63 protein-coding genes (2 of these 63 running past the window's edge) are annotated in these 55,731 nt (G+C 40.3%); 47 read left to right on the top strand and 16 right to left on the bottom strand.

The features are described 5' to 3' along the window. The 25 genes from rplV to CH377_RS13930 all read left to right on the top strand — a co-directional run. Nucleotides 1–11 carry the final stretch of a 50S ribosomal protein L22 gene (rplV, locus tag CH377_RS13810; RefSeq protein ID WP_086448203.1) on the top strand. 322 nt of this gene lie to the left of the window's left edge, so only the last 11 of its 333 coding nucleotides appear in the window; its start codon lies beyond the left edge, outside the window; its stop codon occupies nt 9–11. A gap of 11 nt (nt 12–22) precedes the next feature. Next, nucleotides 23–700, top strand: coding sequence for a 30S ribosomal protein S3 (gene rpsC, locus CH377_RS13815; protein ID WP_100724358.1), 678 nt, complete (start codon nt 23–25; stop codon nt 698–700). A gap of 30 nt (nt 701–730) precedes the next feature. Further along, entirely contained in the window at nt 731–1,144 is a 414-nt protein-coding gene (gene rplP, locus CH377_RS13820) for a 50S ribosomal protein L16 (RefSeq protein WP_008593851.1), read from the top strand. Then, nucleotides 1,141–1,443, top strand: coding sequence for a 50S ribosomal protein L29 (rpmC, locus tag CH377_RS13825; RefSeq protein WP_100724359.1), 303 nt, complete (start codon nt 1,141–1,143; stop codon nt 1,441–1,443). The genes rplP and rpmC overlap by 4 nt, the downstream gene beginning before the upstream one ends. A 2-nt stretch (nt 1,444–1,445) precedes the next feature. Next, the gene (gene rpsQ / locus CH377_RS13830; RefSeq protein ID WP_100710925.1) at nt 1,446–1,715 is read left to right on the top strand and encodes a 30S ribosomal protein S17; all 270 of its coding nucleotides are present in this window, start codon (nt 1,446–1,448) and stop codon (nt 1,713–1,715) included. Between the two features lies 1 nt (nt 1,716). Further along, on the top strand, nt 1,717–2,109 hold the full coding sequence (gene rplN / locus CH377_RS13835; RefSeq protein ID WP_008596038.1) for a 50S ribosomal protein L14: 393 nt from the start codon (nt 1,717–1,719) through the stop codon (nt 2,107–2,109). Continuing rightward, nucleotides 2,109–2,462 (top strand): 50S ribosomal protein L24, encoded by a 354-nt coding sequence (gene rplX, locus CH377_RS13840; protein ID WP_008595860.1) that lies wholly within the window; start codon nt 2,109–2,111, stop codon nt 2,460–2,462. Before rplN ends, rplX begins: the two co-directional genes overlap by 1 nt. 3 nt (nt 2,463–2,465) lie before the next feature. Beyond that, nucleotides 2,466–3,017, top strand: a complete 552-nt coding sequence (rplE, locus tag CH377_RS13845; RefSeq protein ID WP_086448207.1) for a 50S ribosomal protein L5 — start codon at nt 2,466–2,468, stop codon at nt 3,015–3,017. 13 nt (nt 3,018–3,030) lie between these two features. Beyond that, nucleotides 3,031–3,216 carry a type Z 30S ribosomal protein S14 gene (locus CH377_RS13850; protein WP_010513640.1) on the top strand — a complete coding sequence of 62 codons (186 nt, stop codon included), beginning with the start codon at nt 3,031–3,033 and terminating at the stop codon, nt 3,214–3,216. A gap of 13 nt (nt 3,217–3,229) precedes the next feature. Further along, nucleotides 3,230–3,628: a 30S ribosomal protein S8 gene (gene rpsH, locus CH377_RS13855; RefSeq protein WP_008594088.1), complete on the top strand. Its 399-nt coding sequence runs from the start codon at nt 3,230–3,232 to the stop codon at nt 3,626–3,628. A gap of 25 nt (nt 3,629–3,653) precedes the next feature. Beyond that, on the top strand, nt 3,654–4,193 hold the full coding sequence (rplF, locus tag CH377_RS13860) for a 50S ribosomal protein L6 (protein ID WP_020770319.1): 540 nt from the start codon (nt 3,654–3,656) through the stop codon (nt 4,191–4,193). Between the two features lie 4 nt (nt 4,194–4,197). Continuing rightward, on the top strand, nt 4,198–4,560 hold the full coding sequence (gene rplR, locus CH377_RS13865) for a 50S ribosomal protein L18 (RefSeq protein WP_100724360.1): 363 nt from the start codon (nt 4,198–4,200) through the stop codon (nt 4,558–4,560). Nucleotides 4,561–4,562: 2 nt separating this feature from the next. Continuing rightward, complete coding sequence (gene rpsE / locus CH377_RS13870; RefSeq protein WP_020770439.1) at nt 4,563–5,078, top strand: 30S ribosomal protein S5; 516 nt, start codon at nt 4,563–4,565, stop codon at nt 5,076–5,078. Nucleotides 5,079–5,082: 4 nt separating this feature from the next. Next, the gene (gene rpmD / locus CH377_RS13875; RefSeq protein ID WP_100724361.1) at nt 5,083–5,262 is read left to right on the top strand and encodes a 50S ribosomal protein L30; all 180 of its coding nucleotides are present in this window, start codon (nt 5,083–5,085) and stop codon (nt 5,260–5,262) included. A gap of 13 nt (nt 5,263–5,275) precedes the next feature. Next, nucleotides 5,276–5,800, top strand: a complete 525-nt coding sequence (rplO, locus tag CH377_RS13880; RefSeq protein WP_100724362.1) for a 50S ribosomal protein L15 — start codon at nt 5,276–5,278, stop codon at nt 5,798–5,800. 129 nt (nt 5,801–5,929) lie between these two features. Continuing rightward, a complete protein-coding gene (secY, locus tag CH377_RS13885) occupies nt 5,930–7,312 on the top strand; it encodes a preprotein translocase subunit SecY (protein WP_086448211.1) in 1,383 nt (460 codons plus the stop codon). Nucleotides 7,313–7,316: 4 nt separating this feature from the next. Then, entirely contained in the window at nt 7,317–7,880 is a 564-nt protein-coding gene (locus CH377_RS13890; RefSeq protein ID WP_100724363.1) for an adenylate kinase, read from the top strand. Between the two features lies 1 nt (nt 7,881). Next, nucleotides 7,882–8,100: a translation initiation factor IF-1 gene (gene infA / locus CH377_RS13895; RefSeq protein ID WP_008595303.1), complete on the top strand. Its 219-nt coding sequence runs from the start codon at nt 7,882–7,884 to the stop codon at nt 8,098–8,100. A 9-nt stretch (nt 8,101–8,109) separates the two neighbouring features. Further along, nucleotides 8,110–8,223, top strand: a complete 114-nt coding sequence (rpmJ, locus tag CH377_RS13900) for a 50S ribosomal protein L36 (protein WP_008594142.1) — start codon at nt 8,110–8,112, stop codon at nt 8,221–8,223. 2 nt (nt 8,224–8,225) lie between these two features. Beyond that, entirely contained in the window at nt 8,226–8,603 is a 378-nt protein-coding gene (rpsM, locus tag CH377_RS13905) for a 30S ribosomal protein S13 (protein ID WP_100710931.1), read from the top strand. 2 nt (nt 8,604–8,605) lie between these two features. Next, nucleotides 8,606–9,013 (top strand): 30S ribosomal protein S11, encoded by a 408-nt coding sequence (gene rpsK / locus CH377_RS13910; protein WP_100724364.1) that lies wholly within the window; start codon nt 8,606–8,608, stop codon nt 9,011–9,013. A gap of 12 nt (nt 9,014–9,025) precedes the next feature. Next, a complete protein-coding gene (gene rpsD, locus CH377_RS13915) occupies nt 9,026–9,649 on the top strand; it encodes a 30S ribosomal protein S4 (protein ID WP_100724365.1) in 624 nt (207 codons plus the stop codon). Nucleotides 9,650–9,671: 22 nt separating this feature from the next. Further along, a complete protein-coding gene (locus CH377_RS13920; protein ID WP_100724366.1) occupies nt 9,672–10,649 on the top strand; it encodes a DNA-directed RNA polymerase subunit alpha in 978 nt (325 codons plus the stop codon). 1 nt (nt 10,650) lies between these two features. Further along, entirely contained in the window at nt 10,651–11,235 is a 585-nt protein-coding gene (rplQ, locus tag CH377_RS13925; RefSeq protein ID WP_100724367.1) for a 50S ribosomal protein L17, read from the top strand. A gap of 136 nt (nt 11,236–11,371) precedes the next feature. Then, a complete protein-coding gene (locus CH377_RS13930; RefSeq protein WP_100724368.1) occupies nt 11,372–13,003 on the top strand; it encodes a hypothetical protein in 1,632 nt (543 codons plus the stop codon). On the opposite strand, the gene CH377_RS13935 is transcribed toward CH377_RS13930, so the two are convergent. Further along, nucleotides 13,000–14,985, bottom strand: coding sequence for a PP2C family protein-serine/threonine phosphatase (locus CH377_RS13935; RefSeq protein WP_100724369.1), 1,986 nt, complete (start codon nt 14,983–14,985; stop codon nt 13,000–13,002). The genes CH377_RS13930 and CH377_RS13935 overlap by 4 nt on opposite strands. A gap of 199 nt (nt 14,986–15,184) precedes the next feature. Next, nucleotides 15,185–17,257: a glycoside hydrolase family 5 protein gene (locus CH377_RS13940; RefSeq protein ID WP_100724370.1), complete on the bottom strand. Its 2,073-nt coding sequence runs from the start codon at nt 17,255–17,257 to the stop codon at nt 15,185–15,187. Nucleotides 17,258–17,446: 189 nt separating this feature from the next. Here CH377_RS13940 and CH377_RS13945 point away from each other — a divergent pair, with 189 nt between their 5' ends. After that, nucleotides 17,447–17,947 (top strand): LIC10604 family protein, encoded by a 501-nt coding sequence (locus CH377_RS13945; RefSeq protein WP_100724371.1) that lies wholly within the window; start codon nt 17,447–17,449, stop codon nt 17,945–17,947. Between the two features lie 382 nt (nt 17,948–18,329). Here CH377_RS13945 and CH377_RS13950 read toward each other — a convergent pair whose 3' ends face one another. From CH377_RS13950 to CH377_RS13960, 3 genes are read right to left on the bottom strand one after another with little or no spacing between them, the layout of a single operon-like run. Further along, nucleotides 18,330–18,986, bottom strand: a complete 657-nt coding sequence (locus CH377_RS13950; RefSeq protein WP_100724372.1) for a class II aldolase/adducin family protein — start codon at nt 18,984–18,986, stop codon at nt 18,330–18,332. After that, entirely contained in the window at nt 18,983–19,639 is a 657-nt protein-coding gene (locus CH377_RS13955; RefSeq protein WP_100724373.1) for a class II aldolase/adducin family protein, read from the bottom strand. Before CH377_RS13955 ends, CH377_RS13950 begins: the two co-directional genes overlap by 4 nt. Before the next feature lie 29 nt (nt 19,640–19,668). Then, nucleotides 19,669–21,135, bottom strand: coding sequence for an aspartate aminotransferase family protein (locus CH377_RS13960; RefSeq protein ID WP_100724374.1), 1,467 nt, complete (start codon nt 21,133–21,135; stop codon nt 19,669–19,671). Between the two features lie 148 nt (nt 21,136–21,283). Here CH377_RS13960 and CH377_RS13965 point away from each other — a divergent pair, with 148 nt between their 5' ends. Then, on the top strand, nt 21,284–21,946 hold the full coding sequence (locus CH377_RS13965; protein ID WP_100724375.1) for a TetR/AcrR family transcriptional regulator: 663 nt from the start codon (nt 21,284–21,286) through the stop codon (nt 21,944–21,946). 38 nt (nt 21,947–21,984) lie between these two features. On the opposite strand, the gene CH377_RS13970 is transcribed toward CH377_RS13965, so the two are convergent. Both CH377_RS13970 and CH377_RS13975 read right to left on the bottom strand, forming a co-directional pair. Beyond that, nucleotides 21,985–23,262 carry an LA_0442/LA_0875 N-terminal domain-containing protein gene (locus tag CH377_RS13970; RefSeq protein WP_100724376.1) on the bottom strand — a complete coding sequence of 426 codons (1,278 nt, stop codon included), beginning with the start codon at nt 23,260–23,262 and terminating at the stop codon, nt 21,985–21,987. Between the two features lie 78 nt (nt 23,263–23,340). Then, on the bottom strand, nt 23,341–24,645 hold the full coding sequence (locus CH377_RS13975) for an LA_0442/LA_0875 N-terminal domain-containing protein (protein ID WP_423789932.1): 1,305 nt from the start codon (nt 24,643–24,645) through the stop codon (nt 23,341–23,343). 351 nt (nt 24,646–24,996) lie between these two features. Here CH377_RS13975 and CH377_RS13980 point away from each other — a divergent pair, with 351 nt between their 5' ends. Together CH377_RS13980 and dinB are read left to right on the top strand one after the other, a co-directional pair. After that, complete coding sequence (locus tag CH377_RS13980; protein WP_244283712.1) at nt 24,997–25,497, top strand: ComF family protein; 501 nt, start codon at nt 24,997–24,999, stop codon at nt 25,495–25,497. Nucleotides 25,498–25,537: 40 nt separating this feature from the next. Further along, nucleotides 25,538–26,641 carry a DNA polymerase IV gene (gene dinB / locus CH377_RS13985; RefSeq protein WP_100724379.1) on the top strand — a complete coding sequence of 368 codons (1,104 nt, stop codon included), beginning with the start codon at nt 25,538–25,540 and terminating at the stop codon, nt 26,639–26,641. Nucleotides 26,642–26,678: 37 nt separating this feature from the next. Here the strand turns inward: dinB and CH377_RS13990 are convergent, their stop codons facing one another. From CH377_RS13990 to CH377_RS14005, 4 genes are all read right to left on the bottom strand, one after another. Further along, entirely contained in the window at nt 26,679–27,431 is a 753-nt protein-coding gene (locus CH377_RS13990; protein WP_100724380.1) for a hypothetical protein, read from the bottom strand. A 105-nt stretch (nt 27,432–27,536) separates the two neighbouring features. After that, nucleotides 27,537–29,402: a RecQ family ATP-dependent DNA helicase gene (locus tag CH377_RS13995; RefSeq protein WP_100724381.1), complete on the bottom strand. Its 1,866-nt coding sequence runs from the start codon at nt 29,400–29,402 to the stop codon at nt 27,537–27,539. Between the two features lie 15 nt (nt 29,403–29,417). Further along, entirely contained in the window at nt 29,418–31,355 is a 1,938-nt protein-coding gene (mnmC1, locus tag CH377_RS14000; protein WP_100724382.1) for an FAD-dependent 5-carboxymethylaminomethyl-2-thiouridine(34) oxidoreductase MnmC1, read from the bottom strand. Next, nucleotides 31,352–32,257 carry an LIC10647 family lipoprotein gene (locus CH377_RS14005; RefSeq protein ID WP_100724383.1) on the bottom strand — a complete coding sequence of 302 codons (906 nt, stop codon included), beginning with the start codon at nt 32,255–32,257 and terminating at the stop codon, nt 31,352–31,354. The genes mnmC1 and CH377_RS14005 overlap by 4 nt, the downstream gene beginning before the upstream one ends. 184 nt (nt 32,258–32,441) lie before the next feature. On the opposite strand from CH377_RS14005, the gene dusA reads away from it, so the two are divergent. From dusA to CH377_RS14030, 4 genes are all read left to right on the top strand, one after another. Further along, entirely contained in the window at nt 32,442–33,491 is a 1,050-nt protein-coding gene (gene dusA, locus CH377_RS14015; RefSeq protein ID WP_100724385.1) for a tRNA dihydrouridine(20/20a) synthase DusA, read from the top strand. Nucleotides 33,492–33,538: 47 nt separating this feature from the next. Then, nucleotides 33,539–34,480: an MBL fold metallo-hydrolase gene (locus tag CH377_RS14020; RefSeq protein WP_100724439.1), complete on the top strand. Its 942-nt coding sequence runs from the start codon at nt 33,539–33,541 to the stop codon at nt 34,478–34,480. Between the two features lie 261 nt (nt 34,481–34,741). Continuing rightward, nucleotides 34,742–36,451: a 7TM-DISM domain-containing protein gene (locus CH377_RS14025; protein ID WP_100724440.1), complete on the top strand. Its 1,710-nt coding sequence runs from the start codon at nt 34,742–34,744 to the stop codon at nt 36,449–36,451. A 109-nt stretch (nt 36,452–36,560) separates the two neighbouring features. Continuing rightward, nucleotides 36,561–37,544, top strand: coding sequence for a cytochrome-c peroxidase (locus tag CH377_RS14030; protein ID WP_100724386.1), 984 nt, complete (start codon nt 36,561–36,563; stop codon nt 37,542–37,544). Nucleotides 37,545–37,687: 143 nt separating this feature from the next. On the opposite strand, the gene CH377_RS14035 is transcribed toward CH377_RS14030, so the two are convergent. Further along, nucleotides 37,688–38,971, bottom strand: a complete 1,284-nt coding sequence (locus CH377_RS14035; protein ID WP_100724387.1) for a citrate/2-methylcitrate synthase — start codon at nt 38,969–38,971, stop codon at nt 37,688–37,690. 128 nt (nt 38,972–39,099) lie between these two features. On the opposite strand from CH377_RS14035, the gene CH377_RS14040 reads away from it, so the two are divergent. The 10 genes from CH377_RS14040 to CH377_RS14085 all read left to right on the top strand — a co-directional run bounded on the left by CH377_RS14040 (nt 39,100) and on the right by CH377_RS14085 (nt 46,947). Next, nucleotides 39,100–40,194 carry an AraC family transcriptional regulator gene (locus tag CH377_RS14040; RefSeq protein WP_100724388.1) on the top strand — a complete coding sequence of 365 codons (1,095 nt, stop codon included), beginning with the start codon at nt 39,100–39,102 and terminating at the stop codon, nt 40,192–40,194. A gap of 77 nt (nt 40,195–40,271) precedes the next feature. After that, nucleotides 40,272–41,234 carry a M24 family metallopeptidase gene (locus CH377_RS14045; RefSeq protein WP_100724389.1) on the top strand — a complete coding sequence of 321 codons (963 nt, stop codon included), beginning with the start codon at nt 40,272–40,274 and terminating at the stop codon, nt 41,232–41,234. Between the two features lie 39 nt (nt 41,235–41,273). Next, complete coding sequence (locus CH377_RS14050; protein ID WP_100724390.1) at nt 41,274–42,122, top strand: metal-dependent hydrolase; 849 nt, start codon at nt 41,274–41,276, stop codon at nt 42,120–42,122. Continuing rightward, on the top strand, nt 42,119–42,919 hold the full coding sequence (locus CH377_RS14055; RefSeq protein ID WP_100724391.1) for an SDR family NAD(P)-dependent oxidoreductase: 801 nt from the start codon (nt 42,119–42,121) through the stop codon (nt 42,917–42,919). Before CH377_RS14050 ends, CH377_RS14055 begins: the two co-directional genes overlap by 4 nt. A gap of 20 nt (nt 42,920–42,939) precedes the next feature. Continuing rightward, on the top strand, nt 42,940–43,884 hold the full coding sequence (locus tag CH377_RS14060; RefSeq protein ID WP_100724392.1) for an alpha/beta fold hydrolase: 945 nt from the start codon (nt 42,940–42,942) through the stop codon (nt 43,882–43,884). Between the two features lie 73 nt (nt 43,885–43,957). Beyond that, entirely contained in the window at nt 43,958–44,512 is a 555-nt protein-coding gene (locus tag CH377_RS14065) for a C40 family peptidase (protein ID WP_100724393.1), read from the top strand. A gap of 73 nt (nt 44,513–44,585) precedes the next feature. Further along, nucleotides 44,586–45,248, top strand: coding sequence for a D-alanyl-D-alanine dipeptidase (ddpX, locus tag CH377_RS14070; RefSeq protein ID WP_100724394.1), 663 nt, complete (start codon nt 44,586–44,588; stop codon nt 45,246–45,248). Nucleotides 45,249–45,363: 115 nt separating this feature from the next. Next, a complete protein-coding gene (locus tag CH377_RS14075) occupies nt 45,364–45,714 on the top strand; it encodes a type II toxin-antitoxin system RelE/ParE family toxin (RefSeq protein ID WP_100724395.1) in 351 nt (116 codons plus the stop codon). Beyond that, nucleotides 45,711–45,986 carry a helix-turn-helix domain-containing protein gene (locus CH377_RS14080; RefSeq protein WP_100724396.1) on the top strand — a complete coding sequence of 92 codons (276 nt, stop codon included), beginning with the start codon at nt 45,711–45,713 and terminating at the stop codon, nt 45,984–45,986. Before CH377_RS14075 ends, CH377_RS14080 begins: the two co-directional genes overlap by 4 nt. A gap of 10 nt (nt 45,987–45,996) precedes the next feature. Then, a complete protein-coding gene (locus tag CH377_RS14085; protein WP_100724397.1) occupies nt 45,997–46,947 on the top strand; it encodes a class I SAM-dependent methyltransferase in 951 nt (316 codons plus the stop codon). Nucleotides 46,948–47,277: 330 nt separating this feature from the next. Here CH377_RS14085 and CH377_RS14090 read toward each other — a convergent pair whose 3' ends face one another. The 3 genes from CH377_RS14090 to CH377_RS14100 are packed head-to-tail and all read right to left on the bottom strand — an operon-like array spanning nt 47,278 to nt 50,049. Further along, nucleotides 47,278–48,081, bottom strand: coding sequence for an SDR family oxidoreductase (locus CH377_RS14090; protein WP_100724398.1), 804 nt, complete (start codon nt 48,079–48,081; stop codon nt 47,278–47,280). Nucleotides 48,082–48,122: 41 nt separating this feature from the next. Next, nucleotides 48,123–48,980: an LA_0991 family prenyltransferase-like protein gene (locus CH377_RS14095; RefSeq protein ID WP_100724399.1), complete on the bottom strand. Its 858-nt coding sequence runs from the start codon at nt 48,978–48,980 to the stop codon at nt 48,123–48,125. Nucleotides 48,981–49,029: 49 nt separating this feature from the next. Then, nucleotides 49,030–50,049 (bottom strand): mechanosensitive ion channel family protein, encoded by a 1,020-nt coding sequence (locus tag CH377_RS14100; protein ID WP_100724441.1) that lies wholly within the window; start codon nt 50,047–50,049, stop codon nt 49,030–49,032. Nucleotides 50,050–50,201: 152 nt separating this feature from the next. On the opposite strand from CH377_RS14100, the gene CH377_RS14105 reads away from it, so the two are divergent. From CH377_RS14105 to CH377_RS14120, 4 genes are read left to right on the top strand one after another with little or no spacing between them, the layout of a single operon-like run. Beyond that, nucleotides 50,202–52,535: an adenylate/guanylate cyclase domain-containing protein gene (locus CH377_RS14105; RefSeq protein ID WP_100724400.1), complete on the top strand. Its 2,334-nt coding sequence runs from the start codon at nt 50,202–50,204 to the stop codon at nt 52,533–52,535. 3 nt (nt 52,536–52,538) lie between these two features. Continuing rightward, nucleotides 52,539–54,050 (top strand): FecR family protein, encoded by a 1,512-nt coding sequence (locus CH377_RS14110; protein WP_100724401.1) that lies wholly within the window; start codon nt 52,539–52,541, stop codon nt 54,048–54,050. Between the two features lie 9 nt (nt 54,051–54,059). Continuing rightward, on the top strand, nt 54,060–54,887 hold the full coding sequence (locus CH377_RS14115; RefSeq protein WP_100724402.1) for a hypothetical protein: 828 nt from the start codon (nt 54,060–54,062) through the stop codon (nt 54,885–54,887). A 3-nt stretch (nt 54,888–54,890) separates the two neighbouring features. Next, nucleotides 54,891–55,502: a DUF1554 domain-containing protein gene (locus CH377_RS14120; protein WP_100724403.1), complete on the top strand. Its 612-nt coding sequence runs from the start codon at nt 54,891–54,893 to the stop codon at nt 55,500–55,502. Here CH377_RS14120 and CH377_RS14125 read toward each other — a convergent pair. Then, nucleotides 55,499–55,731, bottom strand: the end of a protein-coding gene (locus tag CH377_RS14125) for a response regulator (protein ID WP_100724404.1). 442 nt of this gene lie beyond the right edge of the window; the window shows 233 of its 675 coding nt (coding positions 443–675); the start codon falls outside the window, past its right edge; its stop codon occupies nt 55,499–55,501. The two genes, CH377_RS14120 and CH377_RS14125, sit on opposite strands and share 4 nt — an antisense overlap.

Genomic DNA, 55,731 nt, shown 5'->3' on the forward strand with positions numbered 1-55,731 from the left:
TCTCGGATTAATAGGGGAAATCATGGGACAGAAAGTTAACCCAATCGGACTTCGTATCGGAATTACCCGTGGATGGGATTCCATTTGGTTCTCGCAAGCTGACTACAGAAAGAACCTGCACGAAGATATTAGAATTCGTAGATTTATCCAAGGCCGTTTCAAAGAAGCAGGCGTTGTAAAAGTTGTTGTGGAGCGTTTTCCTGAAAAAATCAACGTTAACCTTCACACTGCTAAGCCAGGTGTGGTAATCGGTAAAAACGGAGCGAATATCGAAGCCGTTAAAAAAGTTCTTAAAACTATGACCGAGAAACCTCTTAATCTTAACATTATCGAAGTTAAGAAACCTGAGACTATCGCACAATGTATTGCTGAGTCTATCGCGATCCAAATCCAAGAACGTCAACCGTTCCGCCGCGTGATGAAACAAGAACTTCGTCGTGCGATGAGAGGTGGAGTAGAAGGAATTAAGATCCTTATCTCCGGACGTTTGAACGGAGCGGACATGGCTCGTCGTGAAGGTTATCGTGAAGGAAGAATTCCTCTTCATACCCTAAGAGCGAAAATCGATCTAGGATTCCGTGAAGCCAGCACCACTTTCGGACAAATCGGAGTGAAGGTTTGGACTTACACTGGAGACTTCATCAACAGTAAAGAAGAGTCCGAAGAAGATAAATACGCCGTTAAAAGAAGGACCAACTGATCGTCTCTGATGATCCAAAGGTAAAAAACGATGTTATCACCTAAAAGAGTTAAGTTCAGAAAAAGACAAAGGGGCCGCTTGAAAGGAAACGACGAGCGTGGTTCCAAAGTGTCCTTCGGTGAGTTCGGTCTTAAAGCCGTTACTTCCGGACGTTTGACTGCAAGACAGATCGAAGCGGCAAGGATCACTATCAACCGTCAGGTAAAAAGAGGCGGGAAACTTTGGATTAGGATCTTCCCTCATCTACCTATTACTAAAAAACCAGCGGAAACTCGTATGGGTAAAGGTAAAGGTAACCCTGAGTTCTGGATCGCAGAGATCAGACCTGGTAGAGTTTTATTCGAAATGAGCGGAATCGATGAAGCAACCGCTAAAAAAGCTTTGGATCTGGCTGCTTATAAACTACCGGTTCAAACTGAATTCGTGAAGAGGTCTACGCTGTGAAAAAGATCAAACTCGCAGAGTTGAAAGACGCAGAAATTTTAGCACAATTGGAAGATGCTTACAAAATCATTCGTACAGCACGTTTCCAATACGGAGTTGCTCGTTCTTTGGAGAACCCGAAGGTGATTACTAACGCGAAGAAAAAAATCGCACGCCTTCTAACTATCCAAAAGAACAGAGAGTTGGCTGCGAAGTCTGGCGCCACTAAAGCTAGACGTTATTCAAGAGCTACTCGTAAGGTACAGGCTTTGGCAAAAGCAAACGCTTCTGCTAAGAAGGTAGCTAAAGGAACGAACTGATTATGGAAACTGCAAAGAAGCATATAAAAAAATCACTTCTTAGCGAAGGTAAAGTCGTGAGCACCGCTATGGATAAAACCTTAGTGATGTTAGTAGAAGCTCGCAAGACTCACCCTAAGTTTAAGAAGATCGTTCGTAGAACCGTTAAAATGAAGGTTCATGACGAAAGAAATGAGTGCCAAGTAGGAGATAGAATTCTGGCGATTGAAACCAGACCTCTATCCCGTGAAAAGCGTCACCGTCTATTTAAGATCGTAGAAAAGGCAAAGTAAGATGATCCAACAGGAAACCATCCTCCAAGTCGCCGATAACTCCGGAATCAAAAGAGTTATGTGTATTAAAGTCTTAGGAGGCTCTAAAAAACGTTACGCCTCCGTAGGAGACGAGATCATCGTCGCCGTTAAAGACGCACAACCTGCATACGGGTTAAAAGATTCCACGGGGAAAAAGGTCCATAACAAGGCCGTTCAACGCGCAGTTGTTGTTAGAACTAAAAAAGAAATCCGTCGTCCAGATGGTTCTTATATTCGTTTCGATGATAACGCAGTCGCAATTATCGACGACAAAGGAAACCCGAAAGGGACCCGTATTTTCGGGCCAGTAGCTCGCGAACTTCGCGATAAAAAATACGCTAAGATCATCTCCCTAGCGCCGGAGGTTTTATAATGTCTAAGCTAACGTATCGGGGATCCGAATATACAAAATTCAAATCCGTTCGCCTTCACAAAGATGACGAAGTAGTCGTTATCGCAGGAAAGGAGAAAGGAAAAAAAGGCAAGATCCTAGTTATCGATAAGAAAAGGGATCGTGTAGTAGTAGAAGGACTGAATAAACGTAAACGTTTCTTAAGACCTACCCAAGAAAACCCTCAAGGTGGTATCGTAGAAGTGGAAGCTCCAATGCACATTTCTAACGTAATGTTCTACGATTCCAAAAAGAAGAAGGGAGTTCGTCTGGGCTACCAAGAGAACAAAGGTAAAAAAGTCCGCGTTTCTAAGCCGGAAGGGAAAGAGATCTAAGTCATGGCAGCAGCTAGATTAAGAGATAAATACGGGAAAGAAATCGTTCCCGCTCTTCAGAAACAATTTAACTTCAAGTCCATTATGCAAGTTCCTCGTTTGGAAAAAATCGTTCTGAACGTGGGAATGGGTGAGGCTCATACCAACCCTAAAGCATTGGAAGCGGCAGTAGAAGAACTCGCATTGATCACCGGACAACGCCCGGTTAAAACCAAGGCAAAAAAATCCATCGCAGGATTCAAACTCCGCGAAGGTATGAGCCTCGGTACCACAGTTACCTTACGTGGAAACTATATGTATGAGTTTCTAGATCGTTTGGTGAACGTGGCTCTTCCAAGGGTGCGTGACTTTAAAGGAGTTTCCGAGAAAGGTTTTGACGGCCGCGGAAACTACAACTTCAGCATCAAAGAACAAATCATTTTCCCAGAGATCAAAGTGGATAAGATCAACACTCTCTACGGGATGAACCTGACCTTCGTAACGAACACCAAGGTAGACGCAGAAGCTTATAGCCTTCTCGCTGCTTTCGGTATGCCGTTCCGGAACCTGAGATAAGGAGCCCGCAATCATGGCTAAGACCTCTTTAATCGAAAGACATAAGAAAAAAAAGAAATTCAAAGTAAGGGTTCACAACCGTTGCCCACTTTGCGGACGCCCTCGCGGTTACCTAAGAAGATTCGACATGTGCAGAATCTGCTTCCGGAAGCTTGCTAGCCAAGCTCAAATTCCGGGCGTAGTTAAGGCATCTTGGTAAGGAGGACATTATAATGAGTTTATCTGATCCAATCGGTGATATGCTGACCCGCATTCGTAATGCTGGTCGTGCGAAACATGAAAGTTGTGTGATTCCAGGAAGTAAGATCAAACGTTCTATTCTGGAGTTATTAAAAGAAGAAGGATTTATCAACGGCTATGAGCCGGTGACTAACGGAAGTTTCGAAGATTTCAAAGTTGCTTTGAAATACGATGTAACCAAAAGACCAGTGATCCGCGAGTTAGTTCGTGTATCTAAACCAGGTCGTAGAGTTTACATGAAAAGCGAAGAGATCCGCCCGTATAAAAATAATATGGGAACTATGATTCTCTCCACTTCCAAGGGAGTTATGACCGGCAAAAAAGCTCGGAAATTACGCGTAGGAGGAGAGGTTATCTGTAAACTCTCTTAAGAGTGACGGAAACTTATAAAGACCTATGTCCAGGATTGGAAAAGCAGAAATCAAACTTCCGGATAAAGTGGAAGTAAAACAGGACAGCACCGTAATTAAAGTGAAAGGTCCTCTAGGCGAGTTACAAACTCCTATTTTTGCAGGAATCTCTCTGAAAAACGAGGGTGGAACTGTGAAATTAGAAAGATCCAGCGAAGAGCAAAACGTAGTAGCTCTTCACGGATTAACCCGCGCTCTTCTTATGAATAGCGTAAAGGGTGTGACCGCCGGTTGGGAAAAAAACCTGGAGATCACAGGGGTTGGTTATCGTGCTGCTAAGCGCGGTGAAGATCTGGTGATGAACCTTGGATATTCCCACGAGGTTGTTTATAAAGCTCCTAAAGGAATTAAGATCGAAGTCATTGAACAAGTGAAGATCAAAATTTCTGGGATAGATAAACAACTAGTCGGACAAGTTGCGGCAGATATCCGTTCTAAGAGACCTCCTGAGCCTTATAAAGGTAAAGGGATCAAGTACAACGACGAATTTATCAAGAGAAAGGCCGGAAAAACCGGTAAGAAGTAAGGCCATGATTAATAAACTGAAAAAAATCGCAGCCAAACGCAGAAGAGCAGAGCGTTCCAGATTCAAACTGAGACAATCTAGCTCTCGCCCTAGATTGGTATTCAATAAATCCAATCGTTATCTTTCCTGCCAGATCGTGGATGATACCCAAGGAACTACCTTGGTAGCTGCTTCTACTTTAGAAGCTACCTTTGCTGGTAAAAGCCGCAAAGATGTAGAAGCTGCTAAGGCTTTGGGAAAAGCGATCGGAGAAAAAGCCGCTTCTAAAGGTGTAAAGGTAGTTATGCTGGATCGTTCCGGAATGATTTACCACGGAAGAATCGCGGCTTTCGCGGATGCGGCTAGAGAAGCCGGGTTGGAGTTCTAATAATGGCGTACGAACAAGATCAAGAACAGAAAGAGTTTAACGAGAAGGTCGTAAAGATCGATCGCGTTGCTAAAGTTGTAAAAGGTGGACGTCGTTTCTCCTTTAACGCTCTAACAGTAGTTGGAGATGCAAAAGGAAAAGTGGGAATCGGATTCGGTAAAGCGAATGAGGTTCCGGATGCGATCCGTAAATCCATCGAGTCCGCTAAGAAAAATTTGGTAAAAATCCAATTCAGAGGACATACCATTCCTCACGAAGTGATCGGAAAATTCAAATCGGCAAGAGTGATCCTGAAACCGTCTACTGCGGGAACTGGAATCATCGCTGGTGGATCCGTTCGTTCCGTAGTGGAGAAAGTTGGTATCCAAGATATTCTTAGCAAATCTTGGGGTTCTTCGAATCCAGTAAACATCGTAAAGGCGACTCTGGACGCTCTTCAACAATTGGAGACTCCTGTGTTGGCAGCTCGTAAAAGAGGAATCACTCTGGCTCGTCTTTTCGGAAACGACGTAGGATAAAAACATGGAAACCGTAATCGTTACTCAAATTAAAAGTAGTATCGGGATTAAAAAAGGCCAGAAGCTAACTCTGGCTGCTTTGGGACTCCGTAAAACCGGACAACAAAGAAAACATACTCTAACTCCGCAGGTGAAAGGGATGATCTATGATGTTCAACACCTGGTCCGAGTCGAAAAGGCGTAATTAGGTAAGGGAAATGAGTAAAGAAAGAATTAAGGCTGCCCTAGCGTTCGGAAAAGAGCGCACTGAAAAGGGAGACAAGCCGGCTGGGAATACAATTCCAGTTCCAGCAGGTTCTACTAAGAACAAAAAACGTTTAGGTCGTGGTATCGGTTCCAAAACCGGTAAAACGGGAGGACGTGGTTCTAAAGGACAGTATGCTCGTAATACCGTTCGTAGAGGATTCGAAGGTGGGCAGATGCCTATCCACAGAAGACTTCCAAAACGCGGATTTACTTCTATATTTCATAAGGATTTCTTCCCAATCAACTTGAGAGACATAGAGAAAAGCGGGTTGACCGGCAACATAGATGCCAAAATTATGGTTGAATCGAAGATTCTTGATAATGAGGGCACTCTTTTCAAGATTTTGGGAACCGGTGAGATCACAAAAGCGGTTCATATAGTAGCGGACGGTTTTTCCGCTTCTGCCAAGGCAAAGATAGAGAAAGCAGGCGGTTCCGTAAAACTTCGCTCAGAATTGGCTTCTAAAGAAGCTTAATCCGAGTCGTTTTCAACTGTTTGTCTGAAACGAATCTTTAATGTTTAAGAAGGGACTCGGGGTAAACCTTTGAGTCCCTTTTGCCCGAAAGGGGAATGACCAGGAAATAAGGAAAGAGAACAAAGCAATATGCTGACTTCGATCGCAAATATCTTCAAAATTCCAGAGTTGAGAAACAAAGTTTTCTTCACTCTTGGTATGCTCTTACTCTTCCGTCTCGGAACTCATATTACTATTCCTGGTATCGATCCTAAAGTAGTTTCTGCAATCGCTTTGGATGCAAACGCAGCCGAAGGTCTTGTAGGAATGTTTGATATGTTCGCGGGAGGAGCTCTTCTGAACTTCTCTATTTTCGCGTTAGGTATCATGCCTTATATTTCTTCTTCCATCATTATGCAGTTAGTGATGGTTCTTGTTCCTTCTTTACAAAAACTCCAAAAAGAAGGAGAAGAAGGCCGTAAGAAGATCAGCCAATACACTAAATACGGAACTATTCTGCTTTGCGGAGTTCAGTCTTTAGCGGTGATTCGTTTGGCACAACGTTGGTCTTATGGAGCGGACAATGCACCGGCTCTTCACCCAGGTTTGATCCACTCTTCTGTTGAATCTTGGTTCTTCTTTATTGCTCTATTATCTATCACTACTGGAACTGTTCTTTTGATCTGGTTAGGTGAACAAATTACTGAAAGAGGGATCGGTAACGGTATTTCTCTTTTGATCTTTGCTGGTATCGTGGGACGTCTTCCAGTTTCCGTAGCTCAGTTGTTCCGTGAGAACTTCGTAGACGGACTGAATATTATCATCCTTCTTCTTTTATTCATTCTACTCATCGCATTAACTGTTCTTCTTACTCAAGGTGTCCGTAAGGTTCCTTTACAGTATGGAAAACAAATGGTGGGAAGAAAAATGGTCCAAGCTAAGTCTCAAAGCATTCCTTTTAAAGTGAATGGCGCGAGCGTAATGCCGATCATCTTCGCTTCTTCATTATTACTTTTTCCTCAGACGATCATCCAACAGATCTCAGAACTTCCTAACTGGGCGGGCTGGGTTCTTTTATTGGATTATCTGAATCCTTTCTCTCAGACTTGGTACCACGCAGCGTTTTACTTCTTCGTATATATCGCACTGATCGTGTTCTTCGCATATTTCTATACTGCGATCCAATTCAATCCTGGAGAACTTGCGGAGAATCTTCGTAAGTATAATGGATTCATTCCTGGAATTCGTCCAGGCTCTCATACTAAGGAATATATTGAGAAGGTCTTAAATAGGATCACTCTTCCTGGTGCTGTTTTCTTAGCAGGGCTTGCATTAGCTCCGTATATCATTATTCGTTTCTTAAATTTAGGAACGAACTCCGGTGGTGGATCCTTGGTATACACCTTCGGTGGAACATCCCTATTGATCATGGTAGGGGTAGCATTGGAAACTCTGAAACAATTAGAGTCTCAATTGCTCATGAGAAACTATGATGGTTTCTTGAAAAAAACTAAGATCAAGGGAAGGTCTTAAGAAAATGAATTCCATCATTTTCATGGGCCCTCCGGGTGCCGGTAAAGGCACCCAAGCAAAGATACTTTGCGACACTTTGCGAATTCCTCAGATCTCTACTGGAGATATCCTGAGAGCTGCCGTTAAAAACGGTACTCAAATGGGATTAGAAGCGAAGAAGTATATGGATGCCGGAGATTTAGTTCCGGATTCAGTTGTTATTGGCATTATCAAAGATCGTCTTGTGGAGCCTGATTGTAAAAACGGATTCTTATTGGATGGATTTCCAAGAACCGTAGAGCAAGCAGATGCATTGGATAAAATCCTAAGCACTGAAGGTTTAAAGATCAAGAGAGCGATCAATCTGGAAGTTCCTGATCAAGAACTTCTGGAACGTTTATTAAAACGTGCAGAAATCGAAGGTCGTTCCGACGACAACGAAACAACGATCAAGAGTCGATTGGAAACTTATAACAAGAAGACTCTTCCATTATTGGACTACTATGCTGCAAAAGGAAATCTCTCCCGTGTAAACGGAGTGGGGAACTTGGATACAGTCACAAAACTGATCGAGAAGGAGTTAGCTTAACTTGGCTAAAGAAGATGCAATCACCGTGGACGGTACCGTTTTGGAACCTCTCCCAAACGCTATGTTCCGCGTAGAGCTGGAAAATGGTCACAAGGTTTTGGCCCATATTTCCGGTAAAATGAGAATGCATTATATCAGGATCCTTCCAGGCGACAAAGTCACCGTGGAGCTTTCTCCTTACGATTTAACCAAGGGTAGGATTACCTACCGCAAAAAATAGGAACACGTTATGAAAGTAAGAACTTCCGTAAAAAAAATCTGCACTAGCTGCAAAGTTATCAGAAGAAAAGGTGTGATCAGAGTGATCTGCACCAACCCTAAACACAAGCAAAGGCAAGCATAATCATGGCTCGTATCGCAGGTATCGATCTTCCAAGAGAAAAAAGAATCGTTGTTGGTCTAACGTATATTTACGGAATCGGCCGATCCACTTCTCGCAAACTTCTCGCTAAGGCGGGAGTAGATGAAAAAATCAGAGTAAAGGATCTTTCCGACACTCAAGAAGCTGCTCTCAGAAAAGCGATCGAAGAAAGTATCAAGGTAGAAGGAGATCTTCGCTCCGAAAACCAACTCAATATCAAAAGATTGATGGATATCGGTTGTTACAGAGGCCTGCGTCATAGAAGGGGTCTTCCGGTTCGTGGACAAAGAACCAGAACTAACGCTCGTACTCGTAAGGGTGTTAAGAAGACCGTTGCCAATAAGAAGAAGGTGACTAAGTAATCATGGCTGAAGATAAAAAAGGCAAAAAAGAGAAAAAGGTTAAGAAGAAGGAGAAAAAGGTCGTTCCTCGCGGAAAGGTCTATATTACCGCTTCTTTTAACAATACCATCATCACCATCACTGACTTGGCAGGAAACACTCTGTCTTGGTCAACCGCTGGTGCTATGGGTTTCCGTGGCTCCAAAAAATCTACTCCGTATGCGGCTCAGATCGCAGCGGGAAATGCGGCAGAAAAAGCGATCGATGCAACTGGTCTTGCAGAAGTCGATGTTCTTGTTTCTGGCCCAGGAATCGGACGCGAATCCGCAATCCGTTCCTTAGTTGCTAGAGGACTTTCTATTAAAATGATCAAGGACGTTACACCTTTACCTCATAACGGTTGTCGTCCACGTAAGAGAAGAAGGGTTTAAGGTAGGAATAATATGGCAAGATATAGAGGACCTGTCGTTAAACTAATGAGGAGAGAAGGTGTTAACCTTTACCTCAAATCCAGTTTTACTTTCAATAGAGATAAGTTCCATAAAAAGGGACCTCCTGGAATGCAACCTAAGCGGAAACCGAAAATTTCCGAGTATGGTTCTCAGCTTCGTGAAAAACAGAAGTTGAAAAGAGCTTACGGACTTTTAGAAAAACAATTCCGTAGCCTTTATGAAGAAGCATCTCATGCTCACGGTGTAACCGGTGAAATTCTTCTCCAACTTTTAGAAAGAAGATTAGATAACGTTGTATATCGTTTAGGTTTCGCAGTGACTAGACGTCAGGCGAGAAACTTCATCGCCCATAACCATATTTTGGTAAATGGAGAGAAAGTGGATATTCCATCTTTCCGTTTAAAAGTAGGCGATAAGATCGAGATCAAACCTAAATTCAGAACTTCTGGTTTTATTACCCAGAATATCCAACTGGCTCAATCTCTGAATAATATTCCTTCTTGGGTGTCTTCTGATTTCATTCAGTTCTCAGGAGAAATTCTGTCTTTGCCGGAACGTCATCATGTCGACATTCCAGTAAAAGAGCAGGTGATCGTGGAGTTGTACTCCAAGTAATTTTATTGGGAAGGGTTTCTAAGTGTCTCTAAAAAGTTTACTCAAAGGATTTAAACGTCCCAAAAAGATCGAATTTACTACGGAAGCGACTACTCCTAACTACGGAAAATTCGTAGCGGAGCCTTTCGAGCGCGGTTTTGCGACCACAATCGGAAACTCTCTTCGTAGAACTCTCATGTCTTCCATCGAAGGAGCGGCTATTTCCGCTCTTCGTATCGAAGGTGTGAACCATGAGTTCTCTTATATCGAAGGAGTCGCTGAAGACGTTACTCGTATCATCCTAAACCTCAAACAAGTTCGTATTAAATACGAGCCTGAGGACAAGGACCAAAGCAAAGTTATCCATTTGGAATTGAAAGGTGCAGGATATTTCAGAGCGGGAGACCTTGCTGTGGATTCTTCCATCGAGATCATGAACCCGGATCTTCATATCGCAACTTTGAATGAAGATGCGAACCTTGTATTGGATCTCGAAATCCAAAGAGGAAGAGGATACGTTCCTGCAGAAGATAAAAAGAAGGATATCGAAGTTCTCGGAACTATTCCGATCGATTCTATCTTCTCTCCAGTTCAAAAAGTAATTTTCGAAATTTCCGAGACCCGTGTGGCTCAGAGATCCGATTATGAAAAATTGACTCTGGAAGTTTGGACAGACGGATCCATTTCTCCTGAGGATGCAGTTGCTCAAGCGGCTAAAATCCTAAAAGAGCACCTTACAGTATTCATCAACTTCGAAGAAGAGTTAGAGGAAGAAGAAGACGAGTTGGACGAGGCGGACGAGAAGTTGAAAGCTTCCCTTTCCAAACACGTGGAAGAACTCGAACTTTCTGTACGTTCCCTAAACGTTCTTCGCAGTTTGGAAATCGACTTCGTTGGAGACCTCGTTAAGAGATCTGAAGAAGAGATGTCCAAATCTAAACATTATAGCGAGCAAGGTCTCGCAGAACTTAAGTCCAAACTTGCTGGTTTGGGACTTTCGTTCGGAATGAGAGATTTCTAATATGAACAAAAGAAATAAAGTAAAACATCTCAACCGCGAAAAAGGTCATAGAGACGCTCTGATCAATAACATGATCACTAGTCTTTTCAAATACGAGAGAATCGAATCTACTCAAGCAAAATTGAAAGTGGTTCGTTCTCACGCTGAAAAGATTATCACCAGAGCAAAAAGAAATCTCGCGACTGATATTGCTCCTGCGGTTGCACTTCACAATAAACGTGAAGTTCTAAAAAGAGTAAAAGATCGTAATATCGTTACGAAACTTTTTGAAGATATCGCAGTTCGTTATGCAGCTGTTAATGGCGGATACACTAGGATCCTGAAAAAGATCAACAGAGCTTCTGACAATTCCGAAGTAGGAATTTTAGAGCTTACTAACAGAAAGGATCGTCCTACACTTATCAAAGAAATCAAAGATAAGAGAGAGGCTATTTCCGATTCTAAAAAAGAAAAAGCGGCAGCTCCTGCTCCAGCTAAAAAGGAAAAAGCTCCTAAAAAAGAAGCTGCTCCTAAAGCTAAACCAGTTAAGAAGTCTGCAGCTCCGAAAAAAGCAGTTAAGAAAGCTGCTCCTAAGAAGAAAAAATAATATATATAATCCCCGAAGAGATGGGAGATATGTGGGCCCCGATGTTGGAAACGGCATCGGGGTTTTTTCTTTTTATGAGAGGTGAGTTAGGTGAATGTGTTTGGTTTGTCAGTAGTGTATTTTGGGAGTATCTAAAATGATTTCAGGAAAATACATTTTCAGTCAAATAAACGAAGTTTTCCAAAGATTATTAAATCGTTTGAACATGGTTCCTTACTGGGACCTTATCCTTTCCATCATCACATTTATTTATATTTCTTATCATCACGCCTGGCTTTCTGACGATGCATTTATAAGTTTTAGGGTGGTTGATAATTTCGCGAACGGTTTTGGTCTTCGCTGGAATGTAGTGGAAAGGGTCCAAGTTTATACAAATCCTCTTCTTGTTTTAATTCTTCTTCTGCCGTATATTCTTTGGAAGAATATCGTAGCGATTTCATTTATTTCTTCTTTTTTGTTCGGGGTTCTTTCCTTAGTCTTTCTGAAAAAGATCTCTTCCTCCAGATTTTCCTTTTTTATAGCGGTAATCTATTTATTCTCTTCTAGAGCGTTTATTGATTATACTTATTCCGGATTGGAGAATTGTCTGAATCATTTGATCCAAGCGATTTTCTTTTTTATACTTTGGAAAGCCCCGGCTGAACCAGAAAAGAGTAGATTGCCTGCACTTACCTTTTGGGTTTCCATTGGTCTGGTTTCCAGATTGGATTTGATACTCGTTTTATTCATTCCCTATCTGGTATTATTCTTTTTAGAATTTTCAAAAGGCCTGATTAATTGGAAGACGATTTTGCGTTCCGCTCTTTACGGCTCGCCTATCATTATTTGGTTTCTATTTGCAGGGATATACTACGGTTCCTTTTTGCCCAATACATATTATGCAAAAACGAATATCACTGAGACATTTTTGGAAACTGCCCTTCAGGGTTGGCATTACTATGAGCGCCAGCAACTTTGGGACCCGATTGCATTTTTGTTTTTTCCGATAGCGATACTCGTCGGTCTTTTTTTTAAAAGATTCAATAAGCTTGCACTTTTGACTCTTATTTCTTTATTACCTTTTTTTCTATATCTAATCTCGGTTGGCGGCGATTTTATGGTGGGAAGGTTTTTTACTCCTGCTATATTCATGTTTGGGCTTTCGCTTGCAAAAGAATTCCCTTTTAAGAAAAAGGAAGCCATATTTTTGATAATCTTATTATTTATTTATAATATTCAATTTCGCTTAACTCCTTTTCATCCGATGCCTAAGAAAATTTCCTACTATAAAGAAGTTCGTTCATTTGAAGCTGGAATGCCATACGACATAGCGGATGAAAAAGGATTTTATTACTTGGATACTGGGTTAGCATTTCGTAAATATCCAACCTCTTGGTTGGCAAATTTAGCTGACAAGAATAATGTTTTCGATGTAAAAGAATCAGTTGTAATACAGGGAATGATCGGAAGGTCCGGTTATGTTTATGGACCAGATTATTATATCGTGGATAAGTTCGCTTTGGCCGATCCACTTTTGGCAAGGCTTTCCGGCTCGGGAAGGATAGGACACAAAAAGAGGAAGATTCCAAAAGGTTACATAGATGGTTTAAAGAAGGGAGAGAACGGGATTCTGGATCCGGATTTAAAACAATATTACGATGGTATCCTGAAACTAACACGCGGACCGATTTTCACCGCAGAACGATGGAATTTGTTTTGGAAATTTCAATTCGGAGAATATAAAAAATATACGAAGGAATATATAAGAGCGGAAGGGCTATTATATTAGAACCCTTTCGATTTCAGAAACTCGTCTAACTTTCCTACGAGTGCGCTTTCTCCATCTAACTCTTTTGCTTTTTCTAATACCGATCGTGCGTCTTTGAATTTATTCAGAAGTCTATAATTGTCTGAAAGATTGATCAGGTTAGCTAGACGATGTGGTTGAGTATTTCGGACCTTCTCCGCTGCGTCTGCTGCGCGTTGGAATTCCTTCATATGTTTATAGCATAATGACAATAAGAACCAGATATTATGAGATTCTTGATCCAAATTTAAATAACGTTCTAACCATTTTGAGGCTTTGGAGAATTCTTTTTTGTCGTAATAGATCTGTCCGATGAGTCTTGCGGATTCTTTAAAATTTGGAGCCAAGTTCCAGGATAATTCTAGAAGCTCGAGAGCTATTGGTACTTCTTTTTTCGCTAAATGTTGTTTCGCTTGGTTGTACTTTGCTACTGCATCGTTATACTTAGGATGTTCAGGATCTATTAATTCTTTATAACCAATCCTTATAAGAGAAAGGTCGTCTGCTATCGCACCTACTCCGTGCAATTTTCCTGCTATCGTGTCCAAATCACCTTTGGAATCTTCCACAATGCGAACGAATAAGTTCTCATCCTCGTTCATTTTCCAGTTGATCCCGTCCGAGCTGATATTGATATCATCCCTTCCGTCTGAACCTAAGAAAAGAACGTCTCCAGGTTGCAGATAAGATTCATGAATTTTAATATTCGCTCCGAATGGAGATCCTAATTTCCACGAAGAAAGTTCCGGGGCCAAGAAGGATGATCTGTCATCTCTGAACAATACCGGCCAAGGATGTTCCGCGTTCAGTATAAAGATCTTTCCGGTTTTGTCATGGATAAGCCCGAAGATAGCGGATGCCATCATGGTTCCATCGAATGTTCTGAATATTTCATCTAGTTCTCTATGAGTTTGGAGCATCCAAGCTTCTGGATTGATATCGATTGTCTTTCCGTGGCTTGCAGAACGAGACAAGATATTATTCACAGCAGTTCCGAGCACGATTGCCCCTCCGGCACCTTGGAGAGATTTTCCCATTGCATCTCCGTTTAAGAAGAAGGTCCATTTTTCTTTTTCAGGTCCGAATAGTAGATTTCCGCTGATACAAATATCTCCACCAAGTTCGGACTCCCTATTTTTGAATGTGAACTTCTTCTTTTGTTCTATGTAGAAGATGGTGCTCACGTCTTGGGAAGTATTCCAGTTTGTCATGAGTGGTTTACTCAGGAGAGAAGTGAGATAATAATCCCCATCTTGCTGGACTTTGAGAGCTTGGATCTCCTCCATTCTTTTGGTGACTTCTACCGTTCTTTCGTCTACTTTTTGCTCTAAAGTGTTTGCGTATTCTTCCTCTACCGCGCCAATTTTGCGGAAGATCAGGATCACACTTCGAGTAATATAAGATACTACCGCTAAAAATACTAATTTTAAGGACTGTTCCGAAATGGATGCATATCCTGGAGAGATAACTTTGAGCTCGTCTTCAGTAAATTCTACTCCCCTGAATATGGTATTTAAGATCACGAGTCCTTGTCCGACTACGCTGAAGATTCCTGAAAGTTTTGCGACTGTCGGTGATAATAATAATACTGAATACACGATGAAGATCATATTGATCGCGTATAAAATGATCTGCCGGATCACTCCGGATGCCATGTTCCTATCCGTCCAGGACGCTACGAACATGACTATAGATAAGATGACGATGTCGGCAAGCACGGAAACTTTCCCGACCATAGACGGTATCTTTCCGTATTTCTTATTGCAGTAATGATTATAATAAGCGTAACCAAGCATTGAGCCTGTTCCGATCAGATACGCTGCATTTTGAACAGCAGAGCTTTGTGTCCAAGCAGCAGCGAGGGAAAGCAGGAATAGTCCTGCTAAACCGAAACGGATCCGATTAATCGTCAGTGGACCGGAGGCTATAATTCTCTCCGTGATGAGTTCCTTTTTTTCTTCCATCCCTAATCGGCCTCTTCTGGAAATCGCCTATTGTATTTGGATTAGTGAATATATTTTTGAACGTATCATCTACAAATTTTTTACAGAATGTAGGATAGTTGTAAAAATATAATCCCGCCTCCAAATACTTAAGACGGAAAAAAATAAGAGAAAAGTAAGTGGCTCCTTTAAAAACAATCTCGCAATTTAAAACTTTCTTTTATTGTTCGGCCGGATAACCTCCGTAAGTCATTTTGCCGGTTAAGTAAATCGGGCTCTTCTTTTCATTTAGTATCCGAATATTCAACCCAGCTTGCAGAGTCTGTAATGCTTGGATATCAAACGTAGAACCTAATCCATCTACTATGAGTGCATAATGTATACTATCATTTAGATCTTCTTCCGGATCTAGATCATCCCAAATTAATGCTAGATTTCCGGATCCACTTTCTCGACTTCTATCATCCGTTAAAATTGCTTCATTCGATTCTTGCAGAAAAATTCCCGGAATTTGTTTATTGTAGATACGTTTTTCAGTGATTAGAACGGTATCATTTTTATTAAAATGAGGAGGCAGATAAATTTCTGTAGGAGCATCCGAACTTCTACCTTTCCAAATCACTAAGATAAATCTTTTATCTCCGAAGTATTTTGTTCCGTTTTGGACGGTTTTAATTGCTGCCCAAGCAAATACATTATTCCAAGTATCGTATCCGATTGCATTATAATGAGAACTTACAGCTCTTCCTTGTATTCTTCTTACGTACGCCCTTTGTGTCACATGATAGTCCATATTGAAGGTTGTTCCATAATTTCCTATCACTGAGAAGTCTTCGTTATTCCAAGCATCTTTGGTAGTGATAAGTTTTGAACTATTACCGTTCATATATTCGTTATGTTTATCATAGTAATAATCCCAATGCCATTGTGTTCCGGATACGATTGGATTGTAGAAGTCAGCGAATCTTGTTTTAGTTGTCTGGGACTTATCCGAGATTTCCATGGCTTGGTAGACTGCGTTGATCATTCTGGGCGTGTCTTTAGCTCCCACGCCTTTTAGCCACATCCCAAATTCACTTAAGAAAGATGGAATATTCAAGAACCGCGCTTCTTTTCGGATCTCATCCAAGTATTTAAAATATGTGGCATTGTCTATCCCTGTCAGGTCTGTTCCCATTCTTCCCGCGTCATAAAAGTGGGAATTGAAAGCGAATCCTTCTCCCGGTTGGGTCGTTAAATGTCCTCCTCCAGTTGCAGGGGCGACAACTCCTACGTTTGTATTCCAAAATACCAAAGGTTCGGCGAATACCAGCTTATTCTGCCATCCGTTTTGGGATAGAGCCTCTCTCACTTTTCTGTAAAAAGGCCAAAGTTTTTGGTTATCCCATTGTGCGGGACTTAAACCCTCCATTCCTCCGTCCACAGGTTCATTGAAAGGATCTAATCCTACTATATAATCGAACTCTTCCGGACTTAATTTTTCCTTAATATAGGCTACAGTCTTTCCGATCTGCCAAAGATATTCAGTCTGAACATATCTAGTCCCCGAGGTAGTTGAAATAGATACATTATTCCAGAAGTTGCGAAAACCTTTACGAACAGCTTCGTTTGTAAGATTGTTTTGACTCCAATTGGCGCAAATAATTCCGCAATATTCGGAAGGATAAGAACTTCCTGAAATAATCCAAGAAGGAGCGCCATTTCCCGTGTGCCAGGAGTTTTTATTAAATAGATGTCTTGAATAAAGATCTTGGTGATAATCGAGTAAAACATACATCTTTTTGGAGATCGCTTTTCTCATCTGAGAGATGATTGCATCCAAATAAGTATAATTGATCGTATTCACAGATGGATGAGTTCCTTCCCATGCAATTGTGAATCGGACCATATTGGAACCGGTGGTTTTGCCTAATCTATTAAAGGCAGTCTCCGCATCTGAATCGTTTGCAAAAGGTTTGAAACCGTGTTGAACAAGTTTTACATTCCCTGAAATATTGAACCCTCGGAAAGATACTTCTCTTCCTAAACCATCTAAAAAAATTTTATCAGTAACCCCGTTATAAGTTTTATCTCCAACTAAGATCTTACGTTCTAATTCGCTATTTGTATAATCCAAGCTGTGAATAGCAGGAATGTTCAGATTAGTTTCCAGAATGGAATATTCAGATTTGGAATTTGGATTGTGTCCGTTCCCAAGCAGTCCAATTAGCTCCGGAGATATATTTTTTTCCGGGCTGCAAGCGCAAATACAGATAGCACCAAAAGCGATTATATATTTTTGTATTCTCTTCATGGGCGAGCAAGATAGTTATCTCGTCCAGAGATCCAAGTCTTATTTAGCAAAATGGAAATTTATAGACTTTCTATATTTTCGATCTTAGGAAATAACCGTTCTCAAATTAAGTTTTTTGAAATTGTTTTATAATTAAGAAAGTTTATAAAAACTTATATTTCACTTAGTCAAATCGAAAGGAGATATTAGATGAAAATTGTTTGGGTCATTCTACTTAGCTTGGTCGGTATTATAGTTTTGATTGTGCTTTCTGGATATTTACTTCCTAAGGATCATATTGCAAGTGTGGAGAAAGATTTTTCTTCTTCTCCTGAAAGTATATATAAGATCATTCGTAATGTTCGCGAGTACCAGGTTTGGAGAAGGGGATTAAAATCGGTGGATATTGAATCTGATACAATCTGGGCCGAGTCGGATTCTCATGGGAACAATATTCGTTTTGGGTTTATAGAAGAACGTTCTCCAAATTATTTGAGAACTAAAATACTAAACGAAGATCTTCCTTTTGGCGGAGGCTGGGAATTCGAAATCAGCCAAAATGGTCCAATAACTAAACTAAAAATTACTGAGAATGGTTTTGTGTCGAATCCTCTATTTAGAGTCCTTTCTAAGTATGTATTCGGTCATGATGCGACTATGAAAGCTTATTTGGAAGATCTTAGCGGTAGATTGAAGTCATCGAACCAGTGAGTGGAGAAGAAAATCGCAGGGGAAAATTAGAGAAGGTTGTAAATAAAAATTTTGCTTTGATCTTTGTTGGAATTCCAACAAGAGAAGAATGATAAATTCTGATTGTGGAAAATTAGATTTTGTGATATGAGGGGCGAGCAGCTTTAGCGGGTACCACCGGCCAGCCCCCTTCGCAGCGACAATAGGAGCGAGAAGACGACCGTCTTAACGAGTCGGTGACCGAGAAACTCGAGGTCAAACGAGAATGACGCCGAAATCAAAATGATGCAACTGCATCGAACACTTTAGCGGGTACCACCGGCCAGCCCCCACCCAAAGAGGGTGGGGCCACCCTTAAACAAATCCAGATCTACAGTAGATTCAAGCTCGACACAAAAGAATCTTAACCTCGATTTTTCTCTGCTTGTTTAGAATATTTTCTCTGATAGACGAATCGGATAGCTTCTGCTTCTAACCAAGGAACTGGTTTTCCGCCACCCAGAATTTTAGATTCTACGAATGCCTTGCTTGCTTTTTCTAAAACCATACATACCGCGTGAACATCATCTAAACTTTTATGAGCACATAACGCTCCTACATCTTGAAGATATACTGCGTTTCTTCTGCTAATTGCTGAAACGATTTTCTTTAATCCCTTTTCATCCTTTTGATTCGGAACTACTTTTGCGTTCGGGCCTACGATCTGGGCCATATCATCAAGGAAGGGACGTACAGTCGTTCCTGCCATAGAGCATGTCGTCACATTCTCTTGAGTAGAGTGAACGATAACAGTAAATTCAGGTCTTGCTAAATAAAGAGAAAGATGTTGGATTGCTTCATCAGGAATATCTTTCGGAAAGATCTGATTTTCTTCCAAAGGGATTTCTAAAAGAGCCGTTTTGGATTTTTTGCCGATCGTATTTAGATCCGCTTTTTTAGGAGTGATCCAAATACTTTTTCCGATCTTAACACTGGCGCATCCATTCTTAGCTAAAATTCCTTCCTTCACTAATTGAGGGAGGAATTTTTGAAGATCCATCGGGCTATCAGGAGCTTTCATGCTGATTTTACCAGTCCGTAGTTTTTGAGGTACCAAGAGCGGATAGAATCCCTGTCTCCTTTTTTATAACCGGAAACCTTTAAGAATTCTTTCTCAATGAATAATTGGCAGACTCTTTCCAACTCAAGTGCAACTTGAAAAGCATCTTCCATATCTTTTCCGACACATAGAGTTCCATGATTTGCTAAAAGAACTGCCTTACTTCCGGATTTATCCAATGCATGGATCGCCATTTTGATCAGCTTCTTAGTTCCGGGAAGGGAATAATCAGTGCAAAGAACAGGTCCGCCGATGATCTTTTTCATCTGAGGATTTAGAACAGGCACATCCTTTCTTGCTGCCGCAACTACTGCAGCCTGCAGTTGGTGAGTATGGATGACTGCACCAATATTTGGGCGAAGTTTGTAAGCCGCAGAATGAAGTCCTTTTTCGTAAGAAGGTTTAATCTTTCCTATATGAGTAAGGTCTTCGATATTTACTTGTACAATCTCTTCCGGAGTTAGATCTTCATACGTTCTGCCGGTAGGAGTGATTGCAAAATAATTTTCATCAATACGTTGGCTGATATTTCCCCAAGTTCTTGCGATCAAACCAGACTTTAAGAGTCGGATCCCGGTATCTCGAACGATTTTTTTGGCCTTATCTATTTCCATGTTCTTCTCCTATTCAGCAGAATTAAAGGTTATACACCTTCAACTTTTTGGAAAACTCTTTCGAATCTTTTTAATGCGTCGTCGATCACTGCATCTGTATCAGCAGCACTTGTATACAAGCGGCTTCCTGCAAGAGTAACGATACCTTCTGCCATGTAAGCTGCGCCCATTTCTTCCATCGCCTTTTTACGAGTGTGAGCCTCTTTGATCGTGGATTTAATCTTCCAGAATTTTTTGATATCGATCTCTAAAAGCATGGTTCCAACAGTTTCCAAATGGCATATAGATCCTTGATTGAATGCCACGAAAGGTAGATTATACTTCTTAATTAGTTTTTGTAAACCAGCAGTGATCCTATCTCCTGCTCTTCCTGCTTTTTCGCAGGCCTTTTGTTTTTCGATCTCGAGAAGAGTATAATAACCTGCAGCAGAACTTAGAGGGTTTGCCGCCATGGTTCCACCGATCAGTGCCTTTTTGACACCGGTTTGAAGTCCTGCAGAAAGATACTTCATGTATTCCTTCTTTCCGCCCAATCCACCGGCGGAAGGATAACCACCGGCAACCACTTTACCAAATACAGTTAGATCAGGAGTGACGCCATAATAACCTTGGGCTCCGCTTAGACCGATACGGAATGCAGTCACAACTTCATCAAAAATCAGTAATGCTCCATACTTGTCGCAAAGTTCTCTGACTCCTTTATTGAAGTCCATGTCTATAGGGCGAGTTCCACTCTCAGGGCCGATCGGCTCCAGGATAACTGCAGCTGTACCGCCTCTCCAACGGTTTCTTTTTAAGGTTCTTTCTAATGCGTTTAGATCATTCGGATAGAATTCTTGAGTGTATTTGAAAACATGTTTAGGAATTCCATGAGACTCGAAATGTCTTGTGCCTGGAAGACGAAGTCCGTAAGCAAGCTGATCACTCCAACCGTGGTAAGCTCCACCCATCTTTACTATATTTTTCTTTTTAGTAGCAAGTCTTGCGACACGGATAGAAGCCATACAAGCTTCTGTTCCGGATCCTAACATACGGAACATTTGTACCGAAGGCATATGTTCCACAATCTTCTCCGCAAGTCTTAACTCGTATTCATGGAATAAACCAGTCACTGGTCCTGTGGTTTCCAGAAGTTTAACAACCTGTTTACGAATATTAGAAGGATTACTTCCTAAAACTGTAGGACCTCCTGCTTGCAGGAAATCTATGTATTTGTTCCCATCTAGGTCAAATAAATGCGCTCCGGATGCCTTTGTAAAAACAAGAGGGAAGGGGTAATTGAATGCGAGATTATGCTGCACGCCGCCCGGGATATACTCTGAAGCCTCTGCGATCATAGTCTTGGATTTAGAGCATTTTTTCTCAAAATATTCCTGAAGGTACTTCTCCATTTCATTCTTCTTAATGGAGCGAATTGGCTGGCGAATCAGGTCATGAAGTTGCTTATAAACCCCTTTTACGTCTGGGTATTGAGAAATTGCGAAGCCGGTAGACATATCTTTTTCCTTTTTTTGCGGAATATAGGTTGACAGTGAGTGAATACTCACTCACTGTCAACTAGAAAATACAGAAAAGACACTTCCGGGAAAATTTTCCGTATTCCGGAGGTTAGGAACCGCTCAGGTAGTAAATATAGGAAGTACTGTGGCCGAATTTACCTCTTCAAAATACAATAGAGATACTTTTGATAAGATCCCGGAAGAAAAAAGGACCAGGATACTTTCAGTTGCGATCGCGGAATTTGCGAACCGAGGTTTCAATAATGCGAACACTAATATTATTGCGAAGAAGGCCGGGATCAGTGTTGGGTCCTTATACAAATACTTTGATACAAAGGAAGATTTCTTTCTTACCGCAGTAGGTTATGGGATCCATCAATTAGAAAAAACTCTCGAAGAAGTTCTAAGCGAAGATAGCGATCTTTTCGGTAAGATAGAAAGAATATTAAGAATTATCCAAAAACATTCTAGAGAAAATAGGGATATCATTCGTTTATACAATGAGATCACTGCGGAAGGAAATTCTGAATTGATCCGAGGACTTTCTTCGGATATGGAAAGTGTTTCCGCTAAAGTTTATACTTCTTTATTGGCAGAAGCGAAAAAGTCCGGCTCTATAGGAAAAGAAGTGGATGAGAAAGTTTTTGCCTTCTGCATCGATAACCTTTTTATGATACTTCAATTTTCGTACGCAACCGAGTATTATCGTGAAAGAATGAAAGTTTATTTGGGAAAAGATTTTGATAACGACGAGAAGGTCGTGAAAGGGATAATGTCTTTTATTCGCAGGGCTTTAGATAAGAAATAGAATATAATATTCGGCCTGAGATCTAAATGAACTATATCTTAATTTTTCGAGATAAACTCGAATCTTTTCATCATCCCAAATTCTAAAATTGCAGACCTACTTTCTGAATTGATCGTTTTACCTACTGCTTCCATTAACTTTTGTTGTACAAGATAGGCGTTCGGATTACTCAAATCTACCCCAATCAACCCGTCTTTCGATGAATAAAGATACTGCTGATCTGAGTTCAGGCTGTATTTCCACTCATAAAATTGAAATCCTGCGTAAACTGAAATTGTTGGGGTGATCCTATAAACTAATCGATAAAGAAGATGGAAACCATTCGCGTTCCAGGAAACATTTTGCCACTGTCTGTAAAATGCTACCTGGGATAAGTTTGCAGGGACGAGTGCAGATACTATGCTCCCATCTTGATTTCCCGCTAGAGTTAGATTATGATATTCTAATCTATTTTCCCATCTTTCTCCCATCCGGATGGTAGCTTTGAGACCTATCGTATAACCTTTAAGAGTTTCGTTAAATTTCATTACACCTTGAGAATATAAGTATAGACTGTTGCCCATATAATAAGATGTGGATAAATTCGTATCCTGAGATTGACCCCAGAAATACTGGTACCCGATTGTGGGTCTTAGATCGAACCTTTCGTTTGTAAATGCAAGAAAGGATATTTCATTTTTCAAAGAACTCTGTCTTTCCGGAAAACTTCCGGTGCTATGCATCATTCCACTTGCATAAGAATGACTATCGTATGTGCTTCTGTTCCCTAAATAGGATCCTGTAACTCCTCCTGACCATCTTTTCCAAGTGTAAATCGCCCCATAGGTTTGGGATAATTCAGGAGAATGTGTCGGTTTATCGATCACCGTGGGAAGAGTTCCTGAGAGCAGCCCTATTTTGTTTTGGGTTTTCACTGGGAGTCCTTGAGTTTCAGGAGAATACCTCCCCGCACCTAATCCGATATAGACCTCTAGATCATTTCGTTTTAGTTGATCTATATGGAAATTTACGAAAGGTTTTGGGACTTCCGCAATTTGTGGAGTAGGAGTTTGTTCCGCCTGGACCGGCTTTTTCTCTTCCTGAGGAAGTTTAGCAGGTTCATTGAAACTAACTGTATTGATCTCGGACTTGTTTAGTTGTATCGTTTTTCCTTCTGCCGTTTTGATCGTCATGTTGGTGGCGGTTTGCTGTAATATTTCTGCACGAATGATCTGACCATTCTTCAGGTAGATGGTCTTCATTTCCGCAAACATGGAAACAACCGGGGTCAATAATATAACGAACGGTAGAAGGAGCCGACAAGGATACAATTTCATCTGTTACGTATTCTGTATCGTAAAAGGTTGGAGGCAATAATTTAATGCTTTAAATTTGGGTTCACTAACAAATTTCAATTATTGAGAGAACTCAAATCTTTTCATCACTCCGAATTCTAAGGACGAAGCTTTACTTGTGGCAGGGGTCATTTTTGCAGAGGAAGTTAACAGAAGATTAATCAATACCAATTGATCCACGGGGCTCGGATTGTCTATATTGGCTAGTCCATTGAAAGATTGATCAAATGATTTTAAAGAATATTTCCATTCGAATGCTTGGATCCCTACCCAAAAAGAAATTGTAGGTGTCCATTTATAGAATAGTTTATAAGAAAAATTGAATCCTTTTGCATCCCACTGGATATTTCCTTGGTTTACCCCATAATCAAAAAAATTCGGAGGGTTAAACATAGACAAAGTTCCGGTACTGTATTGAGCACCTGAAAGAATCAGATAATGTAATTCTATCCTATGCTCCCATCTTTCGCCTTGTCTAACTGTAGTTTTTAATCCGATAGATGGGCCTTTTAACTTTTCTAAAAAATAGTAATGGTATTTGAAAAAAGAAGTCAGTTCATTTCCGCTATAACCGGTTGAAATTGTATTATTATCGTCTGTCTTTCCCCAAAATTGAGAATAGCCAAAGCTAGGTCTTAGATCAAACCTTTGATTGCTATAAGCGAGATAGGAAACATCTGCTTTTAAGGAGCTTTGCTTTTCGGGGAATTTTCCGGCGATCTCTTGTAAACTTGCATTAGGATTATATACTTTAATTCTTTCGGATGTTTCACCGCTGAAATGATTTGCACTTAGGCCAAATGCAAACTTCTTCCAATAGTATATGGCGCCCATACTATAAGCTAAACCTCTTTTATAACTGGGCGTATCATGATCTGGAGGAACTTGTCCTGTTAAGACATTTGCTTTTACCGAAGTTTGATTTGAATAGGATTCAGTAGGAGGGCGGTATGTTCCAAGACCTGCTCCGAAATATAACTCTACATCTTTTCTTTTAGTTTGGTCGATCGCGTAAGGACTGGCTGCTTTATCTACTTCCGGTTCGGACTTTTTGGGTGGTTCCGGAGTGGGAGGAGGAGGTTCTTCTATAATTGTAGTTTGTTGTTTTAATTTTTCCTCTGAATCTTTCTTTTCTTGGATAGTAGGCTCTTTGTAGCTAACTCTTTGGATCTCTTTTTTATTGAGTTGTTTGATTTTTCCATCTTCTAATTTGATCTGCATTGTGGTCGCAGTTTGCTGGATGACCTCTCCGCGTAAGATCTGTCCATTCCTCATATAGATCGTCTGCAGTTCGGCAAATAGTTCGGCTATGGGGGAGGATAATAAAAGGATAAATAAGCAGATTCTTATGTTTGGACTTCCCATAACGTGGGCTATTAGAACGAATTTTTACCATACAAGCAATAACTTATTAAATAAGAATAAATAAAAGATGTTCTAAATTGAAAAAATACGAGCGGCGAAAATCAGTCAACACCCGCATATTTTATGAGATATTTATTCTTTCTTAGACTCTTGGATTTTTTCTTTCCTTTACTTTGCGGGATTTGCGGCAGAGAGGACTTCTTTTCCTTAAAGATCGGCCTTTGCAAAAGATGCGCTTATACCGCTCGGACTGCTAAGCCATCATACAGGTGTAATGTATGTTCTTCCCCCATAGCAGCACCTTTTACAGTTTGTGAATTCTGTGATTCCAGGAATGTATTCTTTACCAAAGTGTTTAGCCTCAGAGATAGAAACGATCTTTTGGGGGAATTATTGAACAAACTGAAATCGAATCATGAGTATCCGGTTTCTATTTTTCTCTCTTTGGGGATCAGAAAAGTTTTGAGAGAGTTGAAGATATTGGATATAGATGCTTGTATTCTTCTCCCCAGTTATTCTAAAAACAGGATTTCTAATTCGGATCTCAGGCCATTTTCTCCTAGTCGCCGGTTGTATGAGGAAACAGAAAGAATATTAAAAATTCCTTTAATAGATCCATTAATGAAGACGAGTGCAGAAAGGCAGGCGGGTAAAAGTTTTTCGGAAAGATTTTTTCATGCGTATTCAGCTTGGGACATAGACCCGAATTGGGCGGACCGTTGTCCCTCTAAGATATTACTCTTGGATGATGTTTTTACCACCGGCGCAAGTGTGAATGAAGCGAGTCGAATTTTAAAGAAGAATGGTACAAAGTCGGTCTATGTTTTAACCTATCTTCGGGTTACGGATTAAACTTGACCTCTCTATATATCTGTTTAGTATAGAGAGGAAGATGATTCGAAAAATTCTACATGTAGATATGGACGCGTTTTATGCTTCCGTAGAACAAAGAGATAATCCGAGTTATCGAGGAAAACCAATCATTGTTGGAGGTCCTCCGGATTCCAGAGGGGTAGTATGTGCTGCAAGTTATGAGGCAAGAAAATTCGGGGTTCGTTCTGCAATGCCTTGTTCCCAAGCAGCAAGGCTTTGTCCTTCCGGGATTTTTGTAACTCCTCGTTTCGAGGCATATAGAAAAGTATCTTCTAAGATCAGACAGATATTTTTAGAGTACACTGACCTTGTAGAGATGCTTTCCTTGGATGAGGCATTTTTAGATGTCACTCAAAATAAGAAAAATATCCCGTATGCAAGCGAGATTGCAAAAGAGATCAGGGAAAAAATTTTCGAAGAAACTCAGCTAACTGCGTCGGCCGGGGTTTCTATTAATAAGTTTTTGGCTAAAATCGCTACGGATCAAAACAAACCAAACGGAATGACGATCGTGCGTCCGGAACAGGCCGAAAAGTTTATAGAATCCTTAGATGTTTCCGTATTTCCGGGAATCGGAAAAGTTACATTAAAAAAAATGCATGCTCTTGGGATTAAAAAAGGAAAAGATCTCAAAGAAAAAAGCCTGGAGATATTAGATCAAAATTTCGGAAAATCAGGCCGTTGGTTCTATGCAGTGTGTAGAGGTTTAGATGATAGACCGGTAGAACCTTTTAGAGAGAGAAAATCCTTAGGTGCGGAATCTACTTTTGCCAAAGACCTGGAAAATAGTTCCGAGATACTCAGAGAACTTTCGGATATCGCAGAAGAATTAGAAAGAAGGCTTTTGCAAAAACCTTTTCCCGGAAAAACGATTACTCTGAAAGTAAAATTTTCTGACTTCACCCAAAAAACCAGAAGTATTACCGAAGATTATTCTTATATGGATAAGAATGAATTGTATCGGATCGGATCTAAACTTTTGGAAGAATTCATATTAGAATCTGGCAAAACGATTTTTCCAATCCGCCTTTTGGGTTTAAGTCTTTCTCATCCAGAAAGCGCTTCTAAGAATTCACAGCCCAAGTTGGAAGACGAAGAAGATCTATTTCCTTCTTTATTTTAAGAATTTGCTATAGGCCTACGCGAGATAGGCTAATAGCTTATTTAGAGGTATCTCCTGAATCAATTCCGGATGGTACTAAGTTCGCGATTCCTTGTCTTAAATTTGCCCATTCTTGCCTACATTTTTTGTCTGCATCTTTTTCTTCGTTGTAATGTAGCATAGATCTCCCTGCCGCGAGTCCTGCTAGTTTAGAATTATCGAATATTTTCCAGGCTATACTTAAGATAAACAATCCCACGAATGGAAGTGCTATCTTTAAGATCCCGTGATGTTTAGAATCCATAATGGAGCCCAAAAATGTACATATAGAACCGATGCTGAATAGATACCAGCCTATATAAAAGTAATCTTCAGCTATCTCGGATGCGTTATTGATCATATATCTACAAAAGGATCCATCCATCTCCACCAATTCCTTTTTACCGGAAGGTAGAATATTTTCGATAAACGGTTTTTCCAATCTTGATTTACCCAAATAAGGTTGGATTTCTAAGAACAGATTGATCCCTAAATACAACATTCCGATGAAGAAGATTATAAAAAACGGTCTATATAAAAGTTTGGTTCTTTCCGTAGATCTATACAGTTCCAATTCAGATTCTGGAACTCCCATCTTTTTGGAAATCCTATCCTTATATTGTTGGAAGGCTAAATTATCCATAAAAGGAATATAATTCGTGGCAGGAAGGGAATCTTTTGTTTCTTTACTTTGTAGCCAAACATTTACTTCGTTTAAGGCCTGGGTTTTGGAAACTTTGAAATAGGGAAAGATAAGGCGGATTAGAAACATATTGTTTTCCTAATGTATAAAATCAATAAATGGATTGGCTGGTCATATTAGGAAATCTTTAAGATGTATGCAAGGCGATTTTCAAGGCTCAGAAAGTGGAAAAGATCAAAACTTCTCCAAAATGGCTAAAATTTCTTTCCCATATTGTCTAACTTTAGCTTCTCCCATACCTTTGATCGCCATTAGATCTTCCAGGCTTTCCGGTTTTTGGGAAACAATCCTGACAAGTACAGGATTTTGGAGCACCATAAACTTTTTCCATTTATTACGTCTTGCAATCCTGTCTCGGAAATTTTTGAGTTCGTTTAGGATAAGTTTGTCTCCGCTAAGCGGTATTTTTTTGCGAGGTTTATCAGGATCGTCGAAGGACGGTTTAGGTTTTCCGAATGCAGTTAGATAAATTTTAGGATATTTATCTCCTTTGACGGAAAGTTTCTTGGCTTTTTGCCAATCTTCCAGGAGTTTTAGAATGGATTCTTCAGGGATATGTTTTAAAGAAGAATAATATTGTGATTTATCTAATCTTCTGCGAAGTATGTCCTTCGATTTTGCACCTCTTAATGTGCCTGCGATGATCTTTTTTCCGAATTTTGCTGGATATTCTGAAATCAACCCTTCTATGGATTTGATTTCGTCTGGATCGAAGATATGAGATTCTTTTTCCTTCTTCTTCTCCGCTTTTAATCTTTCTCTTTCCGTATATGCAAGTCTTGCCGATTGAGAAGAAGTAGAATCCGCACAAGTGTCACAGGATCCACAATCGGAAATTTTTTCTCCGAAATAATTACATAAGATCTTTTGTCTACAATCAGGAGAACTTACATAGGATTTTACATGAGAGAGTAGTGTTTCTCCTCCCTTATAGTTTGCTTCCTTGGATAAAAGAAAACTTTGGACGCTCAAATCACCGGGTAAGAAAAACAATACACAATCTGAATTTTTACCGTCTCTCCCCGCTCTCCCCGCTTCTTGGTAATAACTTTCCAAAGAAGAAGGTACCTGATAGTGAAGGACCAATCGTACATTCGGGCTATCTAATCCCATTCCGAATGCGTTTGTAGCTACGAGTATATTCGTTTTTCCTGATGAATATCCCTCTTGTGCCTTTTCCCTGCTGGAATCCGTTCTTCCTGCGTGGTATTTTCCTACTTTGTATCCTGATTTGCGAAGAAGTTCGTAAATTTCGTCCACTTTTGCGCGTGTGGAACAATAGATTATCACTTTTCCGGAAACTGATTTTTGAAAATTACCCTTTTCTAATATTTCTAAAAGTAGATTTTCTTTTTCTCGTTCCGAGTCCGGATATACTACCGAGAATTTTAGATTTTCTCTGGCGTATGTCCCCTGCACATGCAAGGGAAGTTTTAATCCTAAACTATCCGAGATATCTTTTTTAACTTTATCAGTTGCAGTGGCCGTAAGAGCCACCCAAGGAGTTCCTTCTTGTAAATAAGAACGTAATGTATGGAGTTTTCTGTATTCAGGACGGAAATCGTGACCCCATTGGGAAACACAATGTGCCTCGTCCACCGCCATTAAACTTACTGGAAGTTTTGGAAGTAAATTTAAGAAAGAACGGGAAACTGCTCGTTCAGGAGAAATGTATAATATTCTAATCTTTCCGGTTGCTGCAGAGGATAACACTCTTACTTGTTCCAGATCATCCTGAGTAGAGTTACAATAAGCCGCTTGGATCCCTCTCGCTTTTAAGCCATCCACTTGATCCTTCATAAGGGCGATCAATGGAGAAATTACAATCGTAAGAGAACTTGTTTCTGCAAAAGAAGGCAATTGATAGATGAGAGATTTTCCGCCGCCTGTAGGAAGGATTGCTAACACATCCTTTCTCCCCAATAACGCGTGGACGGCTTCCCATTGGCCTTGCCTGAATTGAGAAAACCCGAAATGGGTATGTAGGATCTTTTTCCAATCCTCTATCGAAGAGGAGACTGTTCCAGTGTTTGCAGACAAGTTGAAACTTATTCCTTATTCTTGATTTCGGATCTTACGGTATAGAAATCTTGAAGGATGCAGGGAAGAGTACAAGCTATTTTCGATAGATAAAGGTTCGTTTAAAAGAATCTCCGCCAAAATTTCCCCTCCCAATAGGGAAGTTAAAACTCCCCTAGATCCCAAACCACCGAACACAAACAGGTTTTTCTGCGGTTCTAAAAAAGGGAATTCTTTCTTTCGATTTTTTGTGAGACCCATACCGGAGTATATTTTTCGAAAAGGTTCTGGAGAATGGACAGGGCCAATGATCGGGAATCTATCCGGGGTTTGGGATCGTATTCCGACAAAATCGGAACGGACTTTGATATGTTCCCAGTCAACACCCAGGAACGTATTTTGAGAATATTCTAAAATTTCTTCTCTGTCCTTTAATTTTGCATTCGGATCTAAGTCGAACTCATCAAATGTGGAACCGTTTACCCTAATCCCATTTTTAGATGGGGTGAGATATTTTTCTCCCACATGGATTGGATCTTTTTCGGATTCTATATTCGAATCTTCTAATATTTCTAACTGCCCTCTAACGGATCTAAGGGAGAAGGGGGACTCTTTCCACAACCCTTGTAATAAACTTTTTATCCCGAAGGAATTCGCTAAGATCAAAACCTCCGTTTTATTTAAGGTTTCTTTGTTCTCTGAGAATAATGTCCATTCTTCTTTTTCCAAAGAGATCGATCCTATTTTTCCTTGTTTGAGGATAATATTCGGATGATCTAAAAGTTTTTCTATCAATACCGGGGTGTCTGTCCAAAAGCCGGAAGGATAAAATATACCCTTAGAGTTTTCTGGATAGTTCTTTCCCAGTTCGATCTTTAATTCTGCTAATTCTTTGGATAAAGAATGTGCCTTTACACCTTCTTCCAATCTAACCCAAGGAAGATCTTCTCCTGAGAGTTGTAATGTACCGGAGATTTGGTAAGAGTTGTTAGGTAAAAGATCGGAATAACGACGGATAGAATTTCCGAGACAACGTAAAGTCCATAAACTGGTCGGAGTTTCTCCTTTGGTAATATGAGGGTGAGAAACCGCCATTGGAACGGAAGAGGCGCGTAACGCGTTATGGTCATCCCAAACTTCTACCTGAATCCCTCTCCATGCTAATGCTCTTGCTATACTTGCTCCCGCGAGTCCAGCTCCTAATACGGTTACTTTTTTGGGAGTTTGATCGGATTCCATTCTTCTTAAAAATGGGATCGGATTTAAGTCGAGTTCCGGTTCGGATCCGTAAACTCCAACAAGCATTTCTCTTTTTCTTCCATAACCTGGAATTTTTGAAAGAGTGAAACCTGCACTGCTCAAACAATCTTTGACCGATCTTGCTACGGTGAATGTGGCAAAGCTTGCATTCTTATTAGAAAGTCTTTTGAGTTGAATAGAAATATTTTCTCCCCAAAGGTCTGGGTTTTTAGAAGGGGCAAATCCATCTAAGAAGAACGCATCGAATTTTCCGGACGTTTCCGGAAGATGTTGAATTGCATCTCCTATCCATAGATCCAAAACCAGGTTTTCTTTTTCGAATAAGAAAGAATTACATCCTGGGATGAGTAGTTTATATTTTTCTAAAAATAATTCCAGCAGTTCCGAAAGTTCCGGAAATGCGGAGATTGCCTTTCGTATATCATCTCCTTCTAATGGATATTTTTCAAAGGATGTAAATCGGAGGACCCGTCGGTTCGACTTATTTTTGCAATTTCTCCAAAGCTGCCAGGCTGCTAAAAAGTTTAAGCCGGTCCCAAATCCTAATTCTAATATAGAAAAGGTATGAGCGGTTTCTGAAGAGGATAATCTTTCTTCTAATTTGTTTCCGTTCAAGAAAACATGTTTGGTTTCTTCCAATCCGTTTTCCGGAGAAAAATAAATATCGTTAAATTCTCTGGAAACGGGCGTGCCGTTTTCTTTCCAGTCGATCATCCTGGATTTTCCGAATCTGATTTGGTATCTTCTTTAGGAGGAAGGCCGGCGGATGGTAGGTTTTGCAAAGGTGGGTATGCAGGTCCTTCTTCTTTTTTATGAGGCTCCTTGGAGAGTTGTATCTCTTTTCTGACCCCCATCCTGTAAGTAGTCATGTTCATGTATAGAGAAGGTGCAGGTAGGCCGTTTGCAGTTGCGACTTGATTTCTAATATTTAAACCTTTTCCGTCTAAGTCTCCAAAACTTGTAACTTCTAAAAATAAATATGCGTTATAAAGGATGGTATCCGGAAAGTATTGGCCTATATTATATTCTAATAATAAACGAAGTCCCTTTAGTTCCTGTAGTTGGTTCTTAACGCTGGAAATCCTTTGTTCTCTTTCTATAATGTCCATTCTGTAAACGGCGAGACCGTATATCGGCCCAACGCCAAAATTCACATTCTTCCCTTCATAATAACCTAAATAAAGCGTGAAATACATCTGATAGTCTTCGTAAGTGTATTCCATATTTCTACCCAACTGAGGAGGAAGAGGAAACAGTTGATTGGAAACATATTCGTCGAATGCAAGATAACGTCTCCCATCGTCCGGATAATTGATCAGATTTCCTCTATATGTTCTTGGAGAAGTTAGGTTGAATGACCATGCGAGTCCGCTTAAGAAAGAAAAAAAACCTTTGAGGTCTCTTGTGCCTGGGATCCTACTTGGAACAGATCCAATAGAGTAAAATGCACGAGTTGTTGTGGAATCCCTACTGACCACACTTGTATCCGTGTCTGAACCTGGAGCACTGAATTTGCTGATAGGTATTCCCTGGACATTGGATGGATGGGTGAAAAAATCTAAGGCGGTATATTCCGCACCCGCATTGATAATGATCGAATCTAAAATCCCACTCATACTCTTACAGGAAGAGAAAATTAGAATTAGACAGCAGGAGAGTAATTTTAAGAAAAAATCCGGATTTAGTCTCTTTGAATCCATCGCCCAGAACCAAATTGAAACGGTAAGAAATCAAACCAAGTCCATTTCATGGGGCTTGACTGCTCACACCGAAAACCGAGGATCGTATTAGTCGAAGTATATGTCTTTCGAAAAAAAACAGCCTATCTTATACCCCGTTTCCGTAGCCCCTATGATGGACTGGACGGACAGGCATTTTCGTTTTTTCTTAAGACTGATCACTAAACATTCTCTATTCTACACAGAAATGGTGACGACCGGCGCAATCCTAAGGGGAGACAAACATAGATTCTTACGTTTTTCCCAGGAAGAATCTCCAGTTTCTTTGCAGTTAGGCGGGGACAATCCTTCTCACCTTGCTGAATGTGCTAAGATTGGAGAAGATTACGGATACTCAGAGATCAATCTGAATGTGGGTTGCCCAAGTGATAAGGTACAAGAGGGAAATTTCGGAGCCTGTTTAATGAAGGACCCGAATAAGGTTGCCGATTGTATCTCTGAAATGGATTCCAAAACTTCTATACCAGTCACAGTAAAATGTCGTATTGGTGTTCGCGGAAAAGAAACATTAGAAGATTTGTATGAGTTTGTGAGAACCGTAAGCCAAGCCGGTGCTAGAAGGATTACAATACATGCAAGAATTGCAATATTAGAAGGTTTAAGTCCGGCTCAGAATAGGACTGTTCCTCCATTACGTTATGAGGACGTGTATTCTATCAAAAAAAGTTTTCCGGATCTGTTGATAGAATTGAACGGGGGAGTTAAAACCATTTCGGATATCCATTCCCATCTGGACAAAGTAGATGGAGTGATGATAGGAAGGGCAGCTTATGAAAATCCTTTCTTATTCTCTGAAGTGGATTCGGAATTTTTCGGAGCAGAACCTCTAAGCTTAAGTCGTAGAGATATTTTTGAGTCCACTCAGGAATATGTTTCCGTTCAAACTGCAAATGGCGAAAAGCCGAGTCGGATTTTAAAACATTTACTTGGAGCATTTCATGAAATCAGAGGAGCTCGCTCTTATCGTAGGATTCTCACAGAAAAAATGTATTCCAACCCTAATCCTAGATTACTTTTAGAAGCTTTGCAGTCTATTCCGGACGAGTATTTGGATCGTAAATTAGGAGATCCGAAAATTGAGACCAAAGAGGTTGCCAATCCGGTGGTTTAATCGGAGAACACTCGTCTAACTACTGCATAATATTTGTGGAGAAACTTTTGGACAAGATTCGAACCATAGATTGCGGATATGTAGAAGCAGGGCTTGCCTGCGCCTATCTGATCGTGGATGGGGAAAGGGCAACATTCGTAGAAAATAATACAAATTATGCGGTCCCTCTTCTATTAGAAGCATTGAAGGAAGAAGGGCTTGGCCCTGAGTCTGTCGATTATATTATAATCACTCATGTTCACTTGGACCATGCGGGTGGAACAGGAAAACTTATCTCACTTTGTTCGAATGCAACTGTACTCGCTCATCCAAAAGCTGCACCTCATGTAATAGATCCTACTCGTTTGATCAAAAGTTCTATCCAAGTATATGGAGAAGAAAACTATTTTAAATTATATGGTGAAATCCTTCCCGTGCCGAGCGATCGTGTTCGCACTATGAGCGACGGAGAAGAATTATCCTGGCAAAAAAGAACATTCAAATTTTTGCATACAAGAGGACACGCGAATCATCATTTCTGTATTTATGATTCTTTAACAAACGGAATATTTACCGGAGATACTTTCGGGATCGGATATACATTATTTAGAAAAGGACAGGACTCGTTATTATTTCCTTCTACAACACCTACCGATTTTGATCCTGAGGAAGCGATATTTTCAGTAGATAAGATACTTAGTACAGGTGCAGATAAGGCTTATCTCACACATTTCGGAGTCTGGGAAGATATACGTGGCGGAGCTTCTCAAATGAAAGAAGGTCTTACTGTTATGAAAAATATTCTGATCTCTGCGGAAAAGACAGGCTTAGAAGGAGAAACTTTGGTTGCCTTTTGTGAAGTTAGAGTTCGTTCTTATTTGGAAGATCAAATACATGCCCGGCATCTTCCTTTTGGAGAAAAAGAAGAAAGATTTATAGGATTCGATTCACAGATCAATGCACAAGGGATCGCATTTAAAATAGAAAGGTCTAGAAAGAGTAGGAAATAATTTTCCATCCCTTAAGTATATGTTTTTGATTCTTCTAAATTTTATAGATGAGAACTTGGAAATAGTCTAGTGCGGCTTAGGCGAAGTTTTTCATTTGATTTCCTAGTTTCGAACTTTTTGAATATACATGTGGGCATACTTTCGGATAGATTTCTAAAGAAAAGAAACTTAGCATTCCTTCTCTGTGCCTTCTTCCTTTTACTCTCTTGTTCTACAAAAACTTCCGAAAAAACTCCTTTAATTTATAAAGGAAGTATAAATATGAGCACCGCCAGTCCTTGGGGAGAAATTTACCCCCTAAAAGGAGACTGGGAATTCAGTTGGGGAAATTTATATTCGCCTAATACAGGTTATGTGTCGAGTGGGCAGTACTTCCCTGTGCCTGGAATTTGGAGGGATTATTCTCCGGAATTTACATTACAAGGACATGGTTCTTATAAATTAAATATTCATAAAACTCCGGAACAAAAGAATCTAGCTATCTATGTGCCTAGGATCCCTGGAGTATATTCGGTATATTTCGGAAAAAGAATGATCTTTGCTAACGGGATCAATGGGACTAGTCGAGCCGATACGGAGTTCTTAGTACACCCGAATTCTCAGATCTATCTTTTGGATTCCATAGATACGGAACTGATCGTAAATGTTTCGAATTACAGAGGAAATTTTCTAAAAGGTGGGATACGAAATCCATTCCTGATCGGAGATATGGACTCTTTAAAATTGAAAGTGATCCGCGAAGTGATATGGGAAACACTTTTAGTTGCGATCATTTTTTCGGTAGGTTTGTATCATCTGATCTTCTTTGCATCTTATCGAAAAGATTTAGTGCCATTATTTTTCTCTTTATTTTGTTTTTTAGTAGCCTTCTATTCTTTTGTAACTTCGGGACTTCAATATATTCTTACTCCAGAATTGACTTTAGATATGCGTATCAGGATGGAATACTTCTGTGAAGCATGTTTAGTCCCTTCTGTTTATATGATCCTGAAAACAATGTATCCGAAACAATTCGGAGCTAAATGGATGGCGATCTTAATGAGCACTATGTTCATTTTCGTCCTTTCTGTTTTTGTATTGGGAGAAGAAGAGCTTATCTATTTGTATTCCTTCTTCATGCATGTTCCTCCGTTTTACACGATCGTTTTATTGGCAGCATTAGGATATGCTTGGTGGCAAAAAGAGGATAGAGCCAGAACCGTATTTCTTTCTGGAATGATACTTGCGGTTTCTATGTTGAATGATGTGATCTGGGGATTATATGAAGTATACTTTTTGATACCTTATAGTTTCCCGGCCGCGCTTGTAGGATTTATAGCATTCAATTCTTATATTATATCGTTAAGATTTACTAAAGATCTGGAGAAGGCTGAAACCTTTGCAGAATTACAATCCAAGTATAATGAACAACTTAGACTAAACGCTGAGGAAAAGGCGAAGTATGCAACCTTAGTGGATCAATCCATGGATAAAGGATTTCATTCCCTTATCGATCAATTGGAATCCAAAGAAAGTTCCGATAAATCACTTTCTAAACTTAAAAACGAACTGAATCAAACTTTATCCGGGGTCAGGGATATTTTAGATCTGATGCATCATCAGGGTGGAAAAGAAGAATTAGTAGAAGATGAAATGAGAAAGTTCGTCCTGAAAAACCCGTTATTCTCCCATTCAGAGATCCAAACTGTTTCACAATTTTTGAGAATAGACGAATGCCTTCAGGTCCAAAGGATCTTCTCCGACGCGGTAAAGATAGGGGCAAGAAGGTCAGGTGAGTCTAAAATTTTCTGGGGGAAAGAGGGAGACTCAATATTACTCAGGTTACAGGCAATGGGAGTTGTGGAAACGAAAGAAGAACCTTCCACTCTTCTTGAGGCAGACCTGAAAGTGAGGGCCGAAAAGTTAGGAGCAAGATTTTTCCTTCTAAGCGAGCCTGGAAAATTCGAATTCGAGCTCAGACTGCACTCTTAACCGAATTTTTCGGAAGAGAAATCGGATTCTTCTGAAAAAGAGTTGTCTCAAATTCTACTCCACGGATTCTACACAAGATTAGAATGATTCTAATCTGTGGTGATGAAAAATGAAGAATACAAAAATACTGTACTTGGGTCTAATTTTGGCCCTGGTCTCGGCATGCGGTCCATCCGAGAAAACAAAACAGCTTATGCAAGACGCGAAGATTTCCTTTGGAATTCTTCCGGAAAAAATGCCAGGATCCGAAAAGGATACTCCTGCTAAGATTGCTTTAGGCGAAAAACTCTATTTCGAAAAACGTCTTTCTATCAACGATTCACAATCCTGCAGTTCCTGCCACGGAACTTTAGGAAAGACTGCTGGAGTAGATAATCTACCTACTTCCCCGGGGGCTCTTGGGAAAAATGGAGATCGGAATTCTCCTACATCTCTGAATGCAGGATTCCATTTTGTCCAATTCTGGGACGGAAGAGCGGCTGACTTAAAGGCTCAGGCAAAAGGTCCGATCTTAAATCCAGTGGAAATGGCGATGCCATCCGAAGCTGCGGTTGAGAAAAAACTTTCTGAAATCGCTGAATACGTGGACCTATTTGCAAAGGCTTTCCCGGATCAGGACAAAAAGATTACCTATGACAATTTGGCAGAAGCAATTGCTGCTTTTGAGAGAACTCTGATCACCAGAGACCGTTTCGACGAGTTCCAAGCTGGAAATCACAGAGCTTTAACTTCTGAAGAACAGAAAGGACTGGAAACCTTTCTAAGTGCTGGATGTATCCAATGCCATAACGGGCCACTATTGGGTGGAAACAGCTTCCGCAAATTGGGTCAGGTAAATCCTTACGAAAACACAACCGATGTTGGAAGATCTGCCGTGAGTAAGAACGATGCTGAAAAGTATTTCTTCAAAGTTCCGTCTCTTAGAAATATAGCCTTAACCGCTCCTTATTTCCATGATGGAAAGGTAGCAACCCTGCCGGAAGCGGTGAAAAAAATGGCATATTTGCAGCTTGGAAAAGAGCTTTCCAGCGAAGAGGTGGATTCGATAGTATCTTTCTTGAAGGCATTATCGGATAAAAATCGGTCTAATTAATTAGATCTTAGATCAAACGAACTTACAGAATTGAAACCTATTCAGACCGGCTCCGAAAGGAGACGGTTTTTTTTTGCCCTCGGAAGCACAGAGTCCACTAAGAAAACTCTGCGCTCTTTGAGTGCCGTTAATCCCTGTGACTCTTATCTTTCCAGGATCTGTCTGTATTTTCTGTGAGTCTCGCCTGTAAAGATCTGGCGAGGGCGGACCTTATGAGATGCGTTCACACCGATCCTTTGTTCTCTCCAGTGAGCCAACCAACCAGGAAGTTTACCAATCGCCTGCATTGCAGTGAAAAGTTCTTTAGGAATCCCTAAACTATGGAATAGGATCGCACTATAGAACTCTAGATTCGGATAAAGATTTTTTTCCAGGTAGAAAGGATCTTTGCTAACGAAATCATCCACTTGCAAAGCAACTTCTGCAATTGGATCCAATTTCTTCTGCTTATAAAAATCTATGAATAATTTTTGAGCGATTGTAGAACGTTTGCTCTTCACCTTATATGCGTCGTGACCGAAACATGTGGAGTGAAGTTGGAATTCCCCTTTCTTCAACCTTTCGAAAAATTCAGGAACGGGAAGTTTGGATTTGATAATATCTTCGATTAACTCGACTGCTGCAACCTGTCTTCCACCTTCTCTGGAACCCCAAAGAGCATTAATCGCAGAAGAAACGGAAGCGAATATATTTGCCTGGGTAGAACCGATCAACTGAACAGTAGTATTCGAAACATTCTGCTCATGATCCGCGTATAAGATCCAAAGTTGGTTTAAGATCCTATCATGCTCTTCGGAAGGTTGGTATTTAACCGACGGAATAGAGAAAAGCATATATAAAAAATTTGTACAGTATGGATGGCGATCCACTGGATAAACGAAAGGTTGGCCGATCATTTTTTTATAAGAGAATGCGGCGATCGTTCTGATTTTCGCTAGAAGTCTAGCTGCTTGGTCAATTCCACGATCCAGATATTCTTCGTATTCGTCTTGGTAATAACTGGATAAGGAAGAAACCATTACGGAAAGAACTGCGAGTGGGTGAGCTCTTCCTGGGAAACCATCGAATAGATTGATCATGTCTTCGTGGATCAAACTATGTTTGGAAAGTTTCATGGAGAATTCTTTCAGCTGTTTTTCGTTGGGAAGATCTCCGTAAATCAGCAGGTAGCTAGTCTCTACGAAAGTGGAATAATGCACTAATTCTGCGACGTCATAACCTCTATACTGTAAATCTCCAGTGAGAGCGTCCCTCCTGGAAATTTTACTCTGGGCATATGCGGTATTAAAAAAACCGGGATCGTAAGAGGTAAGCCCCGTCTTAGTGTGCAAATCTCTAATATCGATTCCTTTATTCCCGTCAGTTCCGGTGATTACTGGAAGGCGGTGGACCTGGTCTCCGAATTTCAACTCTACGAAATCGCTCATACCGATAGGAAACAGGGGAAGGGTAGAAGAGTCAAACCTTCCTTCGGCGCTGCCTGCAATTTTCCCTTTAGGCTGGACAAAACTTTCGCCTTCGATTTACTCTCCCGAAGTTTCGAAGGAATTTTGTTTTGGAGCATCTGCCCGGTTTTTTTCTTCATTTTTGGATCCAATTTGGAACCGCACTTTGCCTACTTCTCGCGGCGATGGAGCTCGCTAAAAAAAGGGAGAATGTCATGCCGGGTGGGATCTTCTACCTGGCCATTATTCTTGCCTTGGTAGAGAGTCGATTGGGCTTAGGTCTGCTGCCATGGGCCGCGGATCATATCTGGTTCTGGCCTGCATTCTTCCCTGCAGTTTGGGCTGTAGGTCCAACATTACTTTTGGTCTCTAAGAATATGGTCCAATTTGCTTTGGATAGAGAGATACAGATCGGAAAACATTTTATCCCGGCCGTTCTACTCTTACTCGGAGAATTAGTAGCTTATATTATTCTACCTGCGGAAGAGATCAGAGAGTATATTCGAAATGCAATGTTCGGTTCTAAGGTGGATATTCTTACAGGAGTTACGATCTTCGGTTCGATCCACCAGACTGTTTATTCTATTTTTCTCTGGATGTTGTTTAGAAAGGCATCTAAAGAAACTGAGATCCCACTTTCTTCCCTAGTTTACACAATCCTGTTTGTGGTATTCACAACCATTCAGCTTTGTTGGTTCGGATATTTTTTAAAAAATCAGTTTTTGCTAGCCGCGGGTTCTAGTTTCCAAACTTTGGGGATCGTTCTTGTATTTTTATTCTCCTCTAGGTATCCGAATTTTTTCATTTCTTTGAAGTCGGAGATCCAACAGAAAAGATACGAGAGGACCCAACTGAATGGATTGGATCTGGACCAACTTCATACTCGTATCAAAGAGTTGGTAGAGACAGATAAAATATATAAAGAAGAAAGTCTGAAAATCCAAGACTTCGCAGAAAAACTCTTGGTATCCCCTCACCAACTTTCCCGCATTCTAAACGAAACTTACGGCAAAAATTTCAATGAATTCCTGAATTCATTTAGGGTAGAAGAGGCCAAAATTCTTCTACTAGAGGACCTGGAACGAACTGTTCTCTCCATTGCATACGATGTTGGATTCAATACCAAATCCACATTTAATGCGCAGTTTTTGAAAATCACCGGAATGACTCCTCTAGAATGGAGAAAAAAGGGTAGCAAACTATAAGTTCGGACGATTGTTTTTCGCATATCGGTTAGGATAAAACCTTCCTATCGGATTCCGCAAGGAAGGAGAAGAGACCGATGTCCCGAGAAACATATCCTAAAGAAGAATTAGAATCCTACCGCAAAGTGCAAGCCTTGGCATACGAAGCTGTAGAATCTGTGCGCAAGGAATTGTACCCAGGGATTACCGAAAAAGAAGCAGCTCGCAAAATTGACGATTATATCCGAAATGCGGGAGGCACATCCTTCTTCCATTATGGTTTCGCATGGTTCGGAGACAGAACCGCATTCAGAGGATTCAAACGTCCGCTATCTCTTAATTATTTAAGAAAGGGAGAAGGTCTACTTCCACATTTCGGCGGAAAGTTCCAACCTTCTAACCGTAGATTAGAAGAAGGAATGGCAGTCATCCTAGACGTAGCTCCTACGTTTGCGGGAAGAGCAGCAGATGTGGGTTACGCATTCTCATTCGGAAAAAATCCGGAACATGATAAGGCATTAACAAATTTAGAAGAATATAGAGAGTTGATCTTAAGAAGGGTCTTAGAAGAAAGGACCTTATCCGAAATTTATCTGGAAGTAGACGCTAGAATACGTGCTTCCGGATACGTTAACTGTCATTCTATCTATCCCCAAGGAGTTTTAGGTCATAAGGTAGGAAGACTTCCTGCTTATAATCTCCCGGGTGGAAGAGTGAATGGATTTCCATTCCAAACATTCGCATACTTATTCCCTCAAATGATAAAAGATCTAATCCCTGGAGTTTCCGGGCATTCACCATTATGGGGAGAAGGTTCCGACTTCAGAGCAGAACCGGGACTCTGGGCAGTAGAACCTCATATAGGTAAGATATATTCTGGCTCAAAAGAATCAGAATCTTTCGGAGCAAAATGGGAAGAGATCTTAGTAGTTACGGACTCTACCGCTTATTGGTTGGATGAAGATCTTCCGCACGTAAACCTTTGGAAGGAGAAGAAAAAATCTAAATCTTCTAAGCCAGTCACAGGCGCTAAGAAACAAAAAGAAAAAGTCCCGGCTTAAACGAAATACATTCAATAAATTTAATTTAGAAGGCTTATGATGAGCAGCGAAATATTACAGGATAAGGATTTTCATTTTTATCCGGTCAGAAAACCTAAATTCGAATTCAGCGAGAATGGAACCAGTAAACATTGGATGGACGGTTCCGCTTATAAAACACATATTTTGAATACTTGGACTCTCTTTTTTCCAGATGGAGAAAGATTCTTTATCAGAAGTATCCAAAAATTCCTGCCAAATATAAAAGATCCAAGAGTTCTTCGAAATGCAAAAGCATTCATGGGCCAAGAAGCCCAACATGCCGGGGAACATAAAAAAACCTGGAAAATTCTCGAAGACCAAGGATTTAAAATCAAAACATTCACAGACTTTGTGAATTCATTTTTCGTGAATTTTGTGGAAAAGATAATGTCGGCTAAGTCTTGTTTGGCGGCTACAGCGGGTGCGGAACATTATACTTCTCTTGTGGCTACGATCGGATTACAAATTAAGGCATTAGATCAAGCTGAATCGGAGATGAAACGGCTGTGGGAATGGCATGCAGCAGAAGAGATAGAGCACAAATCAGCGGCTTATGATGTGTTTTTGGATATCAGCGGAAATTATTTCAGAAGAATGATCACTTTCCTTGGAGTGACAATCGTATTCTGGGCGGCAACATTTATAGGCGCTGAAATTCTTCTTTGGCAGGAAGGACTTACTTTTAAATGGAAAACTAGAAAAGATGCTTTCCGTTTTATCTTTATAGACGAAAAGGTCTTCTTTCATGCTGCGGGTGCATTCTTCAGATACTTCCGTCCTGGATTTCATCCGGAACAAGAAGATAATTTGGAATTGAGTAGGGCAATCTTCGAATCCCCAGAGCATACATATAAGGAAATTGCATGAGCAGATTAAGCGGGAAAAACATTCTAATCACCGGAGCAAGCGGTGGTTTTGGTAAAGAACTAACCAAACAACTATTAAATAAGGGCGCCAATCTAGTGCTAACGGATATGAAAGCGCCGGAGACCAAAGCAGAATTCTATTTAGAAAATTCTAAAGCGGTTTCGGGAAAAATACTCGGAAGTTTTGCAGCAGACTTAAGCAGTGAATCAGGTTGCGAAAAAGCGTATAAAGAAGCGATCAAGATCCAGCCTAAGATCGATATTCTAGTAAATAACGCAGGTTTAGCATTCGGTGGAAGACTACTGGATGTTCCAATGGACAAATGGAAATTAATCTTGGACGTAAACTTATACGCTCCAATCTATCTTTCTCGTTTATTCTTACCTGCAATGTTGGAAAGAAAATACGGACAGATCGTAAATCTTTCCTCATGTGCCGGGATCACAGCTCCAGGCGAGTTAGTGTATTATTCTGTTTCCAAATTCGGGATCAGAGCCTTGGGCGAAGCATTAGATTCAGGCTACAGGCATAAGGGAGTATATACGACTAACGTGTATCCTTTCTTCGCAAATACGAATATTCTGCATTCTCAACAATTCGGAACGGATAAACCGAAAGTAGTTCCTTCTTTGATCGTAGACAGTCCTCAAATGGTAGTTCGTGCCATAGTAAGAGGAATAGAAAAAAGAAAGATGCATGTTTTCCCGGGATTCACTGCGAAGTTATTGCGTTTCTTGACCAGACTGTCTCCTGGATTCTTAAGAGGAATGGAAAGACTAGGACAAAAATTTTCTTAAACGAAAAAGAGGCGAAAAATATGGCGGCTACCCAACTGGAAAACGGTGTAAAAAAGGAAAAAAAGGAAGTTTGGACGGAAACCTTCGTCCATAACGGTGACGTTTCTTTGTATGTAAAATACAACCATACAGCGAAAGAAAGACCGAACAGACCCACAGTTCTTTTCGTTCACGGATATCCTGACGATCATAGGGTCTGGTCCTACCAGATGGAATCTTTAAAAGAGGATTATAATGTGGCCGCTTTGGATCTGAGAGGTTCAGGAAAATCGGATAAACCTAAAAAACAGAAAGCATATAATGTTCGTAGAATATTCGAAGATCTTGAAACAGTAATCCGATTTGTCGGTAATGATAAACCTGTACATCTTGTTGCCCATGACTGGGGATCTTTGATCAGTTGGGCATTCGTTGCCGATGAACAAAAATCAGTTTGGGCAAAATCTTATACTGCAATGGGCGGGCCTCACCCTGTTCTTGGGAAGAGAAGCGCTTTTCAAATGGCTCTTTCCGGGAATCCACTTTCTTTGTACAAGGCACTTTCTCAGCTCAAAAGATCTTGGTACATTCTATATTTCCAAATTCCTTTTGTGCCTGAATGGATCTGGAAAACTTTCAGTAAATTTTTCTGGAAGTATACAATGAATACGGGTGGAGTTCCTAAGAATGACACACTTAGGAATAAATCCAAAGAAGAGATCGTTGCAACCACAGTTTCCAATGTGAATTTGTATAGAGAGCTACTTAGAGGGGAGAAGTATCCGGAACCGAAACATATCAAAGCTCCAGTCCAGGTTCTAATTCCTCTCAAAGATTTTGCGATCCGACCGGAGTTATACAGACTTCATGAAAGGATCTGTGATTCTTATAAAGAATATACATATGATAGCAATCACTGGATCCAAAGAACAATGCCTGATATGGTGAGCGAAAAGATAAGAGAGTTTGTTTGGGAAATCGGCTAAAAAACGTAAAATTGTAATTAACCCGAACTAGAAAAAAAAGAAACCAGATCCGTTCCGAAAGGGTCAGATAAACATGATCTTGAACGGAATCCAAAAAATTCTAGTTTTATGGAAAGAGAAAGTTCTCCCGAACTCGGGAGCCCTTTCTTTTTTGATCATACCTTTTTTCGCATTGGTACTTGTCGCAGACCAAGCAAAATCCTTATCCGATAAAGAAGTTCATCAATACTTTTATGAAACATGGAAATTAGAGATCGATTCCAAGGATAATTTGGAATTGTTCAAAGAAACCCAACATTGGATCGGAACTCCTCATAGAGACAATGGAAAAGACGAATCAGGGATAGATTGTTCCAGTCTTGCCGCAAAGCTTGTAAAAAAAGCATATTCCAAAACGATAGCGGGTTCTTCCGAGAATATCTCCAAGCAGGTCAAAAGGATCTCTGACTCCGATTTGCAGGAGGGAGATTTAGTATTTTTTAATATATATGGCGAGAAGATCAGTCATGTAGGAGTTTATCTCAAGGATAGAAAGTTCGTACATGCTTCCGTAGTCAAAGGTGTAACAGTCAATTCTCTGGATGAGAATTACTATAAGACTAGATTCGTATTTGCCGGAAGATTATAACAAACTCGTTCCTGAAGCTAATCATTTAGTATTGATTGACAATTAAGGTTTAAGGGTCGAAATCAACTCTTGTATGAGAGTTCGCAGTTTTGGTCTGATCGTCTTTTTTCTGTTAACCTTCTTCTATTGTCAAAAACCTCCAATCCCAAAATTAGAAGAAAGCCCACCACCTTTGAAGATCGAAAAAGGATTGGTAAACATAAGAGATATTGATCCGAATATAGAGATAGATCTGCGCTATTCCACTTCTGAAAATTTTACGGGGTCGATTATCTATCCCTTCCAAACCTGTTTGCTCAGAAAAGAAACTGCAGAAAAATTAAAAGCCGCTAACTCCGAATTCCAAACCTACGGATACAGGATCAAAATTTGGGATGGGTATCGTCCTCCTTATGCGCAAAAAATTTTATGGGAGAAGGTTCCCAATCCAAGATATGTTGGAAATCCAACAAAGGGCGGTTCCGTTCATAATCGAGGCGGAGCAGTAGATCTCACGCTTATCGATTCGGAAGGAAACGAATTGGAAATGCCAAGTCTTTACGATGAATTCACTTATAAGGCTTCTCCTTTTCGTAAGGATCTGGAGCCGACAGTTTCTAAAAATTTGGAGGTCTTGGTTGGAATTCTAACAAAGCATGGATTCAAACAGATCAGTTCTGAATGGTGGCATTATAACGACGGGGATGCAAAAGTTTATCCCCTAGTAGAGGTGGATCCGAAACTTTGGGAGAAATGAAACAGCGTTCTTCTAAAAGTTGAACGAGTACGGAATCAATATTCTAGTTTATAGCTTGCTTTAATACTGTATTTTATTTTACATTGGTTAGCATAAAAGCTAACATTCGATTTGAATGATTCGAATCGAATTTTTTAAGAAAGAGAAAGGTAGATGTCCGGTAGAAGAATTTTTAGATTCTCAACCTGGGAAAGTTGCTCAGAAAATTACCTGGGTCTTAAAAATTATAGAAGAAGGAAAAATTGTTTCTAAGCAATTTTTCAAAAAGATGATTGGGACCGATGAAATTTGGGAATGTAGGGTCGAGTACGGCTCTAACGCTTACCGGATTTTTGCTTTTTGGGCGGAAAAGAATAAGTTAGTCTTAACTCATGGATTTCAAAAGAAGACCCAGAGAACACCTGATAAAGAAATTGTAAAAGCAGAGAGATATAGAAAGGATTATTTTGATAGGTTAAATAAATGAGCGATCTGAATAAATATATTAATAAACGGAAGAAAAAAGACCCGAAATTTTCCGAAAATTATGAAGCTGGATTTAATGATTTCAAGATTGGACTTTATCTGAGAGAGTTAAGAGTTAAAAAGGGGTTTACTCAAGAAGATCTCGCAGTTCGCCTAAAAACTAAAAAAAGTGTAATTTCTCGAATGGAGAATCATGCCGAAGATATTCGTTTATCTACTCTGGAAAAAGTAGCCAAAGTTTTAGGTAAAAAACTCCACATAAGTATTCGATAATTTTAATATAATGAAACATTTAGAAATGTTCTCCAATCGTCTGACCAGGATGTCCAAACATTGGAAAAAATGGGCAAGAAGAAGAGGGATTACCTGCTTTCGGATATACGATCGCGACATTCCGCAGGTTCCTATCGTAATCGACCTATACGAAAATTTTTGCCTAGTCTCTGAATATTTGAATTCTTATCCGATGTCCGAAGAGGAAAGAGAATCGGAGAGAAATACTATCCGAAATTTTATAATCGAAATTCTTCAAATTGATCCTGAAAATTTGTTTTGGAAAACCAGAGAGCGTAAGAAAGGAAATCTGCAATACGAAAAGTTGGATACACAAGAGAAATCCATCCAAGCAAACGAAGGCGGATTGAAATTTAAGGTAAACTTAAGCGATTATCTTGATACTGGACTCTTTCTGGATCACCGAACTACGCGAGATCTTTTTAGAAAAGAAGCCTCAGGGAAGAATGTTTTGAATTTATATTCTTACACAGGCGCATTCTCAGTATATGCTGCCGATGGTGGTGCGGAAAAAATTACTAGCGTGGATCTTTCTCAAAAATACTTGGACTGGTCCAAGGAAAACTTTGAACTAAACGGATTTTCTCACGAAGGCCACGAGTTTATCAGAGAAGACATTACGGAATGGTTAAAAAGAGAAAGAAATAATCCTAAAAGAATACAATACGATCTTATCATAGTCGACCCACCTACATTCTCTAATAGCAAGAAGATGAGAGATATTTTCGATGTGCAAAGGGATTATACTTTTTTACTAAATTCAATTTTTAGGGATTTTTCTGCGACAGGTGCGATTCTCTTTTTCTCCACAAATTTTAGAAAATTCAAATTGGATACAGATGAACTTTTGTGGGAAGATATCCAGGATATCACGAAACAAACTCATCCGGAAGATTTTCGGAATGAGAAGATACGATTTGTTTGGAAGATGAGGAAGTAGAGCTAAAATTCGAAATTGTTGTAATTCCTACATACGGAAAAATTGGGCGGCCGCCTCGCTAAGCTCGGGCCGCGCTGCTCCGATTTCGCTACCGCTCATCCGGACTTCGTCCGGACTAAAGATCTGCGCATCGCTGCCGCGATTACTTCCACTGAGTCAAGAATATTCTTTTTGTGCTAAAATGTAGGAGCTCCTACAAAATTCGCAGAAATTTGTAGCTGCGAATATTGCAGTTTTATGATAGATGGCAAAAGGTCTCCCACGGGCCACTCCCCCCTCCCAATGCCAGGGTGGGGGTAAGTTTTGACCCCTGTAGGAATTCCTACAATTTCAGGTAACTGCGGTCTTAGACAAAAACTTCGCGAAAAACTTAGGGAAATAATGTCTTAAAAACAGACCAAATTTTTCTTTTCCACCGGCAATGATTACTTGCAGATCTTCGTTCTCGATCGCATCCAAAATCTTGCGAGCGCATTCGTCCGCGTCGATCCCGTTTTCGATTACCTTATCCATTTTCTTTTGAGGAGTTCCATCTCCTTTAAGCGCGTTATGTGAAATATTAGTCTTCACAAAACCAGGATAAACCAAGGTAACTTTCAGATTTTCTTTTGTATTTTCAGCTCTAAGTGCTTCATAAAAACCGGTTAATGCAAATTTAGTGGAAGAATATCCAGTTCTCAATGGAACTCCGATTAGTCCTGCAACACTTGCAATTGTGGAGATCCAACCTTGTTTTCTTTCTCTCATATGAGGAAGTACTGCAAGTGTCAGAGCAATATTGCCGAAGTAGTTTACCTTCATCAAAGTTTCATAAGTTTCTAAGGAAGTCTCATGAGCCATAGAACGTTGGCTGATCCCTCCGTTATTGATGAGCACATCTATCTTTCCGAAAGTCTTAATAACTTGAGCGGGAACCTTTCCTAACTTTTTATAATCTTCTAGATCCAAAGGAAGGATCATGCTGTTTGAATTCGTTAGTCCGTTCTCTTTGCGGACCCTTTTGAGTTCTTTTTCTCTTCTGGAAGAAAGAACTAAAGTCGCTCCTCTTCTGGCGGCTTCTTTTACTAAAGATTCACCGATCCCGGAAGAAGCTCCTGTAATCCATACGACTTTGTCTTTGAAAAATTCTCCCATATTTTTATCTCCGATATTAAATTTCTTAGGTGGTCAAGGATCTAAAGGAAGTTTAAGAACCAAGGGACAAGTCCCAAGATAAAAACTCCCTCTCCAAGGATCCTATACTTTTGAGAATCTTGGAATTTATCCGCGTAACGCAGGATTCCTCCCGGAACTGCACAGATCAGAGCGATCACCAAAGAGGCCGAAACCGAGGTGCCCGGCGCCCATTTCCGTATTCCGCCGGCCAATACTAAGGCAGCTAGAAATCCGAGCAAGGACAATCGTAACACCCATTCCTTAGCAAGTTTGGGAGAAAGGACTCCTAATAGATAAACCTGACCTTCCCTCGCGTCTAACTCTGCTTCCATGAGAGAATTCATTACTAAATTCAGAACGGTACCTAAAAAGAATAAGAAAAGAAGAAGGGGAACTATCCAAGAACGAAACCCTACAACCAATAGAGGGCCAAACCAAACTCCTAAAGTATAGATCAATGCTACCGAGAATTCTTTTCCGAAACGTATCTTTCCCCAACGAGCGATTCCTAAATGAAGGGTAGCCAAGGCTGCTAATAATACTCCGCCAAGTAAAACGATCTCTCTTAATAATAAGAATGCAAGGACTGCAGAAATGATTGCCGCAATTGTGCAGAGTATTGTCAAAACTCTGGAATTGTCGTAATGGAATTTGTGACGTGGATTGATGGAATTTTCTCCTACCTTCTTACCATCCAATAAATGGTCCAAGGTATAGATGACCCAAACGCTTAACGGAAGAAGAAACCACCATACTGTTTTCATCTTGGCGCCAGTCACTACAGTTGCCAAGGCTCCGGAACCTAAAACGCCAAGACAAATGTCCAAGCTAAGTACATGAACATAAAACCAAAGTTTGTTTTCTAAAACGTTTCGCATATGATCTCTATTACGACTGATTTCCACGAATAGATTAGATTGTTTCTGATTATTTTACAGTTTTCGCGGATATGTTATCGATTCCTTCTGATCTAAATTGAGAATGCAAGGATTTTATGAAAATGGATTTAATTTGTCCTGAGTCGTCTATGTTTTTTAAAGGAAGGTGGATCACCAAATCGATATTAGATTGACCGAAGGAAACATAACGAAATGAAATTTTGGATTCATTATAACCATTTTTTCCATAGATATGAGTTAAGGAAAAATTCGCGGTTTGAATAAGGATAGATTCTAATTTTTCTAAATTTCCTTCTTTAGGAATGCTGATCTCCAATTCAGTCCAAAGTCCTGTGTTTGTAAGACTATAATTCGTATAGGTAGTCTTGGACATCTTCGCATTCGGAATGATGATCGTGCTTCCATTTCTTTTTTTGAGAGAAGTGGTTCTCCAATTGATATCTTCTACCAGACCTTCTTCTCCTGTTTCTAAAGAAATATAATCTCCTACGGATACTTTTTTACCCAGCAAAACTCCAAGTCCTGCAAACAAATTGGAAAGAGTTTCCTGTAAACCTAATGCGAATGCAAGACCTCCCACTCCTAATGCGGTCAAAGCAGGAGTAACGGAGATACCCAGAGTTTGTAATGCGACCAAACCTCCGGTGAGTAAGATCAGAATTCTAACTATATTATTAAGTATGGATGCGGAGGGTAGAAGCCCTTCTGCTTTTGAAGAATATAAAGTAAAAGCACCCGAACCGACTCTTGCAAAGGAGAATGTGAATACCAAGATGCCGAATACTTTTAGATAAAGGGAAATTTTTTCTTCTGAGGAAGTATCTAATTTTAAGAATCGAAGAGCAGTATATAATCCAAAAATAAAAAAGGAAAATCTAACTAAGGAGAGAAGTGCGGTGTAAAGAGGATGTTTGGTATCTAACTGATCTTTTGTGAGAGTTTTTGCAAGCCTTGGAACTATGAACCCACCAAAAAGATAACCCAAAAGAATTCCGGAAATAACCGAAATTGCTCCTAGTAACCAATTAGAACCTAAAACCGAGTCCATCCAAATCATTCTCCCAAATTAAGAGGAAGTATTTTCTAGAAAAGAAAAAATGGAAGTGCCGAATTATGTGGCAAACCGAGGGCAAATCTAAAGGAAGATAAAATTGGATTTTGTAATGACAAACTAGAGAGATTTCAGAGACTCCTATCCCCATGCAAGAGGGAGTCGGAAAAAATCAAATTTTAGAAGTTCCCCTGACGGACACTATGTCCGCATACTCTAGACAATTTCCGGAAGAAGGTGGAAATCTTTCCGAATGGATGGATGAGATCCATACTAGAGGTATCCAAGAGGTAGTTTTTTGGGGAACGAAATCGGAAGCAAGCGGTTGGAAAAATAGCCAAGTATTCAAGGACCTGGTGAAAAAACTCCAAGAGGATAAGATACGTCTTTCTACGATGGACGGCGCAAAGTTCCGTTCTTCCCCGGACTCTGCGCGAAAATTAGATCGTTTTCTTAGATCTCATTTAGGCTCCGTACTTGTTTGTTATTCCGAAAACGAATCCAATGAATTCGTAAAATTGATGCACGAGATCCTTTCCGCCAAAAAAGAAGAATCTCCTAAAGTATATACACCATATTCTCCTAATATAATATCCGAAAAACCTAAAAAAGAAAAACAAGAACCTCCTAAAAATCATGGCGAGGATTTTAAAGCTTCAAGGATCACGATTCGAGTCAAACTTCTCGCGATCGTTTCTGCGATCGTAGTAGTGAGTATGGGGCTTGTGATTGGCCTCGCCACAAGTCTTTTTAGAAATTATACGGTATCATTGATCCAAGAGTATAACTTAAGTTTGGCGAGATTGACTGGGCTACAAGTAGGTCTCCGGATCAAAGAACTTTCTAATAAATCATCCGAGTTTTCGGACAAAAGAGATATTCGTCCTTCTAAAGGTTCCGATTCTAAAAAAACTTCTCCTCCTGCTTATATCTCAGGATTTTTTTCCACTCATCCTAAAGTTCTCGCGTGGGGAAAATACGAAGAGGGAGAATCTGCACTTGTTTTTAATCCAAGGTTCCTTCGAGATCTTAGGAAAGAAGAAGATGAGATTCGCGGTTTATGGGTTTCCATATCCAAAGAAGAAAAAGAAAAATATTTCGATTCCGAATTCGAATCCACTCGATTGGAAAATATTAGCTCAAAATTCGGATTCCCTACTGTACTTTTTATAGAGAAGGATAAAGTCGGGAAAGGACAAGGATTCTTCTTAATTTCTCCCCAAGATCTTTGGGAAGCCGCCAGGTCCGCTTTACAAACTGAATTATTCGCAATTTGGGTGGTAGATTCAAAGGGAAGATTAGTTGCTCACACTGAAGAATCTGAAACAGTTTCGGCGAAAGATTATTCTAAAAACCCCTTAGTCCAATTTTTATTAAGAAGTCCTGCAGACAATGGTTCTCAAACCTCTATCTTCGAAGGAAAGGAAACCCTAGGATCTTTCCAACAATTAGAAGATGGTAATCTTGCAGTAGTATCTTCCATCGAAGCAGAGAAAGCATTCGAAGCAGTTTATAGGATCAGAAGGCAGAACTTTTATATTCTGATCTCAGTCTTGAGTCTTGCATTCCTAGTGGTGTTCCTATTCTCCAGAACTTTAACTGTTCCACTTATCAATTTATTAAGTGCTACAAGACAGATCGAAAGAGGGAATTATAAAGTAGGAATCAAACCTGTAACCAGGGACGAGGTTGGAGTTCTAACAAATTCATTCCTAAAAATGGCTCACGGATTAGAAGAAAGAGAGAAGATCAAAGATACTTTCGGAAAATTCGTGAACAAGGAAGTCGCAGAACGTGCACTCGCGGGAGACATTCCTTTAGGCGGGGTAACTAAGGATGTAACGGTATTTTTCTCCGACTTAAGAAACTTCACAGGGATGTCGGAAAAATTAAAGCCCAGTGAGGTGGTTGATTTCCTAAATGCATACTTCACCGAAATGGTGGAATGTATCTATCTCACAGAAGGGATCGTGGATAAATTCATCGGCGATGCGATCATGGCCCATTGGGGTGCATTGTACACGGATGAGAACGATGCAAGGAATGCGATCAACTCTGCATTACTAATGCGAAATGCGTTGATGGAATTCAATCGGATCGGAAACGAAATAGGAAGACCTCAAGCAAGATTTGGATGTGGGATCAATACTGGACCTGTGGTAGTAGGTCAGATCGGTTCCGAGAAAAAGCTGGAGTTCACGGTTATTGGTGATGCAGTCAATCTTGCCTCTCGTATAGAATATTTAACAAAAGAATTCGGAACGGATATATTGGTTTCGGAAACGTCTTATGAAAAAGTAAAAGATCATTATAAATTCGAAACACTTCCACCTGTTTGGATCCGAGGAAAAGAAAAACCGCAACAACTCTATGCAGTATTAGGCTGGTTAGAAGATCCTGACTGTCCTAAAAATCTAAAAGAACTTCGCAAGGTTTGTGGAATACCTGAACCTGATTCTCCTTCTAAGGCTATAGCGGAATAAAATATGGACTGGAGAATATATAAAAGAGAATGGCAGGTTGGTATCGGTTGCTTTGTTGTACTCTTTTTATCTTTATACCTTCTATATTTCGAATCCAAATCGAACGGTGGAGTCGGAAAAGAGATCATGGGAACCGTCTCCTTCCGATACAAAACCGCACAAAGAAAATTTCCGGACAGAATGTTATGGGAAGATCTGGATCAAGGAATGCCTGTCTATGATAGGGATTCTATCCGAACAGATGAGGCTTCCGAAGCAGTAGTATTTTTAAAATCGGGCACGCGAATCGAATTAGATCCTCAATCTATGGTAGTTCTTCAGCTAAAAGAGAATAAAGAAAATTTAGATCTGAACGAAGGGAATATCCTAGTAGAGAGTGGGAAAAAAGTACTCTCTGTAATTGCTGGAACAGTAGGTTTAGAAGCTGAATTAGGTTCCAAATTCCAAGTTACCAAAAACGAAAATGGTACCAGATTGGATGTAGAGAGAGGACAGGTAGAATGGTCCGAAGACGGAGCGGTTAAACAGACACTAGGTGAAAAAGAAAGTTCCCTAAATGGGAATAAGCTAGGCCAAAATTGGAACCTAGTAAGTCCTGAGGATTCTCATCGATATTTCCCTGCGGAATTAGAGCAGACGGTCGAATTCCGTTGGGAAGGCGGAGAAGAAGGTATATTAGAAATTTCTCCTAGACGAGATTTCTCCGTTTATATTTCTAAACGGCCTTCCAAAGAAGCTTATTATAAACAAAAATTCCCGGAAGGTATCTATTTTTGGAGGATTAGCTCCAAGGATGGCAAAAAAGTATCGGAAGTAAGAAAGTTCAGAGTTCTTCCTAACTTCCCTGTAGAATTACATTATCCTAAAAAAGATCTTTCTCAAGAAGATAGGACCGTCGCCTTCTCCTGGGCAAAACAAAAGATAGCAAGCGGCTATAAATTACAGATCTCTAACGATCCTAATTTTGGATCTTTATCCGAGACCCAAGTGTTCCGTACGAATTTTTCTCTTACGTTGGATCCTGGAACTTATTATTGGAGAGTGCAGTCTTATACAAATCTTCCCGGAACAGAAACATTCTCCGAAGTGCGTAAATTTTCCATTACTCTTCCTGTGGTCCAAGTTGCAGAGAATAAACAAGGCAATGTTACGGCTCCGGAGACGCAGGCAAGTTCGGATCTTTCCGTAGATTTTCCGAAAAACGGCACTTTGGTGGATATGACAGGTAAAGAAAGTATCTCTTTCCGCTGGAAATTTTCCGCCAAACAGAAACAAAGCGAATGGAAATTTCGTCTTTTTTATAAGAGAGGCTCAGGCGACGAGCTAATCTATGAAAAAAAGACAAAAGGTGATAGGTTAGTATTCAAAGACTTGGAAAAACTGGATGTAGGAACATTCCGGTGGACCATAGAATCGGATGCAGACCCTAACCTAAGATCGGAAGCGGATTTCAAAATATTACTTAGGGAAGAATTGGAAGCCCCGGAAACAAAATCCAGCGGCGCCCGCCCTTAAGGAGAAGGCATGTTTTTGTTCCGCGGAAAAAATTTCGCTATCGTATTTCAATTTATTCTAATATTCTTTTCCGTATCTTCGGGAATTTTTGGTGAGAAAAAAAGTTTCGTATATTATATAGAATGGAAAGAAGTAAAAGGAAGCCGCGGTTACGTGGTGGAAGTCCGAAAAACGGAACCTCCTCAAGAATTATTTTTAGAAAAGAAAGTCTCCGAGAACGAGATAGAATTCTCCTTAGAAGCCGGAACTTATGAATACAGAATCGCTGCGTTAAATAGATTCGGAAAACCTTCTTCTTATACTCCTTGGACAAATTTTAAAGTAGAGCAGGACCGTCCTAAGGCGGTTGCCTTGGCGGAAAAAGAAGAGGCAAGTAAAGGAATCAAAACTTCTAAGTTTGTTTGGATCCCTGGGACAGGATATTATTCAAAAGGTGAGCGTTGGAAGTCCTACAGTATCTGGGCCTGGTTCGGGCTTCTTGCTTATATGGGGAATTCTGAAAGGGAATCTGGGAATATTCTCGCCTCAAAACCGTTAAACGACCCGATGAATATCGCTGTCTTAAGTTTAAATCTACCTTCTTCATTCACTCTTTATCTTTGGCAGGCAAGAGAGAATGATAAGAAAGAATATGAAATGCACCAGAACAACCAGGCTCTTATCGGAGGAGTTGCGATCCTAAGTGTCGCACTTTCTCTTTGGTTGGAAAATAAACTCCCGCAAGGAGATACTGTTCAGTTCAAGGTGAGTCCTGATAGAAGCGGAAATATAAATACCTTTGCAAATACCGGATTTTCTCAGAACAGATGGGAAGTCCAATATACAAGGAGCTTTTGATCTATGGCTCTTCGAATTTATACTTTGGTCCTTCTTCTTTCCGGGCTTTTTAGTTTTGCCTGTTCTAAACCTTTTCCAGGCGGAGATGAATTAATTCTTTTAGGACTTTTAGGAAAAACACGTTATCTGTTTGTTACTACTTCTACTAATACGGGTGCCTTAGGAGGAGTTTCAGGTGCGGATTTGATCTGCCAAAATGCAAAGAATGCAGAGGTCCCTAGTTTACCTGGTTCTTCTTTGGAATATGTTGCATTGCTTGCTGCTTCTTCCAGAGTTCCGGGAGGGGCCGGCTGGCCATTATTTCCAAATACGAGTTATTATGCGATGAATCCTGGACAGACTCTCATCTTTCATACGGATGGCTCTTCATTGCCTGTCCTTCCGATGGATAATGCGACTGGAATTCCAGGAGCCGGAGATTATTGGACCGGAATCACAAATACAGGCTCCGGATATAGCTCGGGAACGAATTGCAATAATTGGGGATCTTCAAATTTTACAGATGATGCGAATTACGGCAGCCCAGGCTTACAAACTGAGACTGCGTTTGATTCGGGAGTAGGATTCGGAACTACTTGCGATACGCTCTTACGTTTGCTTTGCGTTAGAAATTAACTCTCTACAATACCTGCGCGGATCGCGTAGACTACTAAGTCAGCTACCTTGTGTAAGTCCAATTTCTTCATAATGTTTGCTCTATGTACCTTTACAGTAGCGGGAGAAATATGAAGAAGTTTTCCTATCTTCTCGTTGGAGTTCCCCTCGGAGATCAATTTTAAGATCTGTCTTTCTCTGTCGGAAAGTACTGAGAATACGGAAGGGCCTTCTTCTTGGAGTTCTCCCG

It is taken from the genome of Leptospira haakeii, from assembly GCF_002812045.1.
Lineage (GTDB): Bacteria > Spirochaetota > Leptospiria > Leptospirales > Leptospiraceae > Leptospira_B > Leptospira_B haakeii.

What these genes read in the sequence shown, in the direction of transcription:
- CH377_RS13975 (WP_423789932.1), bottom strand. Translation starts at nt 24,645, where the DNA reads ATGGGAAGTCCAAACATAAGAATCTGCTTATTTATCCTTTTATTATCC.
- CH377_RS14055 (WP_100724391.1), top strand. Translation starts at nt 42,119, where the DNA reads ATGAGCAGATTAAGCGGGAAAAACATTCTAATCACCGGAGCAAGCGGT.
- dusA (WP_100724385.1), top strand. Translation starts at nt 32,442, where the DNA reads ATGTCTTTCGAAAAAAAACAGCCTATCTTATACCCCGTTTCCGTAGCC.
- mnmC1 (WP_100724382.1), bottom strand. Translation starts at nt 31,355, where the DNA reads ATGATCGACTGGAAAGAAAACGGCACGCCCGTTTCCAGAGAATTTAAC.
- dinB (WP_100724379.1), top strand. Translation starts at nt 25,538, where the DNA reads ATGATTCGAAAAATTCTACATGTAGATATGGACGCGTTTTATGCTTCC.
- CH377_RS14085 (WP_100724397.1), top strand. Translation starts at nt 45,997, where the DNA reads ATGAAACATTTAGAAATGTTCTCCAATCGTCTGACCAGGATGTCCAAA.
- CH377_RS14095 (WP_100724399.1), bottom strand. Translation starts at nt 48,980, where the DNA reads ATGCGAAACGTTTTAGAAAACAAACTTTGGTTTTATGTTCATGTACTT.
- CH377_RS14105 (WP_100724400.1), top strand. Translation starts at nt 50,202, where the DNA reads ATGCAAGAGGGAGTCGGAAAAAATCAAATTTTAGAAGTTCCCCTGACG.
- CH377_RS14075 (WP_100724395.1), top strand. Translation starts at nt 45,364, where the DNA reads ATGATTCGAATCGAATTTTTTAAGAAAGAGAAAGGTAGATGTCCGGTA.
- CH377_RS14080 (WP_100724396.1), top strand. Translation starts at nt 45,711, where the DNA reads ATGAGCGATCTGAATAAATATATTAATAAACGGAAGAAAAAAGACCCG.
- rplQ (WP_100724367.1), top strand. Translation starts at nt 10,651, where the DNA reads ATGAACAAAAGAAATAAAGTAAAACATCTCAACCGCGAAAAAGGTCAT.
- CH377_RS14045 (WP_100724389.1), top strand. Translation starts at nt 40,272, where the DNA reads ATGTCCCGAGAAACATATCCTAAAGAAGAATTAGAATCCTACCGCAAA.
- rplO (WP_100724362.1), top strand. Translation starts at nt 5,276, where the DNA reads ATGAGTAAAGAAAGAATTAAGGCTGCCCTAGCGTTCGGAAAAGAGCGC.
- secY (WP_086448211.1), top strand. Translation starts at nt 5,930, where the DNA reads ATGCTGACTTCGATCGCAAATATCTTCAAAATTCCAGAGTTGAGAAAC.
- rplN (WP_008596038.1), top strand. Translation starts at nt 1,717, where the DNA reads ATGATCCAACAGGAAACCATCCTCCAAGTCGCCGATAACTCCGGAATC.
- CH377_RS13945 (WP_100724371.1), top strand. Translation starts at nt 17,447, where the DNA reads ATGAAAATTGTTTGGGTCATTCTACTTAGCTTGGTCGGTATTATAGTT.
- rpmJ (WP_008594142.1), top strand. Translation starts at nt 8,110, where the DNA reads ATGAAAGTAAGAACTTCCGTAAAAAAAATCTGCACTAGCTGCAAAGTT.
- CH377_RS13935 (WP_100724369.1), bottom strand. Translation starts at nt 14,985, where the DNA reads ATGGAAGAAAAAAAGGAACTCATCACGGAGAGAATTATAGCCTCCGGT.
- CH377_RS14030 (WP_100724386.1), top strand. Translation starts at nt 36,561, where the DNA reads ATGAAGAATACAAAAATACTGTACTTGGGTCTAATTTTGGCCCTGGTC.
- rpmD (WP_100724361.1), top strand. Translation starts at nt 5,083, where the DNA reads ATGGAAACCGTAATCGTTACTCAAATTAAAAGTAGTATCGGGATTAAA.
- CH377_RS13940 (WP_100724370.1), bottom strand. Translation starts at nt 17,257, where the DNA reads ATGAAGAGAATACAAAAATATATAATCGCTTTTGGTGCTATCTGTATT.
- rplP (WP_008593851.1), top strand. Translation starts at nt 731, where the DNA reads ATGTTATCACCTAAAAGAGTTAAGTTCAGAAAAAGACAAAGGGGCCGC.
- CH377_RS14065 (WP_100724393.1), top strand. Translation starts at nt 43,958, where the DNA reads ATGATCTTGAACGGAATCCAAAAAATTCTAGTTTTATGGAAAGAGAAA.
- CH377_RS13850 (WP_010513640.1), top strand. Translation starts at nt 3,031, where the DNA reads ATGGCTAAGACCTCTTTAATCGAAAGACATAAGAAAAAAAAGAAATTC.
- CH377_RS14090 (WP_100724398.1), bottom strand. Translation starts at nt 48,081, where the DNA reads ATGGGAGAATTTTTCAAAGACAAAGTCGTATGGATTACAGGAGCTTCT.
- rplE (WP_086448207.1), top strand. Translation starts at nt 2,466, where the DNA reads ATGGCAGCAGCTAGATTAAGAGATAAATACGGGAAAGAAATCGTTCCC.
- CH377_RS13890 (WP_100724363.1), top strand. Translation starts at nt 7,317, where the DNA reads ATGAATTCCATCATTTTCATGGGCCCTCCGGGTGCCGGTAAAGGCACC.
- CH377_RS14005 (WP_100724383.1), bottom strand. Translation starts at nt 32,257, where the DNA reads ATGAGTGGGATTTTAGATTCGATCATTATCAATGCGGGTGCGGAATAT.
- rpsQ (WP_100710925.1), top strand. Translation starts at nt 1,446, where the DNA reads ATGGAAACTGCAAAGAAGCATATAAAAAAATCACTTCTTAGCGAAGGT.
- rplX (WP_008595860.1), top strand. Translation starts at nt 2,109, where the DNA reads ATGTCTAAGCTAACGTATCGGGGATCCGAATATACAAAATTCAAATCC.
- CH377_RS14120 (WP_100724403.1), top strand. Translation starts at nt 54,891, where the DNA reads ATGGCTCTTCGAATTTATACTTTGGTCCTTCTTCTTTCCGGGCTTTTT.
- CH377_RS14110 (WP_100724401.1), top strand. Translation starts at nt 52,539, where the DNA reads ATGGACTGGAGAATATATAAAAGAGAATGGCAGGTTGGTATCGGTTGC.
- rpsD (WP_100724365.1), top strand. Translation starts at nt 9,026, where the DNA reads ATGGCAAGATATAGAGGACCTGTCGTTAAACTAATGAGGAGAGAAGGT.
- CH377_RS13930 (WP_100724368.1), top strand. Translation starts at nt 11,372, where the DNA reads ATGATTTCAGGAAAATACATTTTCAGTCAAATAAACGAAGTTTTCCAA.
- CH377_RS13950 (WP_100724372.1), bottom strand. Translation starts at nt 18,986, where the DNA reads ATGAAAGCTCCTGATAGCCCGATGGATCTTCAAAAATTCCTCCCTCAA.
- CH377_RS14115 (WP_100724402.1), top strand. Translation starts at nt 54,060, where the DNA reads ATGTTTTTGTTCCGCGGAAAAAATTTCGCTATCGTATTTCAATTTATT.
- CH377_RS13960 (WP_100724374.1), bottom strand. Translation starts at nt 21,135, where the DNA reads ATGTCTACCGGCTTCGCAATTTCTCAATACCCAGACGTAAAAGGGGTT.
- rpsM (WP_100710931.1), top strand. Translation starts at nt 8,226, where the DNA reads ATGGCTCGTATCGCAGGTATCGATCTTCCAAGAGAAAAAAGAATCGTT.
- rplF (WP_020770319.1), top strand. Translation starts at nt 3,654, where the DNA reads ATGTCCAGGATTGGAAAAGCAGAAATCAAACTTCCGGATAAAGTGGAA.
- ddpX (WP_100724394.1), top strand. Translation starts at nt 44,586, where the DNA reads ATGAGAGTTCGCAGTTTTGGTCTGATCGTCTTTTTTCTGTTAACCTTC.
- rpsK (WP_100724364.1), top strand. Translation starts at nt 8,606, where the DNA reads ATGGCTGAAGATAAAAAAGGCAAAAAAGAGAAAAAGGTTAAGAAGAAG.
- rpsE (WP_020770439.1), top strand. Translation starts at nt 4,563, where the DNA reads ATGGCGTACGAACAAGATCAAGAACAGAAAGAGTTTAACGAGAAGGTC.
- CH377_RS14025 (WP_100724440.1), top strand. Translation starts at nt 34,742, where the DNA reads ATGAGCACCGCCAGTCCTTGGGGAGAAATTTACCCCCTAAAAGGAGAC.
- CH377_RS13990 (WP_100724380.1), bottom strand. Translation starts at nt 27,431, where the DNA reads ATGTTTCTAATCCGCCTTATCTTTCCCTATTTCAAAGTTTCCAAAACC.
- CH377_RS13955 (WP_100724373.1), bottom strand. Translation starts at nt 19,639, where the DNA reads ATGGAAATAGATAAGGCCAAAAAAATCGTTCGAGATACCGGGATCCGA.
- CH377_RS14035 (WP_100724387.1), bottom strand. Translation starts at nt 38,971, where the DNA reads ATGAGCGATTTCGTAGAGTTGAAATTCGGAGACCAGGTCCACCGCCTT.
- rpsC (WP_100724358.1), top strand. Translation starts at nt 23, where the DNA reads ATGGGACAGAAAGTTAACCCAATCGGACTTCGTATCGGAATTACCCGT.
- CH377_RS13970 (WP_100724376.1), bottom strand. Translation starts at nt 23,262, where the DNA reads ATGAAATTGTATCCTTGTCGGCTCCTTCTACCGTTCGTTATATTATTG.
- CH377_RS14100 (WP_100724441.1), bottom strand. Translation starts at nt 50,049, where the DNA reads ATGGACTCGGTTTTAGGTTCTAATTGGTTACTAGGAGCAATTTCGGTT.
- rplR (WP_100724360.1), top strand. Translation starts at nt 4,198, where the DNA reads ATGATTAATAAACTGAAAAAAATCGCAGCCAAACGCAGAAGAGCAGAG.
- CH377_RS14050 (WP_100724390.1), top strand. Translation starts at nt 41,274, where the DNA reads ATGAGCAGCGAAATATTACAGGATAAGGATTTTCATTTTTATCCGGTC.
- rpsH (WP_008594088.1), top strand. Translation starts at nt 3,230, where the DNA reads ATGAGTTTATCTGATCCAATCGGTGATATGCTGACCCGCATTCGTAAT.
- CH377_RS14060 (WP_100724392.1), top strand. Translation starts at nt 42,940, where the DNA reads ATGGCGGCTACCCAACTGGAAAACGGTGTAAAAAAGGAAAAAAAGGAA.